Below are 57,671 nucleotides of genomic sequence, written 5' to 3' on the forward strand. Positions count from 1 at the left end.
AAGATATTTCAGGTGCCTATATCGGCGGTGTCTACCTCTTCCCATTCCGAACAGAGAAGTCAAGCCCGCCAGAGCCGATGGTATTGCCGTAACAGGTGGGAGAGTAGGTCGGTGCCTTTTTTTACACAAAGCCCCTTCAGGAAACTGATGGGGCTTTTTTGTTGTTGTAAAGTTGTATATGTTCCCATTAAAACCAAATATCCCAGATTAGCCTAAAATATGCTATCTAATCTCTATCTTTGCAACTACAATGGGTACATTACTAGACAACGGCGTAAAGCCATATAATCATTATGGAGCATACTTGAAAGAGAAGTATAGTGGACAGCGGGTATTTAAAGTTATAGTTGATGGAAATTTTACCTGTCCAAATCGAGATGGTAGTAAGGGATATGGAGGCTGTACATACTGTAATGTAGATTCATTTACACCGGATACTGCTAGGAAAATTCCAAGTATTAAAGAACAGGTGGAAAATGGGATTAATCGTGCAAGAAATAGCTATGGAGCAGAGAAGTTCATTATCTATTTCCAACCTAATACAAACACCTATGCTCCAACTCATCTTCTTAAAATGATGTATGACGAGGCACTTAGTATTGATCCAGAGAATACCGTCGGGTTGTCTGTCGGCACCCGACCGGATTGTTTAGATTTTGAAAAGATAGCTTTACTAGAGTCTTATACAGACAGACTTGATGTTGATTTAGAAATGGGAATGGAATCTATCTATAATGAGACTTTAGATCTTATTAATAGGGGATGTTCACACGAAGAGTTTTTAAGTACAATGAAGCTACTTGAAGGAACTAAGTTAGAGCTCTGTGTACATACCATATTTGGTTTTCCTTGGGAGAGTGAAGAGATGATGTTAAAGTATGCTGATGAAATCAATAAGCATCCGCATATTAAGTTTGTTAAACTACATCATTTGCATATTGTCGAAGGCTCCATTATGGGAGTGAAATACAAAAGAGACCCTTTCAAACTTTTTAGTATTGAGGAATATACTGAATTTTTAGCGAAGTTCATTCCATTGTTAAGGCCAGATATTATAATACAGCGCGTTTTCGGTATTGCAGATAAGGAACTTTTAATAGCTCCTAATTGGAATTTTCCTAAGTCGAAGATACAGACTTATATCGATAAAGGATTGGAAAGTCGTGGTGTAAAACAAGGTGAAAAGTATTTAAGTTTAGCTTAAGTGTTTTTAAATGTGTAGGTCAATATCTAAGCTGTAGTAACAAATTAATGTGACCGCTTTATAAGTGTCACGTAATATTTTTTCTATTCTTTATAGTTTTCTGCTTTTTATTTTCTTTCTTTGTGTATACTTATGAAAAACGAGAAGGTTATCCCTCTTGGGATAAACATTCTTAATATCTGATTTTGGTCGTTCATGTATTAGTTTTTGGACTGTCTACTGTTGTAATTCGAATAATATTATTTGAGCACATGGATTTTTACGGTCGTTTAATTCTAATTTGCTAGACGAGCACTTCAGGTGTTTAAACATTGGTATGTGATGATTAAATAATTGTTCATCGTAAAAGCATATCGAATTATGAAGTGGTTATTTTTGTTTGTGCTGACGATTGGGGCGTCACTCAACACTTACTCTCAGGTTCAGATTACGAAGACCGTGATCTTAGATCAAGTTCAGACGATTGGCAAGGATGAGTCGCTGGTTATTGCCGCAGATACATTAATATTTGGACACAATGCTGATCTTTCTATCGAGGGTGTTTTGGAAATACAATCTCCTTATATTCTGCTGGATCCTGGTGCGCAGATGAAAGGCTTCGGTACAATTCGGATTGTATCGCCAAGTTTAATGAAAGATGCACGCTTTACAGAGAATACGCCTACGGTGGTTAACGGAAATGGGAATCTCAACATTAAGGTCGATATTGAACTTAGTAATCAGGCAAATTTGCTTTTGGATAAATTGAAACATCCGTTTATAAAAGGTGAAGATTTAAGGCCTGGTATCTTTGTTGTGAATTCAAAGTTCAGTCTTATGGACGACGGCGTTTGTATTGAGCTGAGGGGGAATCGCTTTACACTCGGACTGAATGGTGTTTTAGATAATGCTTCGCCAAGGAGAATGGTAATCTCTAATGGTAATATCAATTCTTTATTCTCAAAAAATATGCACGCAAATTCTGTTTTTGAGTTTCCTATCGGTTTGGTAGAGGGGGATTATAGTCCTGTTATCGCTAAACCCGAGAAGAATGTTGAACTTTTTGTAAGTGTAATGAAGCATTCGTTGGAGAATGGAGTTTTGTCTTTTGTTAAAAAGGAGGGAGGAATTGACAGGATTTGGGGCGTGCATGCTGATAATAGTGTACGTACAACCTATACCTTTGAACATAATGAAAAGGACGAATCCGGATTGCTTAAAAGTTCTGGTATGGAGATTTTTCAATATTCTGATGCTCATGAATGGAGATTGACCACGACCAATTATTTAGAGAATAGAAGACATAGTACAAAAAATTTGGCTAACATGTTTACTAATGCTCCTGTGAATTATTTTTCTAAATTCGGAATTAAGAGAGCTACACCTCAAAGCAAGGATGATCGTGTGACCATGAAGGAAGGACAAAGTATTGTAATTCCTGTCTTGTCGAATGATAAAGAAGGAGATGGTAAGTTCGTGATGGAAAATGCTAAGATTGTAGAGGGCGCTTTGAATGGGTTTGCCGAGTTCTTACCGTCTGGTGAGGTTCGATATAAGCCAGTTAATAAATTCATTGGTTCGGATTCGCTAATTTATGAAGTTGTTGATGAATTCGGTTTAACCTCTCGAAGTACTGTTTTCATTACCGTAGATGGAGAAGGTTTCAATGAGGGCTTATTTGTTATGAGCAATGTACTGACACCGAATGGAGATGGCTACAATGATCAATTGATATTCGTGAATCAAGGGGAGATTTTACAACTGGAATTGACTATTGTTAATCGTTGGGGGGATCGTCTTTATGAAAGTAAAGCTTATAATAACACTTGGGACGGGGTAGGGCTTAGTGGGGGGACATATTATTATATTATAAAGGGTCGACAGCAAGATGGAAATATTATACACCAAAAGGGCTGGGTATTATTAAATAAATAAAACTAAAGCGATCATTGATCGCTTTAGTTTTATTGTTCTATAATGGACTTAAGGTCTGCAGGGGAGTAATTTACGGACTTAAGGGTTTTATGATCTCCATTTCTGAATACCAAAAATTTACCGTCTACTTCTTTGTAATAAGAATCTACTCCTTTTGCTTTGTAGTGTGCTTGTGTCGCAATAGCTTCATCTTCACTTTTGCAAGCCTTACTCATGTTGGAGCGTTGTACCTCTTCAAATAGCGCACTGAATTTGTCTTTCAGACCAAATTCTAATATTGCACCAGATAATACGTATTGTATGTCGCATAGGGCATCCGCAATCTCAACGATGTTATTATCTTGTATAGCTTCCTCAAGTTCTTTTAATTCTTCTTCAATTAGAGAAACCCTTAATTTGCATCTGCTTTCTGAAGGAATTTGAGGTGTCTCAAGAATAGGATGCTGGAAAGTTTGGTGAAATTCAGCAACGGAAGTGAGTGTTTTAGGGTCTGTCATAGCTCTTCTTTAATTAATCCATAAAAATACGAATCTTTACGTGAATTTTATGTGGTCTGGAAAAAACTAAAGTCTCGACATTGTCGAGACTTTAGTTTTATTTTATCAGATGTTTCAACTGAATGAGTTCTTTTTCTTCAAGATACCTCCAACGCCCTCTAGGTAAGTCTTTCTTTGTTAGACTAGCGTATACAACCCGATCGAGTTTTATAACTTCATATCCTAAGGATTCAAAAATGCGACGTACAATCCTGTTTTTTCCCGAATGGATTTGTATACCAACTTCACGTTTTGAAGCTCCTTGTACATAACTCAAATCATCTGGCTTGATAAAGCCGTCCTCAAGTTCTAGACCAAACTCTATTTTATTAAAGTCACCCTGGGTAAGACTTTTATTTAACTCAACCTGATAGATTTTGGTAATGTTGTTCTTTGGATGGGATAGTTTGTCAGCAAGGTTACCATCATTTGTCATTAGTAATAACCCGGTGGTATTTCTATCTAACCGACCTACAGGATATATTCTTTCTTTAGTAGCCTTTGAAACAAGCTCCATGACAGTACGACGCTCTTGTGGATCATCTGTGGTAGTAATATAATCTTTTGGTTTGTTTAATAAGACGTAAACCATTTTTTCGCGTTTCAATCGTTCGTTATTATAACGGATTTCGTCTTTAGCAGGATCTACTTTTGTGCCTAATTCGGTTACCGCTTCACCATTCACAGAAATTACGCCTGCACTAATCAATTCATCAGCTTTTCTTCTTGAACATATTCCAGAGTTCGAAATGTACCGATTAAGTCGAATTAAGCCATCGTCCTCAACCTCGTGATTTGCAGGTTTATGAGCAGGCCTAAATTTATGTTTATCCGAATACTTGAAGTCATTGTTTTCCTTCTGTTCTTTATATTCGTCACTAAATATACGTTTTCTGCCTTTTTTGAAATTTCTGTTGTCTCTTGATTCGCCATCCTTAGATCGGTCAAAAGCAGCAGAACTTGATTTTGAGAATTTTGAGTGTTTGCCAGTAGACCTTTTCTCTTCAAATCTGTCTTTAGAGAAGGATGATTTATTATTAGACCTGTCATTGTCTGAACTTTTTCTAGCGAAGGAACTTTTGTTGAAAGACTTTCCTTCTTCGGATCCACTTCTTGAGAAGGAACTTCTGTTAAAAGACTTTCCTTCTTCGGATCTACCTTTTGTGAATGAACCTTTGCTAAAAGATCTCCCTTCTTCGAATTTGCTTTTGCCAAAACTGGATTTTCCAAATGATGTTTTTTCTTCTTTGTTATCTTTAGAAAAAGATGGTTTACCGAAGCTCTCGCCTCTAGGATTCGTGCTTTTTCTTCCAAAACTACCTTTGGATTTGAAGTTTTCTGAGTTGCTTCTTTGTTTTCTGGAGTTGTCATCTCGACTGTTCCGTTGATTTTTGAATGGCATAATTTTTAAATAAAAATAGAGGTACAAAGGTACTCAAAATAATGTAATTATGGATTTTTTTTTGCTTTCTATTTTCTTTGTTTAAGTGGCGTTAAGAGGTTGTTTTTAGATATTCATATTATAGCTAGATTTATAAGTGTTTGTTTTTTAATGTAATAGTTTATACCTTTGACCCTTCATAAATGGACCAAGCTATCTTTTGATCGACAGTTGTCGTGGATAGGGTAGCATTAAGGGAGTGAATGATTAGAAAAAAAGTATTATGTATTAGTGCAATTTTTTCGATAATGGTTTTATCGAGATTGTATTCAAATCCGCAACTGGATTCTTTTGAAAATCCGTTCAAAAAATTGATGTTAGAGCACGCTGAAAGGTTGAAGGAAGAAAAAGTAAGCTCAATGTCAAATTCAAATGAGGATTATGTTAATTCTCTCACTTTCGCAAACGAAAGTATTCCTACGGAGCTCACAACTGTCAAGCAGAAACTTGGTAAATATCTTTCCAAGTTTTCCTTTAAAAGACAACAGTCTTATCAAATGCACAAAAAAGCCGATAAGTATCTTCCGCAAATTGCATCCATCCTTAAATCTTATGGAATACCTGAGGATTTTAAGTACATTCCACTGGTAGAAAGTGGACTTGATGCACGAGTTACATCACACAAGGGTGCTGGTGGATACTGGCAATTTATGCCTGCTACAGCGAGGTTGTATGGCTTACGTGTTAATGGTAAGGTAGATGAGCGTGTTGATTTTCTAAAGTCTACACATGCAGCTGCTCGTTATCTGAAGTCACTTTACGAAGAATTTGGAGATTGGACGCTAGTAGCAGCAGCGTATAACGTTGGCGGTGGGAGTTTAAAGGCTTCTATGCGTAGACAAAAGGAAGATAATTATTTTAAACTACGTCTAAACTCAGAGACCGCTTCTTACGTATACAAACTTGTTTCCGTGAAAGCGGTTATTGAAAATCCTGGAAAGCACGGGTATCGAATCTAAAATAGATCTATTAACAGACTAAAAATCAAGAGACATATATCGTATATGTCTCTTTTTTTTGCTTGATATTTAAAAAAGAAAGAAAGTGACGAAAATCACTTTTATTATAGCTGTGTATCATTGGAATGTCAAATTTTTGTCTATACTTTTATATTGAAAATCAAATATGAAATGTAATGCAGCTAGAGCAATTTAATTACGACAACAGGATTGTACGCAACTTCGGGATTGCAACAATTGTCTGGGGTATCGTCGGCATGTCTATTGGTTTACTAATAGCGATGCAGTTGATATGGCCAGCGATGAATTTTATGACGCAGTACACCACCTTTGGTAGGGTGCGTCCGGTACACACCAACGCGGTCATTTTCGCTTTCGTTGGTAACGCCATTTTTATGGGAGTATATTACTCTTTACAACGGGTACTGAAAGCAAGGATGTTTAGTGATGTGTTGAGTAAGATCCATTTTTGGGGATGGCAATTTATTATTGTTGCATCGGCGATTACGCTACCTTTAGGTTTTACCAGTTCGCATGAATATGCAGAGATGGAGTGGCCTATAGATATTGGTATTACATTGATTTGGGTGGTGTTCGGTATCAATATGTTTGGTACTATTATAAAACGAAGGGAGCGTCATATGTATGTCGCTGTGTGGTTTTATATAGCGACTTTTGTCACCGTAGCCGTCTTACATATTGTTAATTCGATCCAATTACCAGTGGGTTTCTGGAAAAGTGTTTATGTGTACGCTGGGGTGCAGGATGCGTTGGTACAGTGGTGGTATGGACATAATGCGGTAGCGTTCTTTTTAACGACACCATTTTTAGGGATGATGTATTATTTCTTGCCTAAAATGGCTAATAGGCCTGTCTATTCTTACAAGCTTAGTATCTTACACTTTTGGTCCTTGATTTTTATTTATATATGGGCGGGACCACACCATTTACTTTATACGTCTTTACCATCATGGGTGCAATCTCTTGGGGTTGTGTTTTCGATCATGTTGATCGCTCCATCTTGGGGAGGGATGATCAACGGGTTATTGACGTTGCGTGGCGCTTGGGATAAAGTCAGAGCCGAACCTATCTTAAAGTTTATGGTTGTTGCTTTGACCTGTTATGGGATGGCGACGTTTGAAGGCCCCATGCTGTCATTGAAGCAAGTAAATGCGATCGCTCACTTTACAGACTGGATCGTAGCACACGTTCATATTGGGGCGCTAGGCTGGAACGGTTTTATGACATTTGCTATCTTGTATTGGTTGTTGCCTCGCATATATAAAACTCAGCTTTACTCAAAGAAACTAGCCAATGTGCATTTCTGGATAGGAACATTAGGGATCCTTTTCTACGCAATCCCTATGTATTGGGCAGCAGTTGTACAAGGGTTGATGTGGAAAGAGTTTACGCCAGAAGGTGTTCTTAAATATCCTAATTTCCTTGCAACAACATTAGAAATCCTACCCATGCACATGATGCGTGCGTTAGGAGGAGCATTGTATTTAACAGGTGTTATTATTATGACATACAATCTGGTGAAGACAATGAAGTCAGGGAAACTTGTAGCAAATGAGCCTGCAGAGGCTCCTGCCTTAATACCAGTTACTGTTAGCGAACGTTCGTCCCATAGACGATTAGAACGGAAGCCGGTTCTTTTTATGGTGTTGGCATTAATTGCTATTCTGATTGGTGGGATAGTGGAGATGGTACCTACTTTTATGATTAAGGATAATATACCTACGATTAAAAGCGTACAACCTTATACGGCATTGGAACTACAGGGAAGGGATCTTTATATTAAAGAAGGTTGTGTCAACTGTCATACACAAGCAGTAAGGCCTTTCCGGTCTGAGACGTCACGTTATGGAGAGTATAGTAAAGCTGGCGAATATGTTTACGATATGCCGTTCTTATGGGGGTCAAAACGTACTGGTCCCGATTTACATCGTGTAGGAGGTAAGTATCCTAATAAATGGCACTTTGACCATATGTTGGATCCGACTATTACTTCTCCGGGAAGTATTATGCCTCCCTACCCTTGGTTAATTGATCAACAGCTAGACAACAGTACACTGGTCGCTAAAATGAATGCGATGCGGATATTAGGTGTACCGTACTCTAACTCGGATGTGGACAATGCTGTAGCAAATGCAGAAAAACAAGCACAGATGATTGCGAAGGATTTAGCCTCTAATCAGGTGAATGTAAAAGCTGATCGTGAGATCATAGCGCTTATCGCTTATTTGCAACGTCTCGGCACAGATATAAAGGCTGAAGTAAAGACTACAGCAGATCAGACCGTTTCTGCAGAGAATTAAGAACTGAATATTATTCAATTAAGTTAAAAAGATATGTTCAAACAAATAACAAACTTAAATGGTGATGAGATGTATCTAATCACATCATTATGGATATTCATCATTTTCTTTGCAGTGGTTGGTATCATGTTGTTTTTTATGAAGAAAGATTATATCCAGTATATGAAGGATATACCATTTGACGAGTCGGAGAAAAAAACCAAGTGTTCATCTGAAGATAATTTGAAATTATGAGTTTATTTTTAATGGCTGCTGAACCTGTGGAAGGTGTTACCCAATGGAAATTTGGGGCGGCCGATTTATACAGCGATATCCTAATCATCGCTTTGATTGTAGTGATGATTACCTTATTGTTTTCAGCTATAGTGGTTAATAAGGCAATGAAATCCATTCTTCGGCTCACGATGCCAGAGCTCGCCAAACAAGAGGATGAAATAAAGCGATTAGCGAAGGCTCAAGGAAAAGGTAGGTGGGGGAGGATCTGGAGTAATCTATTGGAACTACGCCCTATTGAAGAAGAGAAAGATATGGTTATCGATCATGAGTATGACGGGATCCAAGAATTGAATAATCCTATTCCAACTTGGTTTAATGCTTTATTTTACTCTACTGTGCTCTTTGGTTTTGTCTATCTTTTGGTGTACCACGTTTTTGGATGGGGAATGAACCAAGACCAGGAGTATCTGCAGGAATTGGCCGTGGCTGAAAAAACAAAGCAGGAATACCTTGCTCAAACAGCTAATTTAATAGATGAGAGCTCTGTTCTGTTTGATGCTGCGCTGGCTCCAGCCGGTAAAGCAATATTTGCTGTTAACTGTGTCGCTTGTCATGGCGGTAATGGTGAAGGCGGAATCGGACCTAACTTAACCGATAGATTTTGGATACATGGAGGAGAAATTAAAGATGTATTTAAGACGGTTAAGTATGGAGTACCTGAGAAGGGGATGGTTCCATGGGAGCAAACTTTGACTCCCGGCCAAATAGCAGAGGTAAGTAGTTATATTTTAACACTTAGAGATACAAAGCCTGCTAATGCAAAAGCATCTGAGGGAGTTGAAATTAAGGCCTACGAATCTGAGGGGGGCTCTGCCGATGATGCAAACAAAACCACAACTGATTCAACTGCGAATAAATAGAAATTTCAATAGTGTTTAATTATTAGGAGCAATGGAAGCAGTAGTAAATGACAAAGGACCAGTATTACCTTCGAAAGAGAAAAAGAGAACTTGGATATACGCTAAAAAACCATCGGGTACATTTTATAATGCCCGACAGTATGTAGGCTATGGTTTGCTACTGTTTCTATTTGCCGCTCCTTTCATTAAGATCAATGGCAATCCCTTTGTGATGTTTAATATCGTTGAGCGTAAGTTCTCGATATTCGGAAATATGTTTTTCCCTCAGGATCTTTATATTTTCGTGTTTGGAACATTGATAGTTCTTGTAGGAATCGTGTTGTTTACGGCTATTTTTGGACGTGTGTGGTGTGGGTGGACCTGCCCTCAGACTATCTTTATGGAGCTTGTCTTTAGACGGATCGAATATTGGATAGAGGGCGATTGGACGCAACAGAAAAAATTAGATAACGGACCTAATACGGACGCTCGGGCATGGAAGAAATTGTTAAAACATACGGTGTTTTTAGTTATTTCATTTTTAATCTCCAATATCTTTCTTTCTTACATTATTGGTGTAGAGGCATTATTTAAGATAATCACTGATCCTATCGATAGTCATATAGGAGGATTGATTACTATTGTAATTTTCACCTTATTATTCTATGCTGTATTTGCCTTTGTGCGGGAGATTGTGTGTACCACGATATGTCCTTACGGAAGGTTTCAAGGAGTGCTGCTCGACGATCAAAGTCTTACAGTAGCTTACAATGAAAAAAGAGGAGAGCCTCGAGGTAAACAACGTAAAGGCGAAATTGATGCGAATAAGGGGGATTGTATCGACTGTAACTTATGTGTACACGTATGCCCGACAGGTATAGATATCCGAAATGGTATACAGCTTGAGTGTGTTAACTGTACGGCTTGTATTGATGCTTGCGATGCCGTTATGGAAAAGATCAACAAACCAAAGCGCTTGATCGGGTTTTATTCGTTGGGTGAAATCGAAGGAAAGAAAGACTTTAAGAAAAGCCGTGTTCGTCATGTTATTTATGCAATAATATTGTGTTTTCTGATCGGTGGCTTTGGGTTTATGATATTCAACCGTTCGCTAATAGGAGGTTCTTTGTTACGTGCTACTGGAAGTACATACCAAATTCGTACGGATGGGACTGTCAGTAATTTGTATACATTAGAATTGATTAATAAGAGTGGCAAGGAAATCACATTTGACTTGGTTCCTCAAGATTCTAAATTGACTATCCAGTTGGTTAATAATGTAGGCAAACTTTCAAAAGATGGATCCGCAAAACTGAGCTTCTTTTTAATAGGCGAAAAAGGTATTTTTGATAAGTACAAAACAGATATACGTGTAAATGTCGTATCCGAAGGCGAGGTGGTCGAGACATTAAAGACTACATTTATTTCACCTTCGGGATCTTAAAATAGCATAGGTATGAACTGGGGAATGAAAATAGTTGTAGGCTTAGGCACTTTTATGTTACTTATTGTCAGCGCAGGTGTTTATATGGTTTCGAAGGATACCGATACGCTCGTAGACGATGATTACTATGAAAGAGGCTTGGCGTACGATGATATTTACACGCGCAAACAAAACACCTTGGATGATGGGGCTAGGCCTCGACTGCAATTGGAAGGGGATACACTATCCATTTTTTTTATTGGAAATATCAATAAGGGTGAACTTAGCTTCAAAAGGCCATCAGACGGCAAATTGGATTTGAAAATTCCTTTTTACACCGTCTCTAATGTGTTTAAACTGCCACTTTCAACTTTTCTTAAAGGAAACTGGATACTGGAATTGAATTGGGAAAGTAAAGAAAGGAGTTATATGGATAGTCAAACCTTGTTTTTGCAATAGGAGGGATATATGACTTATTATTATCTGGCTTTTTTTATGGGGCTTTTTGGAAGTATTCATTGTGCTGTAATGTGCGGACCACTTCTGATAGCTATTCAAGGCAACCAAAAAATATCCTGGCAGCAGACTTTCAATAAATTGCTTTATCAGTTTGGACGAATATTGACTTATGGTGCTTTAGGCTTGTTATTGGGACTAATCGGGACTATGGCATCTGTTCAGGGTTGGCAACAGCTTTTCTCCTTGTTGACGGGTGCGATCCTTGTACTAATAGGTTTATCTCACCTGTTTGCTAAAAATTCCAAGACGTTGGCTCAGTTTCAAACACGGGCGATTCGACCCTTTGCAAAGCTTATGGGGCATTGGTTATACAGACCAGGAGGTGCTTTTGTTGCAGGGGTGTTGAACGGACTGTTGCCTTGTGGGATGGTGTACATGGCATTGGCATCCGCTATGAATGCCAATGGTACAGCATCAGGCTTTCAGTTTATGGTTTTATTTGGTTTAGGGACACTTCCCCTCATGTTATTGTTCTCCATTACTTCTCTATGGACAAAAAAGATGTTTAAGTTAAAATTTTCGACAATAATTCCAGTTTTTTATCTGTTAATGGGAGTTTGGTTTATCTTACGTGGAGCAAATTTGGACATACCTTATTTAAGCCCTCTGTTATATATTGATGGAGCTATTAATTGTGCTTAATGAAATCAGGATTATCCGGTAATTTTTAGTTTTTGTTTTGTAATATACCGGTATCGTGTATTGAGTAAGATGGACGAGGTTAACAATCCAAGTGTCAAACCATACCAAACCCCTTGAATCCCCCATTGAAAGTTTATTCCCATTACGTATCCAGTTGGTATACCCACAACCCAGTAGGCGATGAATGTAATTACCGTTGGGATATTGACATCCCCCATACCTCTTAAAATACCCAAACCGACAACCTGAGTGCCATCAAATAATTGGAAAAGACCTGCTATAAGTAGCAATTGTGCGGCCAAATGTATTACCGCAGTGTCTTTACTGATGAGGTACGGTAGTTGATGATTGAATATAGCAAATAAGGCGGCAGTACATATCATGAATAGTAATACCAGATGATAGGACACCTTTGCAAACTTGTGTAGCCTACCATACTTTCTATTACCAAAGCTATTGCCCACTTTAATGGTTGAAGCAGCTGCAATACCGCTGGCCATCATATAAGTCATAGATGCCAACGTGATGGCTACTTGGTGAGATGCCTGTTCTAAAGCTCCAATTTTACCCGCGATAAGTGATGCTCCAGCAAAAGCTCCTATTTCAAAAACGTACTGTAACGCAACGGGAGTTCCGATTTTTAGGATGGATAAAATTCTTTTTTTACGGATAGAGAATAACTTGAAATGAGTGGTATAACTTTTAAAATGTTTAGACCGTAATACATAGATCATCATGACCAACATCATTAGCACCCGATCAATTAAGGTTGCGATCCCGACGCCTCGTATTCCCATAGGAGGGATGCCGAACATTCCCTTTACCAGAATAATTGCTAGGACAACATTCAGTATATTTCCCCAGATAGTTACTTGCATCGCTTGCTTGGTAAATCCCAGCCCTTCCGCAAATTGTTTGAATGTATTGAAGGTCATCAGAGGCAATATGGATAGACTGAGCAATAGTAAATAGGGTTTAGCTTCCTTAACGACCGCAGGATCTTGGTCCGCATGCTGCATGGCAAACATAGATCCAAAATATACAACACAAAAAAGCAGTATCCCCGATATGATATTGATCCAAAAACTATTTGATAGCAGTTTTGCACATTCTTCTTTATTTGACTTACCGTTTTCTTGAGCAATAAGCGGAGTGAGACCGTAGGCGATTCCTAATCCTATTACTAAGACTACCATAAATACAGAATGAGTTAAAGAAACTGCCGCAAGCGAAATTGTGCCTGCAAAGTGTCCTACAATCATGGTATCTGCTGTTTGCACAAATGTGTGACCCAATTGAGAAATGACAACGGGCCCTGCTAGCGCCATCGTACTCAGGTAATAAGATTTATTGAGTTTTATATTCCCAAACATATTTTCGACTAGTTTGCAAAGGTACTAAAGTTTGAATTGAAAAATTAGGTTATAAATGTGTTCAAATAATTACAAGAAACTATTGATGTAAAAAGATAATAGACTTACCTTAGCCTTTCTAAAGTTTTATAGTTATGACATTAGCATTTTTAAATATTGGTACGCAGGAGATGATTTTAATAGTAATTGTTATACTATTATTATTTGGTGGAAAGAAGTTGCCAGAGTTGGCTAGAGGGCTAGGTCGTGGTATTCGGGAGTTTAAAGACGCTTCTGAAGGAATAAAAAGAGAAATTTCGGATCAAATCAACAATTTTGAAAAAGATCTGGACGTTACGGTTGAAGACAGGCCAAAAGCGGATAGAACAGAAACTAAAGTAGCAAGTACGGAACAACACGACGTTGTAGTAGACGCGGATGTGGTTGCAGACAACGCTGCTGAGAAAAAGTTTCCACAGTTTTCTGCGCCTGAGAATACGTATCAACATAATCCAGGCGGACATCCTGTTGATGATACCGAGTATTATAAATATGGTTATAATGACCACTTTGCTTCCGAAGAATCTGCTGCCGAACCTGTAGAGGGGAAAGAAGTGGCCTCGAGTAAATCAGAAGAGGAATCTTCTGATACAAATACACCAACAAAACAAGCTTAAAAACTATATTTTAAATTTATGGAAAGCTGTTGAAATGAATCTTCAACAGCTTTCTCTTTCTTATTTGATTATCCCAATTTATGTTACACGAAATTATTATTTCGAAAGAGTTGTCACTGACAGACCGACAAGTGCGTACGACTATTGAACTCTTGGACGAGGGTGCCACTGTTCCATTTATTTCTCGTTATCGAAAGGAATTAACAGGTAGTTTGGACGAGGTACAGATTACAGCTATTCGTGACCGAATTCAACAATTGCGCGATTTGGACAAACGCAGAGAGACGGTCTTAAAATCAATTCAGGACCAAGGCAAATTGACACCTGAACTTGAAGCGCAGATTAAGTCTGCTGAAAACATGGCCGCTCTAGAGGATATCTACTTGCCCTATAAGCCGAAGCGCAAAACAAGGGCCTCCGTCGCACGTGAGAAGGGTTTACAACCGTTGGCTGAATTGCTGTTGAACCAAAATACAGGAGAAGTAGATGTGCATGCTGAACACTATATCAATACCGAACTCGGAGTCAACAATATCGAGGAGGCATTGGCAGGTGCTAGGGATATTATTTCCGAGACTATCGCTGAGGATGCCGAAGTGCGAGCCACTGTACGTAAGTTATTTTTGGAGAAGGGGCTATTTGTGTCACGAGTAGTACCAGGTAAAGAAGAGCAAGCGTTAAAGTATAAAGATTATTTTGAATGGAATGAGTCTCTAAACTCCGCTCCATCGCACCGTGTACTGGCTATGCGCCGGGGAGAGAAAGAGGAATTATTGTATTTAGATATTGAAGTTGAGGAAGAGGAGGTTATACCTCGTATTGAAAAAATGTATATCAAAGGCAATAATGAAGCTTCTAAACAGGTTGAATTGGCTTTAATTGACGGTTATAAGAGATTATTAAAGCCATCAATGGAAACGGAAGTACGTGTGTTGACAAGGCAACGTGCCGATGAGGAAGCTATCAAAGTATTTGCCGATAATGTAAGACAACTCTTGCTGGCGGCACCATTGGGACAGAAGCGGCTTTTGGCTATCGACCCTGGATTCCGCACAGGATGTAAGACTGTTGTATTGGATGCTCAGGGCAATCTGCTAGAAAATACGGCTATTTTTCCACATACGGGAGCTGGAGGAGCAATAGAGGCGGAGAAGACAGTAAAACACCTAGTCGCAAAATATAGTGTTGAGGCTATTGCAATCGGAAATGGAACTGCGGGGCGTGAAACGGAAGATTTTGTTCGCAAATTAAATCTAGAAGGAGTCACCATGGTTATGGTGAATGAAAGCGGAGCTTCTATCTACTCGGCTTCCGAAACGGCTCGTGAAGAGTTTCCGGATTATGATGTTACTGTGCGTGGAGCGGTATCTATTGGGCGAAGATTAATGGACCCTCTCGCTGAATTGGTGAAGATAGACCCGAAATCAATTGGAGTAGGCCAGTATCAGCACGATGTGGATCAAAATAAACTACAGTCTGCATTGGATGATGCTGTTATTTCTTGTGTGAATGCGGTAGGGGTAGAACTCAATACAGCATCTAAACAGATTTTATCTTATATATCTGGTTTAGGACCTGCTTTAGCGCAGCAGATTGTAAATTATCGGAAAGAAAATGGACCATTTAGTTCGAGACGTGAATTGAAGAAAGTACCTCGCTTGGGAGACAAAGCGTTCGAGCAGGCCGCAGGTTTTCTTCGTATCCGCAATGGCGAACATGCGCTTGATGCTTCGGCTGTTCATCCTGAAAGGTATCGTTTGGTCGAACAGATGGCAAAAGATTTGGGTGTAGAAGTAAGAGAGTTGATAACAGACGGACAACTTAGAAAGCGTATCGATTTAAAGCAATATATAAATGATGAGGTAGGATTACCGACCTTAAATGATATTATTTCCGAATTGGCCAAACCTGGCCTAGATCCACGTGAGCAGTTTGAAACTTTTTCGTTTACAGATGGGGTCAATGCCATTGGAGACCTTAAGACGGGTATGAAACTGCCAGGTATCGTAACAAATATTACAAATTTTGGAGCATTTGTGGATATCGGTGTGCATCAGGATGGTTTGGTGCATCTTAGCCAACTGGCTAATCATTTTGTTTCAGATCCACATGAGATTGTCAAAGTACAGCAGAAAGTAATGGTGACAGTTACAGAAGTGGACGAAAAGCGTAATCGTATAGGACTGTCCATGAAGACTGAAGATAAAGCTCCTCGTAAGCGTTCGGTAAAAAAGGAAACACAACATGCACCAGAAACAGATATGGCATCTAAACTAGCTGCACTGGCAAGCAAGTTTAAGTAACATAAAGGCTCTCCAATTGGAGAGCCTTTATTTTTTTAAAGCTTCTTTTGGTTTTTGTTCTTTTCGATATCCCCAATTCCACATTTTTCTCCAGAATTCACTGAAAGAGTCAAATTCTTGCCTATATACAACACCAAAGGCACTGATGTACTCCCCGTCATTCATGCGTATCAAAAAATTGCGGGTATATGGTCTATTGTAAGCTCTTAGAATAAGATTTCCATCTTTTCGCAATCGGTAGGTCAATTCAGCATCGGTTGTAATCCCCTCTCTAAAAAAGGTAAGGTCATTTGCTTGATAATTGGTCCGGTCTGTGATCCCGCCTGTCAATATCAGCCGATCATTCAGAAGTCTGACGGATGCAGAAGCGTCATTGAAGGAACGTATGTTGAGGTCAAAAAAATTGACATTGAGTGACTGAGAAATGATATTGTTAAGCTGGTTAAATGCAATCTCCGTTCCTGCAGATAACAGTGTACTATTTACTTCTCTTCCAATTTCACTCGTAGAATTTGGCGTGAAGCTTCGTCGTACGATGAGACTTAAGGCTTGTTGGTTGACATTGTTGATGTCGCTTAAATAACTTTGAAGTTGATCCTTGATGTATGGATTTTGTGGGAAGTTAAGGTCAAACGTGATATCGGGTTGCTCCAACGTACCCTTTATCAGCATATCGGCCTGTGCTAGTACCCGCTCGTCATCACCAGTTCGTCCTGCTGCATTATATAGCGGACCCACAGCAGTTCTTTGTTGGTAGATAGCTGTAAGGTTGATCGTTGCTTCATTTGGTTTGCCTGTCCATCGAATAGTTCCGCCCTCGCGGATGTCAAAGTACTTGTTTATAAAATCCTGAGCCGTGAAATGAAACTTTCCAGTATTTACAGTGTAATCACCAAACATCTCGAAATCCCCAAGGGATGTTATTTTCATTCCTATCTCTCCCAATCCGTTTCCTTTCAGTGAACCTAGATTTGTTTGTAGATTGATTTCCGCATCAGCTGTTAGACTCAGGTCCATATTCATTGTAATTCCTTTGAATAGGGATTTTTTACGTTGCTTTTCATTTTCCGTAGAGTCCTTGCTAATGAAATAAATAAAATCGCTTTCTTCCGAGACAGTCATTGCACTATTGAATGGAATAGTGAGCGTAGTTCCTTTCTCCGATTTTGCTTTTATGTCAATATCAATGGCAGAAGTATATCCTTTGAAACGGAATACTCCTGTAGCATGTGCTGTACCGTAGTACAGATTATTGTCCTTATAATTGGTGTTTAACACCATGAAATTGTTTCCATTAACGTCAACATCGATGTAAGGTGTTGCGAGTTTAGAAAGATTGACAATGCCATTTGCTGTTGCAGTTTGATTTTTGCTGTCCCGGATTTGAAGGTTTTGGAGCATTATAGCATTGTTTTCGACCATAGCCATCTGATTGTCCACATAGTAATCCGTTTTCAGGTAGTTCACGGTAAAGGATGTGTTTGTAAATCGTCCCAACCCGGTTATTTTAGGATTTTTGAAGGTCCCTTTTATATTGACGTCTGCATTTCCCTTTCCCTGTAAATTGGAAACCAGATTTTTTAAAAAGGGTTGAAATAACGTCAAGTCCGTTTCTTTGAGCTTCCCTGATAAATTTAACGGTTCATTTTCATCGAAAAAATTATAATTACCATTAAGGTTAATACCCCTTTCTTGTTCATCAAGAAGGGAGAGATCTATATTTGCTGTGCCTATGTCCGGATCAAAATCACCTTTTAGTTTCAGTTGTCCGATGGATACCCCATTATAGATAATGGGGGTAGTCTGAATTCTACCCGAAGCAAAGGGTTTTTTGAAGAGTGAAGTCAATTCAACATTACCACTCAAGAAGCCCTTTAATTCAATGCCTAATGGTTTGGTTATCCCGTTGAGTGACGTTAGACTAAAGCGGTCAAATAGAATATTGATTTTGTCATTTTCATTGGATACGATACCATCGAGTTTTACGCGTTGTTCTGCTTGGCTTAATATCAGATTTGAGATGTAGAATTTTCCTTTTGAGACACGCATCGCTGCATCATTATTGAGATGCCAAGCTTCTTTATTGATTGTAATAGAAGAAGGTTTAAATTTTATATAAGCAGGTGCATTGTGTTCAAAGTGTATGTTGCCATGAAGATCAAGGTGATTGACAGCACTCTTTTCAGACATGCGTACATTGAATAAGAGGCTATCATTGGCCAATATATTACGGATAGCGATGCTGTTGATATAAGTGCTATCCCCAATACTCATCCGATCCGCTAGCACATCGAGGGAAAATGCACGATCATCTGCTTTTTCTTGGATAGATAGGTTCGTTAATTTGACTCCCTTGTAAATCAATGTCGGACTGTAAGCTACAAAGCTAGCCGTGTAATTTTCAGACGAAAATATAGCATTCAGGTGCGCACCATCAGCGATATTCAATGACGGGTCTAATAAAGGTGCGATAGGCTTGAAAGATTTGACATTTATTTCTAAGTTGAAATCCTGGACATCGTAAGGCTGTGTTTCAATTCCTATGGCTGGCGCATAACGCATAGCCAATGATTTAAAATAGGGTACAATTGTATTAAGGTCAATAATGCCTTCCATTTTAGCATCTAAAACATCTGATGCTAGTGTCAGCGATCTGTTTGTTTCATTACCTTCAGCCGTAAATGCTAAGGATTTAATCCTGAAATCTCCTTTTGTCGTTGAGAGCTCGATAGAATCAGCATTGAAATGTCCTACAATAGTATTTAAAGAATTACCAATTAAGTTGGTGTTAATGTTTGCTTCGTGGATGGTGACACTGTCTTTGTTTAGTAATTTTAGTTTATTCAACGCTGCGTGATGTACTTTGGCATCCAACAGATAGCTAGGAGAACTTTGTTGCCAGTCCAGAGTTGATCTATAATCTACCTTAAGGTTTTCATCATTGATATCACCCTGTATCTCTAGTTTTTTATTGGTCAGGCTACCACTGACTAAGACCTGTTCGTAGGTGTAGTTCAATAACTCGCTGTTTTTCATCTTTCCTGAAAATTGAAGGGCCAATTCTTCTAATGTCAAGCCCTTTCCCTCAAAACTTACTTCTAGAGATGAGTTCCCAATACTTGAGGAAGAAACGAAAGTACCGATGTCGAAACGAGGAGATGACAATTCACCTTTGTACTTCAGAGCCCTTGTTATATCGATGTGGCTTTTTGTCTTTAAGCGGCCTATCGCTGTATTAAATGTCCCATCTACTAGGAAATCATTATAGAGGCCATTGAAAGCTCCTTCAAATGTTACTTCTTTAAGACGATGAAGTTGATCTGGGAGACTAAAATTCTTTTTGTTCGCGAGTTGAGGTACTATTTTTTCTACATCCTGAGGTGTTGTATGAAGCTTTTTTAGGTCAGCAATAAATAGAGTCTTATCTATGTAAGGGAGGCCTTTTATGGATAAATCTCCTTTTAACTCTGTATTTTGTCCTGTCGATAGATGAATATTTCGTGCCTTGATATTTGAGACAGTGCCTCTAAGAGTAGCACGGTGTACTTCTGTTTTAAAGATGACATGACGCATAGTCGGCGCGAAGAATTCAATATCACGAGAGTCTACGGATGAGTTTTTGAGAGTGCTCTTGATATTTACTTTGGTAAGAAACTCGGAAAAGTCATTTATCTTGTCATATTCAAAACAAACATAATCCTGTAACACCGATCGGTTTGTCTTTAGATATAGTTTCTTAAACTCCATAAGCTTGTCACTATAAGAAGCATAGGTGTTAAGTTTCTGAATGGATAGTCCTGATTTTTCAAGTAGTGTAAAGCCCGTTATTTCTGCTGAAATGATGGAGTCTAATCTGATTTTATCGAAAACAGCAGAGAAATTCTTGACATCTAAATCAGCGAAATTGACGCCTCGATTATTTTTTTTGAAGTTGTGGTTACGTAGTTTAAAGCGATTATCTACAAGTTCGACCTTGTCTAATCTAAAGCCAAATTGTTGCTTCTTTTTTTTCTTGTTGTCTTTTTTTGGAACGAAGTATTTTGCTAGACTAGAAAAATTTGAACTGTCTTTGTAGAGTTCAATATTAATATATCCCTCGTCGAGATAGAGCTCTTCAACAATTATTTTATTATTTAATAGTTGAGATAATACCAAATCCGCTGAAAGTTCTTTGATGCTCATTAATGGAATTCCTTTTCGATCCTTGATGGCGAATCCTTGGAGAGTGACGGCGGAAAAAGGTTTGAAGTATACGTAGTCGATCTGAATATCGCTATCGAGTTCCTTGGATAGATAACGCGCCACCTTTTGAGAGAGATAAGTCTGGACGCTTTGAAATTGTAGGACAAAAATAGCCGCAACAACAAGCAGCAGGATACTGACAGTAGTAATTAGCGTTATTTTTAGTATTTTTTTGATACTTTTGTGTTTTAAAATTACTTCCTCAAAATGGCTATTATCCTCGGAATAGAATCCTCTTGTGACGAAACTTCAGCATCCATCTGTATAGACGGTGAAATTAAGTCAAATATTATTGCGAGTCAAGCAATTCACGCGAAATATGGTGGTGTCGTCCCGGAATTAGCATCGAGGGCACATCAGCAAAATATTATACCGACTGTTGACCAAGCGATAATACAGGCCGAAATTACAAAAAATGATGTAGATGCAGTAGCTTTTACGCGCGGACCTGGTTTATTGGGCTCTCTTTTGGTTGGAACTTCCTTTGCGAAATCTTTTGCACTAGCGCGTCAGATTCCGTTGATTGAGATTAATCATATGCAAGCCCATATTCTAGCACATTTTATTGACAATCCCCAGCCATCTTTTCCCTTTTTATGTCTTACCGTGTCTGGAGGCCATACGCAAATCGTATTAGTGAAGGATTACTTTGACATGGAGTTGATTGGACAGACATTAGATGACGCAGCAGGGGAGGCATTTGATAAAACTGCGAAAATTTTGAATCTTCCATATCCGGGAGGGCCCTTGATTGATAAGTATGCACAATTGGGCGACCCCAAGGCTTTTACTCTTCCTGAGCCACAGATACCCGGTTTGGATTTTAGTTTTTCTGGTCTCAAGACAGCCATTTTATATTTGGTGCAACGCAAAGTGAGTGAAAATCCATCTTTTTTAGAGGACTATAGGGATGATGTGTGTGCTTCTGTACAACAACGTATAGTGTCTATTCTATTGAACAAAGTAAAAAAGGCAGCTAAACAAACGGGCGTAAAAGATATTGCTATTGCAGGTGGAGTATCTGCTAATTCCGGTCTACGGAAAGATTTACTGGCCATGGGCGAAAGGTATAAGTGGAATGTGTTTATTCCCAAATTTGAATACTGCACAGACAACGCGGCGATGATTGCCATCGCCGGTTATCATAAATATCTGAAGAAAGACTTCGTCGGGCAGGATATCGCTCCTTTAGCACGTATGTCTGTCGGGTATTAAACTTAAGGGTTAAATACGAGAAGGATAAATAAGAAAAATAGGATAATATGCATGATGCCTAATATGGGAGACGTGCGCTTACCTAAGAAGCTCATCAAGCTGAGCAAAAGTGTTATAATAAATAATATTGTTTCTGTTGATGTAAGACCTAAAGCGACCGTCTTACCAGTCAATAATCCGATAGTCAGTACAGCCGGTACTGTAAGTCCTACGGTAGATACAAAGGCTCCATGACAAAGGTTAATTGCTCGCTGAAACTCATTATTTAATGCAGCTTTTACAGCAGTCATCGATTCCGGTGTGAATACGATAATAGCAATCAACACTCCGCCTAAAAGAGGAGGAAGCTGTGTGGTCTTTGTTCCGTAATCGACAATACTGGCCATGTGGTGAGACAAGAGTACAATAGGAAGGATCATTGCTATAAGTAAGACACTACGAAGAATAATTTCTTTTTTATCAATAGATTCTCCGTTTTCTTCGGTCAATTCTCGATTGTTATTACGTTGTGCATAGACGATTTCCATGTGACCGGATTCAGGTTGTAGATATAGATGTCTATATCCCTTCATTTGATAAGCAAGAAAGAAGGCGTATAGAATGGCTATCAACAAAGAAATTCCGATAGCTTGTATATTCGTAAATATTCCGTTTCCTGCTCCTTGGATAAAGTTTGGTAATAACATCGATATTCCTGAGAGCATGATAATCATCGAGAGATAAGTCATTGTGCCTTGCGCATTATATTCCTGTTCGCCGTATTTCAACCCTCCAAATAATAAACATATCCCTACCACTAGATTCATGATAATCATCATCACGGAGAAAATAGAGTCTTTTGCTATTTGAGCCGATTCACCGGGGCCTAACAGCACAGCCGAAATAAGTATTACTTCAATTGCGACAATCGATAAGGTAAGGATTAGTGTACCATAAGGTTCGCCTAGTTTGTGTGCCAATTTATCGGCCTCTTTTACCACACCAAAAGATGAAAATATGATGGTACTTAATAGTATTACGAATAAGATAGATCCATTAAGAGGGTTCAGCTCTTGGCTGAAGTCGTGCCCATAAATACTAAATACAAGAACAACTAACCAGATGATAACTAGTCTGAATATTGTCTTCTTTGAGAAAATAGTGTTCATAATGACTTTAAATATTAAATGTTTTTGTCACTTGCAAAAATCGGTTTTATAGTAGTAATAAATTTTTACATATGTTAAAAATCTGTTCTGTGGATTCCGAGTTTTTAGAATTTTGTAAGGGAATGTAAGATTGTTATTCGGTTCTTGGATTTTCTTTGCCTTCGTGTATTCCGGGGGGGACGATATAAAAAACAAAAAAAGTATAGAAAAAGGAAAAGGGGTAAAATTTATTTTACCCCTTTTCCTATCTTATTGTTGAAAGATTATTTTTCGCCTAATACTTTTGTAACAAGTTCTGCAGCTTCTTTCAATAATATTGCTGAGTAAACTTGTAAGCCAGACTCATCAATTAATTTTTTAGCTTCTGCTGCATTAGTTCCTTGAAGACGAACGATAATCGGAACAGGGATGTTGCCAATTTCGTTGTATGCATCAATAACACCTTGAGCGACACGGTCACAACGTACGATACCACCGAAGATGTTGATTAAGATTGCTTTTACATTTGGATCTTTAAGGATGATGTTGAATCCTGCTTTTACAGTTTCTGCATTAGCAGTACCACCTACATCTAGGAAGTTTGCAGGTTCACCACCAGCTAGTTTAATGATGTCCATTGTTGCCATCGCGAGTCCAGCACCATTTACCATACAACCTACGTTACCATCCAATTTAACATAGTTTAAGTTGGATTCACCCGCTTCAACTTCTGTTGGGTCTTCTTCTGTGATATCACGCATTGCAGCGATATCAGCATGACGGTATAATGCGTTTTCGTCTAAATTTACTTTAGCATCAACAGCTAAGATTTTATCATCAGATGTTTTTAACACTGGATTGATCTCAAACATAGAAGCATCGATAGAGTCGTAAGCTTTGTATAAAGCAGCTACGAATTTAACCATGTCTTTGTGGGCAGCTCCTGATAAACCTAGGTTGAAAGCAATTTTACGAGCTTGGAAACCTTGAAGGCCAACTTTAGGATCGATTTCTTCTTTGAAGATTAAATGAGGAGTTTTTTCAGCGACTTCTTCGATGTCCATACCGCCTTCTGTCGAGTACATGATAATGTTACGACCAGTTCCGCGATCTAACAAAACAGACATATAGAACTCTTTGGTTGCACTATCGCCTGGGTAGTAAACATCCTGTGCGACTAGCACTTTATTAACTTTTTTACCTTCAGGACCTGTTTGTGGAGTAACAAGTTGCATGCCGATGATATCTGTAGCACGTTGCAATACTTCATCATGGTTTTTGGCTAACTTTACGCCACCACCTTTACCACGGCCTCCTGCATGAATTTGTGCTTTAATCACAACCCAATCCGAGTTGAATTCTTCTTTCATTCTCTTAGCAGCTTCAACTGCTTGCTCAGGCGTTTCGGCAACGATTCCTTCTTGGACTCTTACACCAAAACTCTTAAGTATTTCTTTTCCTTGATATTCGTGAATGTTCATTGATAAAAAAATTTGACGTAAAAATAGGGTTTTTATTCTTATGGAACAAGGCTAAAAATTAAAAGCTTGTTCTATAAGGGAGGTGTCTGTAGGTCGTTATAGGGCTTGGTTTTTGATTCTTTTTAGTAAATTCGCATTATGATTCTTAAAGCCACAAATATTCATAAGTCTTATGGTTCACTACCCATACTAAAAGGGGTAGATTTTGAAGTTCAACGTGGAGAAATAGTTTCCATTGTTGGTGCTTCGGGAGCAGGGAAGAGCACTTTTTTGCATATTATTGGCACATTAGACAAAGCAGATAGAGGCGAACTTTTTATCAATGATACCGCCATACATACGTTGTCCTCGAATGAAATGAGTGCATTTAGAAATAAACATATTGGATTTGTGTTTCAGTTTCACCATTTGCTACCCGAGTTTACAGCCCTGGAAAATATTTGTATCCCTGCTTTTATTAATGGTACTCCTACACAAAAGGCAGAACGTAGAGCGATGGAACTATTGGATATTCTTGGTGTTGCAGATCGGGCGCAGCACAAGCCGAACGAGCTTTCTGGAGGTGAACAACAACGTGTCTCTGTCGCCCGGGCTTTAATTAATAATCCTTCGTTAGTATTAGCCGATGAACCTTCTGGCAATTTGGATTCTGAAAATGCGGCTTCTTTGCATCAGCTTTTTTTTAATCTGCGGGATACAATGAATCAGACATTCATTATTGTTACGCACAATGAAGAGTTGGCGGGAATATCAGATCGTACGATCCATATGCGTGATGGACTCGTATATGCGTAGCGAATAGATTTGAAATGCCACTGTCTTCGAAACGCCTAAACAGGCCAATCAGTAAGCAGGCTTTCAATAGTCAAACATATCATACATGAAGAAGATTTTACTTACCTGTGCCACACGTTCATTTTCAATGCGTGTCGCGCAGTTGTTGTCCCCTCATTTTGAGGTTATATCAGCAACGTCAGACGAAGTGCCTACAGTCTTGCAGGGGCGTTATCACAAGATTCCGAAAGGTGCAAATCCTACCTATGCTCATGAAGTTCTTAAAATTGCATTGGATTTGAAATGCGATTACGTTCTTCCTTTAGCTATAGATGAAATTGTTACGTTGAGCGGCTCTTTAATCCTTTTTGAGGAGTATGGGATTCAGGTATTATGCCCTGGGATCGCAGATTTAGAAATGCTTTCGGTTTTGGACAATCCAGCAAAGGAGTTAAAGTTAAGTCTTTTTGTCGGCGGGTATGATGTTTTCGGGGTGACATCAGAATCGGTTGCTTTCGATGGTTTGGGCATGCTTTCCGATTCAGGAGATGCATTTATATTAGCAGTTGCCAAATGAAGTTAAGCGAAATATCTTTTGACAAAGCACTTTATTTGTTCGAGTTGGACGATGTGCTTTTTTGCAGGCGAGAATACTTGTTACAGGTTTATTATCTTTTCGGTAGTTTTTATGAATTTACCGAAGGGACTGCGAAGGCCAGTGATATGGCCGAGTTTATGAAGAAAGTATACGATCATCACGGTGAGGAAGCTGTATTTCCAGCAATAAAGGTCATGTTTGGGGTTGATGATAAGTATGAAGTCAATTTGCAGCGTTTGCAGGCTAACGCACAGCTGCCTCTTAAGTTAATATTACCGGAAGCACGAGCCGATCTTTTAGTGCGACTGGTCGAAGATAAAAGGCAGGTTGCTGTATTGACAAAGGGTAATCCTGTTGAGCAATTAAACAAATTGAAATTTTTAGATTGGGGCAAGGCAGATTCGATCAAGCATACGTTAAAAGTATTTTTTGTGGACGAGCTTGAGTTTAAATCTTTCGTGCCAATTGATTATATTGCATCAGAATATGATTTGCCGAAAGATCAGATTGTTATTGTTAATACGATTGTAGATTAGTTATAGAACGATTGTGTGTATGAAAAATAAAGCATCCTATATCATACTTCTTGCCTGGGTAATTATAACGGTCGGATGTAAGAAGACACCTCCAAACCTAAAGGAGGATACGGAGATTGAACCCCCGCAGAAGACAACGGTTTATAATTCTGATGTCAAGGAGAATATGATCAAAGACAGTGTCTTTTATTATACTAAACTATTTTCATTGTGGCAGGACAATATGCCACCAAAGAATTTGAATGACTTGAACAAACCCGATTTAATCCGTACAAAATATACGCAGTATTTCGAGCGAGGAGAACATGTGCTGGATTGGTTAGTGAGCCTAACTCCCAAAAATACCGAAACGGGACAGCCTATAGACAGGTACAGTTATTTGGATCGAGCGGGGGTGGTAAGTGGCGAAGTTCAAGACGCGATATCTACAAGTTTTGGAATGCAGGTGTTTTATCTACAAACAGAGAGCACTGGAAATAACGCGGATTTGTATGTCCGTATGGTTGAGAAAAATTCGTCGGCATGGGAGGTCGGAATGAGACGTGGTGATAGGATTATTAGTATCAATGGCGATACCAAGATAGACTATGATGCGCAGAAGGCACAAAGTTTTAGAAGCTTAAACGGTTATCTAAATGCATACACTTTGACTGTCGTATTCCAGCAGCCCTCAGGAACGATCTTAACGCAGACTATTACCCAAAAGCCATTTGAAAAAAATCCAATCTTAGATTACCGTGTTATTTTGAACAACGGTAAGAGGATTGGATATCTTGCTTTTAACTCTTTTCTAGCGATAGAAAAGTCGGAGAATGGAAATTGGATAAAAACTTCAATGTATGATAGATTTGAAGAGGCTCTGAAGAGTTTGCAAGGCATCGATGAGTTTGTTGTTGATTTGCGATATAATGGAGGAGGTGCTGTAATCACGGCCGAGTACTTGGCCGATTGGTTTGTGCCGGCTTCCAAAAACAAAGAGCTGATGTATACCTCTACGATGAATAGTTATTTTCAGAAAGAGGGGTGGACACGTCCTGGAGGTGAGTTTGGTCCAGTCTTTTTTAATAAAAGAGGAGGGATAGAATTAAAGCGTATATATTTCTTAGTGTCGAGTTCAACTGCATCCGCCAGTGAGCTTTTGATTAATGTGATGAAACCTCATATCCCTGCGTTTATGATAGGGACGAAGGCAGTAGATGCCAACGATAGAATAATTGACGAATATACCTATGGTAAGCCTGTTGGTTTTTGGGAATGGCCCATTGTGGAGGATGCGAATAACCCCGGCAATGATGTTAGTCTTTACCCGGCATCGTTCAAGACTTATAATAAACTTGGTGAGGGCGATTATTTTAACGGTATGAAGCCGAGTGCACATGTGTGGGAGTTTAGTAATTTTCTGGATTTTGGCCAGGAGGGAGAGTCTATGTTACGTGCTGCGATTACGCATATTAATACGGGCAGCTTTACGGCTCCATCTCTGCGATCAAGTGGTTTTGTCCGGAAAAACCGAGTTATGGACGAGCGGATACAACAAAGAAGTAATACGAGGGGACGTATGTTCAAGTTTAATAACGGGACATCACGTTTTAAAGAATAAGGTTATAGCTCCTCTCTAAAAAATCTAAATAGATGAGGAGAGCTACAAAATTCGTTTTATATTACAGTACAATTATATTGCGTGTAAACACGAATTTGTGTAGGTTTGGATTAGAGGGGGTAAATAAAACAGTGTCATTATGAAATCGAACAAACCGGCAACGATTAAGGAAATAGCGAGGAAATTAAAAATTTCACCATCGACAGTATCGAGAGCTTTGAATGATCATCCAAGCATAGGTCTGGTCACCACAATGCGGGTGAAAAAGATGGCAGAGGAGTTGAACTATGAACCTAACCAGACAGCTATCTTTTTTAAACAGCGCAAAACTTTTACGATAGGTGTTATTTTACCGGCATTATCTGAGCCTTTTTTTTCTTCCGCCATCAGTGCTATAGAAGCGATTGCGGAAGATAGAAAGTACACGGTGTTGTTAGGGCAGTCATTGGATGATGCCGATCGTGAGGCTAAAATTGTCGCTACTTTTAAAAAGCACCGTGTTGATGGTATATTGATGTCCCTCGGGAAGAATACAACGGATTTGAGCTTTGTAGAGGTTTTAGAGAGTTCGGATATACCGGTAGTATTTTTTGACTGTGTGCCAGAGTCTACCTCTGTCCATAAAGTTTACTGTAATCTGGCTACGGGGATGGATGAAGCTATTGAGGCATTTATTAGTCGCGGACATAAGAATATTGCATTGATCAATGGCCCCGAAACATTGCTTTCGGCGACGGAACGCACAGCTTCTTTCAGGGAAGCGTTAGTAAAGCATGATTACGATTTTAATGATAAGTATGTGGTGCACACAGACCTAACCGAACATGGGAATCATGCTGCTATGGAGCAACTGTGTGTATTGCCTGAGCGGCCTTCTGCTATCGTTTCTTTTAATGATTTTGTGACGTTGGATGTCATCAAGTACGCTAGAAGTAAGGGGATTATCGTAGGTCAGGACATGCATTTTATTAGTTTTGCGAATTATCCGCTGTGGAAATATATGGAAAACCCTCCTTTGGCTAGTATAGAGCAGTATCCCGATGAGCAAGGGAAAAAGGCGGCTGAGATACTTTTCGAAATTTTAGAAAGCAAAGAAAAGGTTGAACCTCAGGAGATAATCTTTTCTTCTAAATTAGTGCTGAAATAAAAAAAAGCGGATTTAATCCGCTTTTTTTATTTTCTATATCCTTTTATAAGTGGATTACTTCGCCGTATGCATCTGCAGCAGCTTCCATAATAGCTTCACTCATCGTCGGGTGTGGATGTACTGATTTAATCATTTCATGACCTGTAGTCTCTAATTTACGGGCTACAACAACTTCTGCGATCATCTCTGTTACATTTGCTCCAATCATGTGAGCGCCCAAAAACTCGCCATATTTTGCATCAAAAACTAGTTTTACAAAACCATCTTTTGCGCCTGCGGCAGAAGCCTTACCTGATGCTGAAAATGGGAATTTTCCAACTTTAACCTCATAACCTGCTTCACGGGCAGCCTTTTCAGTATACCCCACTGAAGCAATCTCCGGTGAGCAGTAAGTACATCCAGGGATATTGTTATAGTCGATAGGTTCAACATGTAGTCCTTTGATTTTCTCAACACAGGTTATACCTTCTGCTGATGCTACGTGTGCCAAAGCTTGACCTTTTACAATATCACCTATAGCATATACGCCATCTATGTTTGTTTTGTAATAATCGTCGACAACTACACGACCTTTATCTACTTTTACGCCTACCTCTTCAAGACCTAAGTTCTCGATATTTGGCATAATACCTACAGCCGAAAGAACAACTTCTGCTTCGATCACTTCAGTACCCTTTGCTGTTTTGATACTAACTTTAGAAAGAGCACCACTTGTATCTACAGATTGAACCTCTGATTTTGTTAGAATTTCAATACCAGCTTTCTTTAGAGATTTTTCTAATTGTTTAGAAACCTCCTCATCTTCCACTGGAACAATTCTGTCCATGAACTCAACGATAGTTACCTTCGTGCCGATAGCGTTATAAAAATAAGCAAACTCTACACCGATAGCTCCTGAACCAACAACTACCAAAGATTTTGGTTGAGTAGGTAGATTCATAGCTTGGCGGTAACCAATTATTTTTTTACCATCTTGTGGAAGGTTTGGCAATTCTCTAGAACGAGCACCGGTAGCTAGAATAGTATGTTTCGCAGTATATTCTTTTGTACTTCCATCCGCTGCTTTTACATCTATTTTACCGCCTTTTTTGATTTTAGCAGCGCCTAATATAACATCGATCTTATTCTTTTTCATTAAGAATTGGATGCCCTTACTCATGCCTTCAGCTACACCGCGACTTCTTTTTACAATAGCGCCAAAATCAGCCTCACCTCCTTGTACTTTAATTCCGTACTCTTCAGCATGGTTTAAATATTCGAAAACTTGTGCACTCTTTAATAAGGCTTTAGTTGGTATACATCCCCAGTTCAAGCAGATCCCACCCAAAGCTTCACGCTCTACAACGGCAGTTTTAAAGCCTAGTTGAGCTGCACGTATAGCTGCTACGTAACCGCCTGGGCCACTTCCAATCACGATGATGTCGTAGTTCATATATTTTTAGTATTTATATTAAACATATTTGCTCCCAAAAATACATCTTTTTATTGAAAGTATCTGTTTTTAAATAGACAAGTGACAGGCATTAATTGCGTCAATCGGTATTTGTATCGGATATATTAATAAAAACATGACATCCAATGAAATAGATTGTCAAAGGGCAGTCAATTCTATGAAATGATTTTTGAGAGGTCAAAGTTTGGTTTATTTTTGCCTGAAATAATTTATCACGATGTTACGTATTTTTCAGCAAGTTGCTCTTTGGGAGGCTATTTCCACCATTATTTTATTCTTTATCGCGATGCCGATTAAGTATGTTTTGCCACATCTTATGGATGTGCCAGATGACATCAGGAATGGTGCTGTACGCATAGCTGGTTCCATCCATGGTTTTTTGGTCGTATTGTTCGTTATTCTTTTGGTTGCGTGTTGGCAAAGTTATAGCTGGAAGTTCACCAGAGTTATTAAATACTTTGTATTATCGTTGATTCCTGTTGTTTCTTTCTGGGTGGAGCGTGACGTAAAGAAGGATCTTGTATCCTTCAAAAAGACAGTTAAAGCGGCTTAATAATTCATACGAATTCGCCAAGGACGTTACGGAGTCTCGTCCTTGGTGAATTTATCGACACTCATATACGCATAGGTTATCTCGGTCTTGCCATGCGGAGTCGGGGTACCGTCTTCATCTAGATTGACAAATACCAGTTTGTCAATAGAAAGTATTGTTTTCCGGGTTATCTTATTTCTAACCTCGCAGCGCATTGTAATCGAAGTACGTCCGAATTCTGTTGCGGTGATACCCAATTCTATAATATCGCCCTGTTTGGCTGAACTGACAAAATTTATTTCAGAAATATATTTGGTGACTACGTGCGGATTTCCCAATTGTACAATAGCGTAGATTACCGCCTCTTCATCAATCCATCGTAGTAGCGTGCCACCGAATAGCGATCCATTTGGATTTAGGTCTTCAGGTTTTATCCATTTACGTGTGTGAAAATTCATAGAACAATTAAAAGGTTAAAGGTAAAAACTAAAAAGGCAAGACTGAACATCTTGCCTTTTTTTATACTAAGCGTGAATAGCTCGATTTGCTGTTGCGGCCAATGCTGCTTCTTTCAGTGCTTCGGTATATGTCGGGTGTGCATGACATATTCTGCCGATGTCTTCTGCGGAAGCCCTGTATTCCATGGCTACTACTGCCTCAGCAATCATATCTGCTGCCCGTGGGCCGATCATATGTATACCCAAGACCTCATCTGTTTCAGCATCAGCTAATACTTTGACAAAACCATCGGTATCTCCTGAAGCTTTAGCACGGCCAGAAGCTTTGAATGAGAAGGAACCTGATTTGTATTTTTTACCTGCCTCTTTCAGTTGCTCTTCAGTCTGTCCTACAGATGCTACCTCTGGCCATGTATATACGACCCCCGGGATCAAGTTGTAGTCGATATGCGGTTTTTGACCTGCAATACGTTCTGCAACATATATGCCTTCATCTTCCGCTTTGTGTGCCAACATAGCACCCTTTACTACATCACCAATTGCATATACTCCTTCGATCGAAGTTTCCAAGTGCTCATTGACTGTGATTTTGTTGCCTCTCTCTTCTGGAGTGATTCCAATATTTTCTAAGCCTAGATCTTTGGTGTAAGCGATACGGCCTACAGATACAATACAGTAATCTCCTTCAAAAGAAACAGCTTGACCTTTACTGTCTTCAGCGGTAACGGTCACTTTCTTGCCTTTAGCGGAAGCTCCGGTTACTTTGTGTCCTAAGAAAAACTCCATGCCTAAAGATTTTTTAAGTACACGTTGGAGTTCTTTTCCTAAACCACCATCCATTGTGCTGATGATAGATTTAGCATACTCAATGACAGAAACTTTGGCACCCAAGCGTGCATAAACTGATCCTAATTCCAGACCGATTACACCACCACCAATAACAATAAGGTGTTTAGGTACTTCAGTAAGGTTTAATGCTTCTGTAGAAGTAATGATACGCTGTTTGTCAATAGGGAGGAATGGTAACGCTGTAGGTTTGGAACCTGTCGCGATGATTACATTCTTACCTGTGATTTCTTCTGTCGTACCGTCTTTTTTAGTGATTTTTATCGTGTTTTTATTGATGAAAGAACCTACTCCCTCGAAAGAGTCTACTTTGTTCTTTTTAAATAAGTAAGTGATACCTGCCGTATTTTGGGCAATGACATCGTTCTTACGATCGATCATTTTCTTAACATCTATTTTAAGACTGCTAAGACTGATACCGTGATCAGCAAAGGCATGAGCAGCATTGTGATAGTGCTCTGATGTGTCCAATAGGGCTTTAGAAGGGATACAGCCTACATTAAGGCATGTGCCTCCAAAAGTGCTGTATTTTTCGATTACCGCTGTTTTTAAGCCTAATTGGGCGCAACGGATAGCGGCTACATAACCACCTGGACCACTGCCTATAACTATAACGTCGTATTGCATGATTGCGAGTTTTAAATTTTGAGGCTAAGTTAAGACTTATCTCTAAGTAATTCCAAAATATTGATTCAAAAATCCCTCTTAAAGTTTCTGTTTATTTGGTTTTATCGCTTTTTAGCGATTTGCTTTGATGTTGAAAAACCATAACGATAGAAAAAAAATCATGATTCTTTTGGATCACCAGTAGGCATAAACCGATCCCGATGTTATCGGGAGAGCTCTTGAATGCCAATGCGAAAGAATAATAGCATGAAAAAAGTTCTTGATGGCCATTGAATACAGACACTTTCAGAAAAAAAGGCACGGAGTCGTGCCTTTAGTATAACGAAAAAAATCCGTTACGATTATTCAGCAACAATTTTTCCCTGCATTACGCCGTAGTGTCCCGGGAAACTACAGATAAAGGTGTATACGCCCTTATCTAAAGTTACAGTGATTTTATCTTGTTCACCTGGACCAAGCAATTTGGTATGTGCTACGATGGATGATAGTGAAGATTTAGGAATGTACTCGTTATCAGCTGCGGCAGACGCTTCACCGCCAAAAGTAGGTAAATCAACACCAGGATTAAGAATCACCAAGTTATGCCCCATTGATTCTTTTGGCATTGAACCTACATTTTTCAATGTTAACTCTAAAGGTTCTCCTGCTTTTACGCGGATCAGCTCCGTGTTAAATTTCATTTGATCGTTACCTTCTACAGTCCAGTTGTTTGAGATCGCTACATTTTCGATACCGGGAACCGTTTCAGCAGGAGATTCCGAAGTTGATTCTTCTGTTGTGTTTTGTGTTGAACTTTCTGTCTTCGTGTTGTTTCCTCCGCAAGCAGCTAGAGTTACAACGGCAGCTAAGGCTGGGATAAAAAATAATTTTTTCATTGAAATGTAATTAAGTTTAAGATTCTTATAAAGACTCTACTGTACGATAGCGTTAAGTTACACCGGGATTGTTGTTAACGATAAACAAATTAAAAACAGGTGTGAATACTGTTTACGCCATTATTCAATTGTTAAATAAAACGTCTAAAGGTACTAAAAATAAAAATCTTAGAGGGCAATTGAATCTCAAAATGTCAATTTGTTGACTTTCTCTGATTCGCATATTTTTGTTATTTTTTTGTAAAGCTCAGCAGGATCAAAAGGTTTACCGATAACTTCATCAGCACCTACTTGAAAAGCTGCTTGTTGTTCATGCTCAAGTACGGATGCCGATATGGTAATAATAGGTGTTTGTCTTCGCGTTGAGTTGACGTTGCTCCTGATTTCTTTAATAGCTTCAAATCCGCTCATGACTGGCATGTGGGTATCCATGAGTACCAAGTCAAAGTTGTCTTTTTCCAAAGCTTCTAATGCCAAGCGTCCATTCTTTACGACGGTAACATTGCAGTCCCAACTCTGTAATATATGTGCCAGCATAAAGCTGTTTAATTCATTGTCTTCGGCAACCAAAACGTTAAAACTTTCGAGTTTAGGGAATTGAGAGTAGGGGAGGTTAATTTCCCTTTTGATTTGTACCTTGTCTTTAACTTCTCTGATGTCTACAATGAATGAGAATTCGGATCCGTCACCGTACACGCTTTGGGCATGCACTTCACCATTTAAAAGTTCAGAAAGGCGTTTTACAATAGCTAATCCTAGACCAGTACCACCAAATTTTTTGGTGATTCCGTGATCACCTTGTTCAAATGCAAGAAATATCTTATCCACTGAGCCGGGCTTTATGCCGATCCCGGTATCACGGACTGAAAACTTTATTTTATGAATATTATCCGTAACATCTAGAGTCTGTACTGACAATGTTATCTTTCCTCTCTCCGTAAATTTTAAACTGTTGGATACAAAATTACTGATGATCTGTTCGAGTCGCAGGGAGTCAAAATGTACATGTTTTGGTAATTCTGAATCGAGTCTTACCTCAAACTCTAGCTTTTTGTCCGATGCTTTGATTTTGAACATCTGCCCGAGGTCTAAAAGTAGATTAGTGAGATGGAAGTCCTCCATTTCGATCTTCATCATACCCGAATCGATCTTTGAAATATCTAAAATATCATTGATAATAAGTAATAACGAATTCGAGGCAATCTCCAGTCGGTTGACCCAATCTAGCTGCTCAAAACTCAGGTTGGCATTTTTCAACATATGCACTATTCCTTTGATACCGTTGATAGGGGTACGGATCTCGTGACTCATATTCGCTAAAAATATTTCTTTAGATTTTCGTGCTTGTTCAGCTTCTTGACTGGCTTGTATCAGTGCCTTTTTGGAATGTTCAAGTTCGATATTCTTTTGGATTATTTCTTCCTGTATATGTATCTGTTTGATAAATGAGGTTACCTTAGCAATGGTGATTTCGGGATTGAGGGGCTTGTAAAGATAGTCTACAGCACCACTTTGTAAACCTTTGATCAGGTATTTGTCTTCTTTCGATATGGCTGTAACCATTACTGCCATGATGTGGCTTGTCTTTGGATTGGCTTTGAGTAAAGAAACAAATTCAAAGCCGTTTATTTCTGGCATTTGAACATCTACCAAAGCTAGAGATATATCGTTTTTCCAGCACAGTTTGAGTGCTTCATTCGGATCAGTGGAGCAGATGATATTAATATTTTCAATATCGGATAAAAGAGCCTGCAGGCTTATGATGTTCTCTTCTTTGTCGTCAAGTATTAATAAGTTGATATTTTTCATGTTAAAAAGAGATTGTAGCAAAAGTAACGTATTATTTCTTGATTTTTAAGTACAGTAGCAGCGGTAGCTTCTTGGATTCCAGAAAGAGGCATTGTATTAATTAAGGCTTCATCTGGATCCTGTATAAATGTCTTTCCTCCAAAATATTCCACGGTACTTAGGCCGCGGGCACCATCTATATTGGCTCCAGAGAATAAAAAAGCTTTACAGTTTTCTCGGTACACTTGAGCGCTCGTTTCAAGAAGAACGTCAATTGATGGTTTTGAAAAGTTAACATGCTCTGAGCTGTCCAGGGAAAATGTTCGGTCCGGCTCGACAAGTAGGTGGTAGCCTGCCGGTGCAAAATAAATATAGCCGTCTCTTATTTCCGTTTTGTCTGTCACAGATACAACAGGTCTGTTCAGTTTTTTTGAAAGACTAGTTTCGATTTTGGTGTTAAATGTACTACTGCGATGAATTACAATACACAAAGCATAGTCTATCTGTTGCGGTAATTTTTTCAGTATTTCAGTGATTAGTGTAAATGAACCTGCTGAGCCTCCAATGATTACTATTTTATCTGCAGTTTTTTTCATCCATTTAAATTGCTTTTTCATTTGCGATGAAACGATCATGATTTATTCATTCCTCTGTTCGATCGAATAAATCATGATCATTTCATCTAATTTTTTGGTAAATATTTAAGGCGTTATCAATAACTTTAAATTTACTCTTTATGGTATGTCCATATAGACTTTCTTTAGTCCCCAAACACAAGAAACCAAAAAGAGCTAATGATTGATAAAATAAATTTAAAGTTCGTTCCTGTAGTTCTTTATCAAAATAGATCATCACATTACGGCATAAGATCAGTTGAAACTCATTGAAGACATTATCTGACACTAAGTTATGTGTCGAAAAAAGCACCTTATTTCGGTATTCATTATTGATTATTGCTGCGTCATACATCGCTGTGTAGTGAGAGGCAAACTCTGACGGTAGTCCTGATTTGTTATAGTTCTCTGTATATGACTTGATTTTCTTTAACGGGTAAACTCCTTTTCGGGCAAAGTCCAACGCTTTAAGACTGACATCGGTTCCGTATATAAAGGATCTATCTAATAAATTATTTTCTTTCAGCAATATCGTGAGAGAGTAGGCTTCTTCGCCTGTAGCACAACCTGCACTCCATATCCTCAATTGCGGATAGGTCTCTAAGTAAGGGAATATCTTAATTTTTAACTGTTTGAAAAAATCGGGATCCCGGAACATCTCCGTTACATTGACGACCAGTTCCTGTATGAAATAATTCTCAAATCCGTCGACATTTAGTATCGCATTTTTTAGATCGAGTAAATCTATTTTTTCAACCATGAGAAAGCGCTCTACCCTTCGTTTTAATGAAGACTTGGAATATCCTGTAAGATCGAAGTCAGAGATGTTCTTCAGTAAATAGATGACTTCATCTAAATCAGCGAAACTGATGAATTCACTTTTATTTGCTACCCTAACCATACCTGCATTAATGATGTTAACTTGTCTATATCGATAGGCTTGCTGACATAATCATTAGCTCCTATTTGTATAGATTTCTCCCGATCGCCTTTCATTGCCTTGGCCGTGACGGCTAGAATTGGTACATTTTTATATTTTAGGTCCTCACGTATTATTCTGATGGCTTCGTAGCCGTCCATTTCAGGCATCATAATATCCATCAGAATAATGTCGACATTATTGTCTGGATTACTCATGATCTGTACAGCCTCTTTGCCATTATTGGCAATCTCAATATCCATCTCAAAACTTTGCAATGACGTAGTTAAGGCAAATACATTGCGCATGTCGTCATCGGCGACAAGAACCCGCTTTCCTTTTAAATTGGTTGTTTGTTGGATATTCCCCATATTCTTGATGGGTTGATAGGAGGAATCATTGATCTTGTTTAGAAAAAGATTCACTTCATCTATTAATCGGTCGCTTGATTTGTCTGATTTTAGAATCGTTGCTCTTGCATCTGCGATGATCTGATCATATTGCTCTTTAGGTAGCTCATAGGCTGTATTGATGATGATTGGAATATTTACTAAACGGGGTGTTTTTTTTATTTTTTCAATCAGATTTAGACCATTCCCATCCGGAAGTTGCATGTCAAGAATAATACAGTCAATATTCGTTTCTTCAGAGAGTTTGTCCCATGCTGCAGCTAATGAAAACGCCTGAATGACGTTGATGCTATGGTCAGCAAATGAATCCTTGATAAAATCACTCTGAAGCTCCTGATCCTCGATCAATAAGATTTTTTTGACGGCCTGACTTAGGTTAAGATTGATGGTTTCAAAAGTATGCTGGATCGTATCTGCTGTCACTGGCTTGTGCATAAATCCTATAGCACCTTTTTCTAAGAAATCTTTTTTATTGAAAGTCGCTGCAGACATCATGTGTACAGGAATGTGTTTGGTCACAGGGTTTTCTTTGAGAAGTCTTAATACTTCCCAGCCATCAGCTATAGGAAGCATAACGTCAAGGATGATGGCGTCAGGAACGGTTTGTTGTGCTACCTCTATTCCTTTGGCCCCATCATGTGCAAGACTGACCACAAATCCGTACTCTTCGGCGAAGCCCTTTAAGATATCAGCAAAATTGATGTCATCCTCTATAATCAGAATTGACCTTTCTTTTCCTATATCCAATGGTTTACTTTCGATAATTGGCATTACCGAGCTAGTTTGTATTTCTTTTTTCTCTATGGGCAGTTGTGTTTTTGGTATAACTATAGTTTCAGATATAGTTTCAGACGGCGTATAAGGGATGATCAGGGAGAAAGTACTTCCTGTTCCGATCCGGCTTTCCAGCGTAATCCTACCTCCGAGTAGGGATGCTATTTCACGACTAATGGATAGACCTAGTCCAGTCCCACCATATTTACGGCTTGTGGAGCCATCTTCTTGTCTAAAGGCTTCGAAGATGAGTTCTTGCTTTTCAGATGAAATACCTTTCCCAGAGTCCTTGACCTCAAAGCATAGATTGTTGGCTTGCATTTTTATGCTAAACTCTACCGTACCGTTAAAGGGCGTGAATTTAAATGCGTTTGAAAGAAAATTTTTGATAACCTGTTGTAAGCGATACTCGTCACATAAAAAGTGTCTAGGTACATCGTCGGCTATTTTTGTTGTAAATGTTATACCTTTATCTTTCGCTACTGCTTTAAAGAGTTCTTCGGTGTTGCTCGCAAAATCTTTGGAATATATTTTTTCAATGTTTAAGTCTATTTTTCCTGATTCTATCTTAGCTAGATCCAAAAGTTCGTTGATCAATTCAAGGAGGTCTGTGCCCGCCCCATGTATTACACTGGCGTATTTTACCTGCTCTGTGTTTAAGTTTTTTAATTTGTTATCCTGCAATAGCTTTGCCAATATCAGAATGCTGTTGAGTGGAGTCCGTAGTTCGTGGCTCATATTGGCCATAAATTCAGACTTATATTTGCTGGCTTGCTGCACTTCTGCTATTTTTTGCTCCACGACTCTGTGGGCGTTGTTTAAGTCTGTATTTCTTTTTTCGACTTCGGCAGCTTTTTGATTGAGTTCCAGATTGGTTTGAGTGAGTTCTTCTTGTTGTACACGAAGCTCTTCTTCAGAGGATTCCAAAAGGTGTGTTTTATGTATTAATTCCTCGTTGGTGATTCGTAGTTCTTCCTGCTGTGCCTCTAGCTCCTCTGTCTGTCTTTGCGTTTCTTCCAGCAATTGTTCGACCAATAGATGGCTCTGTCCAAATTTGATACGGGTAGCGATCAATTTACTGATTCGTGTCAAGAAATCTTTATATTTTTTTTGTTTTTCAGGGGGGCATAATGATGCTATTTCAATGATGCCGAGGCAATGGTCCTCATGTATCAATGGCGAAATGAATACAGTAGCTGGTAATTGATGGAGTGTAGCCGTATTTGTATTTAAATGATTCGTGTCTTCTATTTTTTGTATGACAAAGCTTTTATCTTCTGCGATTTTGCCTAAGAAACCTTCTCCACTTGCAAAATTTTCAAGATTTAGTGTGTTTTTTAGACCTAAAGCTGCAGTTCTTTCGAATTGGTAAGAGTCCAATTTTCTTATATATATTGCAATCGCCTGTATTGAAAGGTGTTCGTTGAGTAATTTGACGACGATCTGGCTTATTTTATAGCTGTCATCAATACCACTTATTCTGTCTGCGAGATAAGCACTTTTTTCCAGGACCCAGTTTGTCTCTTCAATTTGTATTCGAGCCTCCTCAAACTCTTTGTTTACACTCTTCAGTTCGTTGCTGGATTTGCGGAGTTGCATGAGGATCTGGAATATTTTATAGAAGGAATAGGCAATCATTAGTAAGCTGATGATAATCAGGCCTATCGTAATGTTTTCAACATCGTTGATGTCTTTTTCGTTTTTTACCATCTCTATTGCTCGATTAGCAATAACAGATTCTATAAATATGTTGGTCGCTTCCAAGTTTTTTTTCTCCTCTTTGAGCCAATAATTGATCGTCTCATCCTTGGTTAGTCCTTTATCAGGTGATGACAATGTGTTTAATACGGTCTCAATACGGTCAATGAGGTGTTTTGCGTTTTCGTTGTTCTGAGAGCTTAGCATCTTTACATTTGCGACTTGCTCTTCTAAGTTGTCGATATTTTTAGAGATTTCGACTTCAGCGCCGTTGATTCCCTTTATGAAATCTATCCTTGCTCTAGTTAAGTTATAAAATTCTTTGTTAACACTTGTAGCTAACTGTAATTGTTCTTGCGAGTTTGTTATTATTTCGTCGTTTCTAAACATGAAGTTAGAAAACTGACTAAATAAATGTATGATTGACAACAGGATAATACTGGTAGCGATGCCAATGCTTATAAAAACCTGGGTTTTTAATTTGTTTCGTTTATTCATGTTTATGGTATCTAGACTGTTTTTTTGATCCATTAGGATTAGGATAGACGTATACAAAGGTATATAATAGTTTAATTTCTTTATACGTATTGTTAATAATATAAAGCATAATAATGCACGAAAAACTAAAATAAATTAATATCTTTAAAAAGCTATTTTATTTTCAATATATGAAATATCCATGTCGTAGAAACCGGACAAACACCCATGAATATTACATAAGACTCTAAAAAACAAATTATTTACATATGAATCCTGACGTATCTTTAATTTTAACCATCATCGGTGCTGTTATAGCCCTATTTTTTCTGTTTTATTTATTGCCTGTTAATCTATGGTTTACAGCACAATTGTCCAATGTACGGATTAGTCTTTTGAACCTGGTCTTAATGCGTTTACGTAAGGTGTCGCCGGCATTAGTTACCAATGCAATGATTACATCAACAAAAGCCGGATTACGTATCAGTACCAACGATATAGAGACGCACTATCTTGCTGGAGGAAATGTTAATAAAGTAATAAAGGCTCTAATTTCGGCTGATAAGGCTAATATTCCTTTGGATTTTAAGTTAGCGACCGCTATTGATTTGGCAGGACGTGATGTTTTCGATGCTGTTCAGCTTTCCGTTAATCCGCAGGTTATAAATACACCTCCAGTAGCAGCAGTTGCAAAAGACGGTATTCAATTAATTGCCAAAGCGCGTGTTACGGTACGAGCGAACATTAATCAATTAGTTGGAGGCGCGGGAGAGGAGACTATACTTGCGCGTGTTGGCGAGGGTATTGTTACTACGATAGGTTCTTCGGCCAATCACAAGGAAGTTCTAGAGAATCCAGATCGTATATCGAAAACTGTATTGTCCAAAGGATTGGATTCGGGGACGGCATTCGAGATATTATCTATTGATATTGCTGATATTGATATCGGGGAAAATGTAGGGGCAAAGCTACAGACTGATCAGGCGGAGGCTGACCTTAAGGTTGCTAACGCGCGCGCTGAAGAGCGTAGAGCTATGGCAGTAGCAAGCGAGCAGGAAATGAGAGCCAAGGCGCAGGAAGCAAAGGCTAAGGTTATTGAAGCCGAAGCTCAGGTGCCCTTAGCGATGGCTGAAGCTTTCCGTAGCGGCAATTTGGGTGTGATGGATTATTACAAAATGCAGAATATTCAGGCTGATACAGATATGCGTTCTTCTATATCTAACCCGAAGGGGAATGATAAAAGCAAATCGTAAGATTCGTGTTGTTTAGAGTTGTCTTCATTTCGGTGCATATTTTTTGAAGTCGGAATGAAGACAGTTTTTTCTGAAAGGAGGTGTTCCAAAAGCAACCCACGTCGTCACTGCAATAGAATAAATCAGTCTCTGGATTACCTAGAAATTGTTTGGTACCTTGCAAATCCGAGAAATAAAACTTTCTGAAAAGGTTTATTTTAGCTCGTTGTGATGTTGGTTTTTGAAAAAAACAAAACCTTGACGATGGGCGCCAAGGTTTGCTACTAACCAATTATAAACCTAAATTATGAAAAGACTATTTTATAAACAACTCATTATATTTCCGAATTGTTAACACAAAGTTACGTCAAGAAATGATAGGAGTCAATACCTTTGATAAAAAAAGTTGTGAAAACAACTACTTTGTGACAAATTTTTGATGTTTATGGTTTATATTGATAAATCTGTGGCTATTATGAGTAAATAAACGATTTAGCATATATGATTTAATCTTTACCTTTGTGTCTATTATGATTTATTCAACGCTGAAAAATATAAAATGTGTCGTTTTGGATGTCGATGGTGTCTTGACAAATGGCGAGATTTTAGTGACGGAAAGTGGCGATCAGCTACGTACATTTAATGTGAAAGACGGTTACGCAATTCAATATGCTACCCAACAAGGTTTATTGATTTTTGTAATTACAGGGGGACGTTCTCAGGGGGTTTTGAGCCGCTTGGAAGGCCTTCGGGTATCGGAGATACATTTAGGGGTTTCGGACAAATTAGGGCTTTTGCAGGATCTCGCCATCCACTATGGGTTGAGTTTTACTGAGATTGCGTTTATTGGCGACGATATGCCTGATTATACGTGTATGCAGCAGGTTAGTGCAGCCATTGCACCAGCGGATGCTGTTGAAGATATTAAAAAACTCAGCCACTACGTCTCTTCCAAAAAAGGGGGAGAAGGTGTTGTCCGAGAGATCATCGAAAAGATTTTGCGACTTCAGGATAAATGGCATTCCGATGTTTTTATAAAAAGTATTTGATATGTTGTTAGCAGAAGTTATGCATCGGATCCCGGTTATATTGGGGTCCCAATCACCACGTAGAAAAGAGCTTTTGGCATCTTTGGATCTGAGTTTTGAGGTGTTGGTGCGCGAGATTGAGGAGGTTGTACCCTCGCATGTACTGACAAGAGATGCGGCCGAATACATAGCGGTAGAAAAGATTAAAGCTTTTTCCGATTCTGAATTTTATGATCATGTTATTATTACGGCAGATACTGTTGTTGTAGACAACGCGGATAGGGTTCTTGGCAAACCTAAGGATGCGGCTGAGGCAAGGGAAGTTTTGTTAGCTTTGAGCGGATGTGCACATATTGTTTATACAGGGGTGGCAATAGCCTATCGTGGCGAAGTAAAAAGCTTTACCAGTATGACTGTAGTACGTTTTAGATCATTAGAGGTCGCTGAGATAGACTATTATCTGGATAAATATAAGCCTTATGACAAGGCGGGATCTTATGGTATTCAAGAATGGATAGGGCGTATAGGTGTGGTTTCAATCGAAGGGTCTTTCGAAAATGTCGTAGGGCTACCTACGAGTCATCTTTATAAAGAACTCAAGCAGATGTTTATCAAATAAAAAAAGGGCTGTTTTTGAAAACAGCCCTTTTTTTATTTGATATGGTATCTTACTCCCGAGTAGAACATTCTACCTGTAAGAGGCCCCCATAATAGGTTGGTGTCAAAGTACTGTCCAAATGGTTGATCAAAACCAAGTATTGGATCCTTTTGGTAATAGTTGCCAAGATTCTCTCCTCCGATATAGATATCAAAATTTTTGTTTCTACCTAAAGTTTTGCTGACTTGGGCATTCATCGTTACATAACCTTTCGAATGTGATGACAACTGGAATTCTACAGGATTAGCAGCTGTCGACGGCATTCTTTTTTCTCCCATAACATTTAATGTATAGTCAAATGACCACCCACTGTGTAGGTTATAGGCTAGGTTCATAAAACCTCTGTGTTTTGCTGTCAATGGTTTTTGTAAGCGCCCATTTTTATAGTCTGTCTGCACGTCTAATAGACGGTATGCAAAGCGTGCCTCAAAGTGCTGAGCCGGCATAAAGCGTAGTTCTGTTTGTAGGCTGTTTGAGAAAGATTTTCCATCCAAGTTATAGAAAGAAACTGTTCTTGCATCCTCGAAGTCGATAACAACTTGGTCTTGAAAGTTGTTATGAAACAATTCCATCGAAAAACCAGCTTCCCTTCCAAATAATTGAAAGTTTTGGTCTAATGACAAACCAGTATTCCAAGATACTTCGGGTTTCAAACCATAAGCATTATTCTGATTCGCTAAAGAAGCAAAATCTATAGTACGGCTAGAGGCAAAGATACTCATGTTTTCTGCGAAAATATTTGCAGTGCGCTGACCTCTTCCAGAACTAAGACGAAGTGTAGTTGTCGATGTAGGAGCATACCGTAAAACGGCTCTTGGCGTAGTAAACCAGCCGTATAAGGAGTTGTAATCCTGACGTAATCCCAATACAGCGTCAAAATTTTCAGCAGGACTGTATGTATATTCCGCGAATGCTCCCGTGACAGCCTCTTTTCTTTTAAAATTAAAGGTATTCACCGTTTCGTTGTAATCGTCATACGATACCGATGCACCAATTTTATATTTATGAGCTACCGAACCAATAACATCTTGAAAAATAAGATTAGCATATCCACTGTTTTGTTCACTTAGATAATTGGTAAGTCCGAAGTAGCTGTCCTGTTTATAGTTTGATCCTGACAACTGTAACCCCACGCTTCTTAATCTATTTTCAGGGAACACATACCCAATTTTAGCAAAGCCTTCAATACGCTGGTTGTCAAAGCCTAGGCCATAGCGGTTAGTTGTTCCTTTGTCGGTAGACTTATCAAAATCGGTTTGTCCTCCCGTGCGGTCATCTTTTAGATATTTAACACCGAACTGCGCAATTACACCCTTGCCATCTTCGTAATGCCATCTATTAATTCCCGAGAATAGGTTTCCTATAGGTACATCTCTAAAGCCATTGTCGCTATAGTTCATGTTCTTGTTGTACATGAAGTTGTCGTGTAATAAGAATCCGACAGACCATTTGTCGTTGAGTTTTTGAGCCAAGTTTAAGTTTACATCCGTCCGCCCAATATTATTAGCATAGGCATTGAAAAATAATTTGTCCGAATCGTGTGGTTTTTTCAATTCTACGTTGATTTGTCCGGCCATATTTTCAAAACCATTTACTACCGATCCGATCCCTTTAGAGATTTCGATCGAATTGATCCATGTACCAGCGATACTATTGAGTCCTAAAGGGGTAGCAAAACCACGAGGTCCTGGTAAGCCTTCAACTGTAAGTTGTGTATAGATACCGCTAAGACCTAGCATCTGAATCTGTTTACTACCCGTTACAGCATCGTTACTCACTACGTCTACAGAAACATTCGTCGAAAAACTCTCGCTAAGATCACAACAAGCGGCTTTGAACAACTCCTTTGTTGTCAATACTTCCATTCGATTAGGCTTTAATCTGTCGATGTATGTTGATTTTCTGCTTCTAGATACTATTACTTCAGACAGTACATTGTCTTTTGAGTGGATTATTAAAACTTCATGTAAATCCTTAACTTCTACGGTGTCAGGCGTCATTCCTGAATGGGAGAAAATCAAATGTTTATATCCTTTTTCGTGTTTAATTTTAAATACGCCGTTTTCATTACTGGTCGTTTGTTTTGCTGGATCTTCTAACCATTTAATATTAACGCCTGCGATAGGAGTCATTTCTGCTTTTACATCTTCATTTACCACGACACCAGTCACAATATGATCGTGGTTATGGTGTTCTTGTTCAGCTCTAGCCCCCCCTTTTTTATTGTCCTGACTGTGTTCAGCATGGTCATCGTGATTATGTCCGGCATGATCATCATGGTCATGTTTTTCTTCTTTAACAGCCCCTAGTCGCTCGTAGAGACAACATTCATGAAGTTTGGCATAGACCTCATCCGTTGTTTGTATTAAAGGTGTATCGTGACCTGCGTTGGCAATAGCTTGTTGAAGCTGCTTGAGATTCACTTGTTTTGAGTTGTATTTGGTCGTTAGTTTATGTGTTTTTAGGTCCCAAACGGCAGATTCTACACCTTGTATCTTTGCAGCAGTTTCGATCCTTTTTTTACACAGACCACAGTTTCCTGGTACTTCAAATATTGCCGTGCTATCAATTTGCGCGATACTAACCTGCGCTAGGAAAACAAATATAATTAATGATGTTATTTTGTATATAGTATTCATATATGTATTTAGTTGGACTTTTATAGCCATTAGATTACCTCGAAATATAGAGGCTGAATATATCCATGTAGTTGATTTTTTGAACATGAATAATCCATATAGATTCTCTTAAGTGACGAAATTATAAAGCATGACTATTGATGCTTAATATTGCCATCTGAAGATTCTATTCTAAATCCTAAAAATACAATTCAATAGAAAAGTCGGTGGAGAGGAGTTTGCACAGACAAAGCTATTTTTTAGAGGAAGCTTTTCTTTTTCCTTTTCCGACGCCACTGGTTTCGAATTAATCCAAAGCCTTGTCAGGATAAAGGGGGCAAAATGCACCGAAAAATGTGATTGTCCAGAAAATAGTTTATTAGCCAGCTGATCGATTTTAATCTCAATATCGCTGCATTTGCCATCGGAACATGTCTTTTGGTGCTCTGAGCCGGGTTTTTGCTCTTCTTGTTTTGCGCATAGTGGGCACGCGTCATGCCCTGCTTTTTCGTAGATACTAATTGATGTCCCTCCACAGCAATGATGCATGTACACCGAGCCCCCGAAAGAAACAGTGGTGTAGATCATACATATTAATACGGCTAGAAATCTTTTCATCGCTGGCAAATATAAAGTAAAATAAATGATAAAAAATACGATATACTTGCAACATTATTGTTATCTTGGTGTTAGCTAACCTTTAACTAATTATTATGATAGATTTTTTTGATCAGCCACTGGTGGCCATAGCCGGTATTGTGGGGCTAGTTTTAGCAGCTCTTTTATTGCTTAAAGTGTATACCAAGTTTATGTCGCGTGTCCAATAATTGACAGATTTCCCTCTTAGGGAGGACCCTTGAGAAATTTTTTATGGAAAAAGCGAGAGGGGGGCATCATAGCATTAAACAGCTTTATAAACCTTTAATTTTATTGCTATGCTATTTTCAGAGTCAGTTATTTTCAACAAAGAATGGATGGATGTCGTTTTTGTTGGTCGGAACAAAGCTTATGGAGCCTATCAGTTAAGACTTTTTGGAGAGAAAGCGATCCAGATTTCATTAGGTGGGGTTGTATTGATAGTTGCTGCTCTGTGTGGGCTATCTTTCATTGAGCCTACGTCGGAAAACATGTCGAATCAGCCAACAGCTACTATGAGCCTGACTGTTGTGGAGGTTGATGATTCCTTGCCATTGGAGGAAGAGATTGTCAGGCCTAAGGAGCCGGAAGGCGACGTACAACAGGTATCACAGGATGTACCAGCTGTCGATCTGGTAAAGTTTACAGAAATAAATCCTACAGATGCAGCGTCTGTCAAAGAAGATGTGATCGCTACGTTAGAGACCTTAGCGCCCAAGAAGATGATTGCGGCTATTTCTATGAAGGGTGAAAAAGGTGGCACCTTGATTCCTAAGGGGACGTTTGGCAAGGAAAAGCGAGAAGGGGCTTCCGTTGGCCGTTCTATAGGAGATGTGACAGGTGGTGGTGGTAAGAATGGTACATTTACATCGGTAGAAATAATGCCCATGCCCCCAGGAGGAATGAAAGCGTTTGTGGATTGGGTGGCTGTTAATTATCAGTTCCCATCGGCAGCTGTAGACAATGAGGCTGCTGGTGTGATACAGGTTTCTTTTGTCGTTGAGAAAGATGGCGGACTGAGTTCCTTTGAGGTGATTAGAGATTTGGGATTCGGTACAGGAGATCAGGCTATAAAACTGTTGAAAAAAGCGAAGAAATGGAGCCCCGGTATCCAAAATGGTATTCCTGTTCGGGTTGCTTACACCTTGCCGATTCGGCTTAGTACGATTCAGCAATAATAATCGATTGTCATTTCGAATAATAGATTTCAATTTGTTATCTCTCGTTCGAAATGACTTCTGAGAAATATTTATAGAGATTTTATTTGCAGATAAATGTTTTTCCAATCGGTTCCTCTTTTCCAAGATGGCCCCTTTTCTACTAATGAGATTACTTTTGAATTTAACGTTTTGTCAGAAGACTTCAATACAGAGATGCGAATCGGAGTACCCTTCTTATCCAATTCCATTTGGATATTAAAAGTGTAGTTGGTACTAGTGTGTTTTGCAAGTTCTTCATGAAAATAAGCTAGGTATTTTTCCCATCCGACAGAAGGTATGCTCTTGTTGATTTTTGCTGCACCACTGGCATCCACCTCTTCCGATCTATTTTCTTTTGGGGATAGTAAGATAGTTTGTTCGCCACTTTCAGCAGCAATTTCCCTTGCATTGTAGCCATTAGCATTGATTTCCAGATTTTTTTTGCTGTTTGCAGCATACGCAAAACGCCCCTCTGCATCGGTGACTACCACATTGTCGTTTTGCAGATCTTTTACAGCAGCTCCAGCCAGGGGTTGTCTAGATTGTTGATCAATAACCTGACCCAATATAAAGCTGGTTTGTGGATCTAAGCCCATATTACTGAGCCTTGCTCTCATCTGTGCTGCTGATGGCGTATTATTTGGGTTAACACTTACCCGAGCGTCAGGGACTTTAGACTGAAGCTGCCTTCTAGAGTTGGACGCCAATAAGTTTGATTTATCTGTAGCTTCTGTGTTGATCATAATCACATCACTCTCGTGTTTTGGATGTCCTAAGTTTAACGTTTCAGCTATATCTTGCGAAAGCTCCACATTTTTTTCCACCGGCGTATACGCTAGTATATGTTTTTCATGGGGCGTGAGCGATCTATTTCCTGAAGACGCTTGTTCTTCGCTCTGTCTGTTTTCCGGATGCGTTGTTGAGGGCTGTGGTGTTACATGGGACAACACCTGGTTGGTGCTGTCATTTGCTGTAGCTTCTAGAATGTCAGCCTGAGTAGGAGCACTTATTGATTCAGGGGCCTTACTTGCCATAGCTTGCTCTGTTTTAGGGGTGTTGTTCTGTTGGTTCCAGAACAAAATTCCTACGGTAGCTAGCAATATTATTGAAGCAGCAATCTGGAGATATCGATTGTACCATATGGGGCGTTTAAGACTTTGTTGTTGCGTGCGCTGATCAATCTGTTGGCGGATGCTGTGTAGTAGTATAGGATCCGATCCGTGTTCTTTCTCTATTTCCATTCCCATAAGTATATCCATCAGCATCTCATCCTCATGAGCAGCACGTTCTATTTCGTGCATTTCTCGTGCAGATAATTCGCCATTAACATACTTGCGTAGTTGGTCCATATCGAAAGTGAATTTACGCATTGGTTTTATCCATACAGTTTTTTAAATTTCTTTTTCCGTTCTGAATGTAGCTTTTCACTTCATTCATGCTATACCCTGTTATTTGCGCGACTTCTTTGTAACAATGCTCGTTGATAAAAAAAAGATCCACGGTTACCTTTTGCTTTTCCGGAAGCTTTTCTATGCAATGTTCCAATAAAGACAGCCTTCCTTCTTTTTCAGCATAGCTTTCTTCCTGATGCATATTCGTGGGAAATTCCACAAATTCGTCCACAGAAATTTCTAATTTGCCTTTTTTTGATCGCAGATCCATTAAGCAGTAGTTTTTGCTTACCACATATAGCCATTTCGGAAAACTTGCAATATCCTGTTTTTTAATTTTGGTTATCAATTCTTCAAAGATTTGCATCACACTGTCTTTGCTTTTTTCCTCGTCTTTGAAGTAGCGTAAGCATACGTAGTATACCATTTCGGCATGCTTGCTGTACAAAATGCCCAACGCTTCCATATCATTAGCCTGAAGATACCGTCTCAATAAGACAGTGTCTTCTTCGTTCGGAGGAAAGGCAGGATTGTACAGTTTCATAAAATTGCGCTCAAATTAGTGCTTTTTTTTCAGAGTATCAGTTATTTAATGTTAAAATTAGGCTTTTTGCCCCATCTTATTTACAATGGAGACCAATATACATATGCTTCTTTAATGTACTGATACCTGTTTTGAGCGTCCGGGGCAATGAATGATAAGTTGCCGCCTTCGGCGCCCGGGAATGAGGTTGCCAACTCTATTTTACCATAGTGCTCAAAAGCATTTAGGATGGTGAAATCTTCCATAGGGAATTCGCCTCCATCATCCACACGCCAGGTACTCATTTCATTATATTCGGCATTAAATTCCTGAATAAACAATGTTGATGTAGCATTTGTTTTGGCTACGAGTACGACAGTCAGGCTATCTGCAACGGGGGCTAATTGCATTAAGAAGACACTGTCCTTTTGTGATGTCGTCGCTATCAGTTTAGCATTTGTTATGGATCTGTTGTATGTTTTTTTCAACTCGGAGGTTACGCTACTGCTCGAAGCATCTGCAAAGTTGTTTTTGATCGTAAGTGGCTTTCTGTTTTTCAAAAATACATCGCTACAAAGTAGGACATACGCTTCATCTGGTTTTGCCTGTTCCGTAAGTGTGAAAACGGCACCTGGGATGTTGTCAAAATTATCAGGTGTTTGTCTTCCATTATACGTGTTCCCTTCTTTTTGGGTTTTAGTAAATTCTAATTTATAGGATTGCGCATTGACCCAAGCATGCTTGAGTTTCTTTTTGTCTGCAGGCCGTTCTTCATCATCGATCAAGATAATTTGGTTGCGCAAATTATTGAATAGACCAAAGCCAACGTCACGATAGGAGAGTGTGTCTTCCATTGTGCTTTCTATCGTTGGCTGAGCTACGCTGTCTTGGCCCTGCGTACTTTTGCTCTCCTGTGGTTGGGTGCTGTTACAGCCGGTGTATAAGCTTAACGATAGGATGCCTAGCGGTACGAATAACCACTGGTTGAGTGCGTTTTTCATGTTTACAAATTTAGTGTAAAATGTTCTGGAATTACAGTTGTTTGTACAAAAGGATTTGATGTATTTTGGCTAGTTCATGAGACGAGCGCTGAGTTATGTTTGAAATAGGTCATGTTTAAATCACAAATGTGGAAAACTATCTGTTTTATGGTATTATTGTGAGCGACTATATTCGTGTAAATAGGAGGATATACTATGACACTAACGAAACACTTATTTATATTGCTGCTCCTCGTATCGCTCATTTTTACATCCTGTGGGGCCAGGAAGAAAACTTTGTACAGCAAGGAGCATAAACCGACAACAGGGACTAGCAATCCAACAAATAAAAAAAATAAGGGTAATCTTACTGCTTACTACGCAGAGCTGCTCGGTACAGATGCTCGGGGTATGAATGCAGATCTTTATTCCTTTATTGATGATTGGATGGGCAGCCCACATCGTATGGGAGGACTTACACGTTCAGGCATCGATTGTTCAGCTTTTGTAGGAATGGTCTATAATGAAGTATATAGCAAAGATCTACCGCGCACATCTCGGGATATGGCCGAGCATATCAAACGGAAGTATGATGACCAACTCAAAGAAGGAGATCTGGTGTTTTTTTCGTTTGGAGGGAGAGATATAGATCATGTTGGCGTTTATTTACACAATGGAAAATTTGTACATGTATCTACCAAACAAGGTGTCGTCATCTCCAATCTTAAAGACGTATGGTATTATAAATATTTTAAACGTTGCGGCACGCCGAGCGTTTAAAACACCAAGATCCAACTTGATGACCTTGGTGTTTTTATTATCTTTACTGTTTAATACGTTATTCAATAGTAAACCATGTATAGCTTTCCGCTGGTATAGTAAATGTGTACTGTGCTTTGAAAAAGCGATCCAGTTCTAATTTTTCGACTTTATCTCCATCCACCTTAAGGGTTGCTACCTTAGTGAGGCCTGTGTAGTACAAAGGGATCTCCACAGTTCGGCTGATTGGAGTTTTTAATGGGTTGAATAACATCCCCAGGGCTTTGTGTGTTTTTTCCAGCGCGTTGACATGCAAAAAGCCATCCCAATCACGGCCATCAGCTCGTCTTAGGTGAATGATATCAGAGTTTAATATTCTTCTATGGTCCTTGTACCATCTTATCACTTCTGTAACCACTTGTTTTGTCGCTTCAGTATCATATAATCGTGGTCCTCGATAACAAGCTTGCACACCTGCACCGTAATATTGCATCATTAATTGCTTGTAATCTTCCAGGTGATCGTTCAATGGTTCTAAGATAGCCTCTTTCCCTCCACCTTGATAGGCCGTTAACGGTACGAATCCCCAGCCCATTGACGGGGTTTGTTCCCACAATGCGTCGTAAATATTTTGTCTGTTCAATATCCGTTGGTTCTCACGAGGTAAAGAAAAATTCACTTCACGGTAGCCAAGTCCTGTTTTATTTGCGCCGTCTAGAAAATACCAATCCGGAGAGTTGATGTATACACCTCTTGCATTGAGCCAGTGATACAGCTCCTTCTGCATGTTGAATTGGGTCCATTGGCTGTCTTCAAGACCATGATGTCCAGGATGCGACGTCGAGGCGCACTGATCCCCCGGAAAGGGACCATCATTTTCCCATATATCAAACCCTGTTTTTTCAAAAAATGTCTTTATGCGTTGTGCATAGCCAATTCCCCAGTGAGAACCGAAGCAAGGAGCATTGTTAAAAAAAGTCCCTCCAGTCTTACCTGTTTTTGGATTAATAATGTCGTCGTCTTCACTGATCTTGCGGGAGCTAAAGAGTGAATATGTGCCGATCTTAATATTTTTGCTATGGGCATAGTCTGCAATTTTCTTTAAGTTGGATAGGTTCTGTGCGGTCGTATCTTCCATATTTACGTGACTTCCAAAACTTAGAATAAGGGCTTCATATCCCGTGGCTGCACATTGATCTATGGCTGTATAAACCTGATCATCGTTACGACTTACCAAATGCATGAAAATAGGATTTGCAGTCGTCCATGGTGCGATTGCTCTGTACATTTTGCGTATAGCAAGCCCCCGTCTTTCGCGGTCATAGCTATCCATAAGGAGTTCCCAAGAACGAATGGATGTAAAGTTCTCTCCCGTGGAGATCTTTATGCCAACCCCTTTTTTAGGATATATTTCTAGGATGGCAGGTGTCGTATATGCATAATTGACCTGTGATGTATACGTCGAGTCAGTTTTCCAGTGCAGTGATTGATCACTAAGGTGATAGCGCATAGCATTATTAAAAGCAAAATTGCTCTCGATATAAATACCTTGCTGTTTGCGCATGTCTTGGAGCGAACCGACTACAGCGCTTTCTTCTTCTACGAGTGCTAGCTTCTCATGAATCACCTGGTTGATCTGTATGGACTCTTTGCCATTGTTAGACAGTGTCACCCATTTGGAAAGCAATGGTAGATCATCATATATAGCATAGTGTACCCTTAATTCTATAGCTGTAAGCTTTGCGTCTGCGGGAGGAGCGAATGTTAGTGTTAGTACCTTGCCTGTTCCTGCATTTTTACGCATAGCCCACCATCGATCACCATCCCAAGGGAGTAGGGGAGATAGGTCACTGATTTCATGTTTGACATAGCTGAAATCTTTCTGATGAGCCTTAAAATCTTTCATCCATTCCGGACGGAGGTACGCTTTTTCTTTCTGTCCATGTGCCCCACCAACATTGTACCAGTGACCATTGAGCTGGATTTGAGCTTCGGGCTGTACCGCCCGAAGTAATTGCTGTCCAGTGATTAGATTGGTGTAGTCAAAACAGTATGCATTAGGCGCTATGTTGAACGATCTGCGTACCAACCCATTTTGTAATATTATTTGGCTACCTTTGATTTGTATCTGTGCGACATGACTCCCAGTCTGTGCTAGCTGCCAGTCATTTTTTTGATAACTTTGTGCAAATAGCGCTGTAGAGCAAAGTATACAACCCAGTATCGTGATTAATTTAATTTGAAAGTGTCTTATTATCATGGTTATTTGTTTGCGTGTTACATTCCTGCCAATGGATCAAATGTTCCATTGCCCCATCCTTTCGTTTGTTGCAGCTTGGAGTTGCCCTGTAAAGTTGCCGTAGAAAGAGGCAAGAAATACATGTTTTGATTATAGATCATAGGCGAAAAATCTTTTTCTGTCAGCGTATAAGTATAACCTCCCGGTTCTCCTGCTTGCTGGTGCAGGACCAGTGCAAATCTCTTTTGCTGTCCGACCATGATCTGATCCATCAGTTTCCAACGTCTCAGATCCCAAAGACGTTTTTGTTCAAATGCGAATTCGATATAGCGTTCATCCTGTATAGCTTGACGCATGGCAGCTTGTCCCATATTCGGATCTAAACCATATAGTTTGCCCGCTAGTTCAATATCACCAGGTGTCGTCTCGTTGATTCCGGCACGCTTACGTATGGTCTTAAGTACGTCAAATGCTTCATTTAGCTTATTGCTCTCCATGGCAGCTTCAGCCATATTCATCAAGACCTCTGCGTATCGCATTTCTATAAAATCCGTTCCCGAGATCTGTGAATTTGTGATATCGAGCGATTCGTCTATAGCCTTGCGCGAATAATAACCCGTTATGGATCCATTTTGTTTACCATAAGCATACCCATTTTGCGCATTGTCATATAGAGCCATGGTTGTACCTAAATAGTTTACGCCGTTGTACACGATGGTTGTGTAGAATCGGTCATCTCTATTCTGCCAACTCAAAGTTGCATTACCGGCATGTTGAGCTGCATTCCATTGTGTTTTTTTACCACTTTTTAAGGGAAATGCGTCCACCAGTTTTTGGATAGGATGATTGGCGCCTGTGGCATTGGCTGTAAAATCGATGGGGCGTACAGCTGCATCCCGATTTTGGGTTCGGCCCGGTTGTAGGTAGCGGATCGCAAATATTACCTCTTTATTCATTTCCGCTAGGAATAGCTCTTGGTTACTGTATTTTGCGGTAAGTCCGTAACCATTAACGTCTAGAAACTGAAGCGCATCCTTGTTGGCTTGGTAGGCATTTTCCCAATGTATCGTAGCATTGCTTGGGTTGAATTGAGGACTGGCTCTAAACAAGAGGATCCGGCCTTTTAATGCTAATGCCGCACCTTTCGTTATTCTCCCAAGATCTTCAGCTGCAGGATATTTAATCGGAAGCTCCTCTATTGCCTGATTTAGTTCGTTGATGATAAAGTCGAAACAATCTTTTGTGCTACTACGTTCTATCAATAGATCGTCATTGCGATCCTGAGTTGTAGTGATTAATGGCACACCTCCATACAGTTTTACCATTTCGAAATAGGTATATGCCCGGATAAAGCGGACCTGTCCACGTAGTTTTTGACGGATATCTTCCGCTATAGTACTTTGGGGACCATCGATTTCTTTCAGGAAAATATTCATATTCCTAATTTGTGCATAAGGCCAATATCCAGGACCTCCATTGTCAATGGTGGTAGTTCCGTCAATCCATTGGTTCCTCCTGGCAGTTTCGTCGGTTGCGTCAAATAGACCTGTGTTCCATCCGGGGATAGTCATATAGATACTGTTGGCAAAAGCTGTCGCCAATTTTGGATCTGACCAGACATAAGGCTCACTGATTGCGGATAGATCATTTTTATCTAGTACTTTGCTGCAGGAGCTGAAAGTGATCAAACCTACAGCAATAAGGTTATATAATGTTGAAAATCTTTTCATCGTTAATCGTGTTAATCGTTAAAATTTAAAAGAAAGTCCACCCGTTATACTCTTCATGATCGGATACTGGTAGACCCCGTAGTTTCCGCTGATGGCTTCTGGATCGGCGACATCCACTTTATCAAAGGTAATTAGATTGTTTCCCGATACATATAGACGCAAGCCTTTGATACCGAGTCTTTTTATCAATGATTCCTGTAGTGTGTAGCCTAGTTCTAAATTCTTCAACCGCATATAGTTGCCATTCAGCATCCAGAAAGACGACGCTTGTCTACTGGCACCGATACTACTAGCGCCGATACCTCCTACACGTGGGTATGTAGCATCTGGAGTCTCTGGAGACCAGGTATCATTGAATATGCTTAAGACTGCTTGTTCGTCCCATAGATCTCCTCTATTCGGAAACATAATTTCCCTATTGGCTACTCCCTGAAAGAAAGCATTGATATCGAGTCCTTTCCATGCTGCACCAAGATTTATCCCGTAGATTATTTCAGGATTCATGCTCTTTTGGCTCAGGACGACCATGTCTGCACTAGTGATATTACCATCATCATTCTGGTCTAGTAGAATAACATCTCCTTTACTGTAGTTAAATCCCGAGTAGGTAGGTAAGCCGACAAGATCTGCGTCGGTACGTGCGATACCATTTGCTTGATAACCCGTTATAAAGTCTATCGGTCTGCCTACGCGTTGTTGATAGTCAAATGCTCCGGGAGATACATCCCACATCTTGACCTTGTTGCGGGCAAAACTAAAATTACCACCGATGAAATATGCGAAATCATTGCCAATCTTTCGGTCGTGGCGAAGAGAGGCTTCTATTCCATAATTATCTACTACACCATAATTTTCGCGGGGCAGGGTTGCACCGAAAGTATTCGGTATAGAAGCAATACGGGTTCCCAAGATATCATAAGTATGTTTTTGGAAATACTCCAAGGAACCGCTGAGATTTCCTCTCAGAAAGCTGAAATCAAGCCCTGCATTAGTAATACGGGTTTTTTCCCAGGTGATAGCGTAGTTGGGTAATGCACCTGGGAGGATTCCAGAAGTCGCCCCGCCAAATACGGCGCCTGCGGTCGTACTAAAGCGGTTGATGTAGCCATACTCTGAAACTTGATCCCCACCATCATTTCCGAGTAACCCGTGAGATAACCGGAGTTTAAGGTTGTCGACAAATTGCCAGTTGTCTTTTATAAACGATTCCTCCGACATAATCCAACCGACAGCGACGGAAGGAAAGAACCCCCAACGTCCTTCAGGAGCAAATTTTAAAGAAGCATCATATCTAAAGTTCGCCTCCAAGAGGTATTTGTTGTTGTATCCGTACGTTAACCTTCCGACGTAGCCTAGACGGCCAGTTTCGGTTTCAGTGCCGGTTGCGTCTTTATTTGCCGCCGCCGCGTCACCTATAAAGAGCTGCTCTATGGATGTAGACAGCATTTTGTTACGGAAGCCATAGAGATAGGCCGTAGTACCTTCACTTTGCTCATAGAGAAGTAAGCCCGTCACAGCATGTTTACCAAATGTACGATCGTAATTGACCGATAGATTCATGGTGTATGAGTTGTTTTGGTTGAAGGAAGCAAATGTACTATTATCCCAATCTCCTAGTTGTAGACTGTTCAGGGGTTTATCGGTGACGATGTGATTATGACCTCCTGTCATCTCAAATTCAGTCACATCATATTTTTTTCTCAACGTCTTGTTGTAGTCATAGTATTTACGGTAGTTCATTGTTCCGTTTACTTTTAGGCCTTCCACTCCCGGGATGTTATAGTCTATTCTTAATAACCCGTTAAAGGTATTACGGTTCCATTTGCTAAAACCAGCATTATCGATCAGCGCTATGGGGTTCCACTGTTGATAGGCCCGAACATACTTGTCGCCGATTTTCCATGGCATCATAGAGGGTTTATTGAGCAGGGCCCGATAGAGGTCGTATAAGCGGTCATCATCACCGCCATCGTAAGGCCAGTATGGACGGCTTCTTTCCTGCAACGAAGCATCGAGGTTCAATGAAGCTGTTAAGTTTTTAGCGATTTTGGCATCGACATTTGATCTCAGGTTATATCTAT

45 protein-coding genes and 1 rRNA gene (1 of these 46 running past the window's edge) are annotated in these 57,671 nt (G+C 39.4%); 24 read left to right on the forward strand and 22 right to left on the reverse strand.

Features of this window, described 5'->3' with window-relative positions:
* The first annotated feature begins 8 nt into the window (after nucleotides 1-8).
* The 3 genes from rrf to G7B18_RS16635 all read left to right on the forward strand — a co-directional run bounded on the left by rrf (nucleotide 9) and on the right by G7B18_RS16635 (nucleotide 3,118).
* Nucleotides 9-120 (forward strand): 5S ribosomal RNA (gene rrf, locus G7B18_RS16625).
* 130 nt (nucleotides 121-250) lie between these two features.
* Complete coding sequence (locus tag G7B18_RS16630) at nucleotides 251-1,204, forward strand: TIGR01212 family radical SAM protein (RefSeq protein WP_164112870.1); 954 nt, start codon at nucleotides 251-253, stop codon at nucleotides 1,202-1,204.
* A gap of 360 nt (nucleotides 1,205-1,564) precedes the next feature.
* Nucleotides 1,565-3,118 (forward strand): gliding motility-associated C-terminal domain-containing protein, encoded by a 1,554-nt coding sequence (locus G7B18_RS16635; protein WP_164123503.1) that lies wholly within the window; start codon nucleotides 1,565-1,567, stop codon nucleotides 3,116-3,118.
* A 29-nt stretch (nucleotides 3,119-3,147) separates the two neighbouring features.
* Here the strand turns inward: G7B18_RS16635 and G7B18_RS16640 are convergent, their stop codons facing one another.
* Both G7B18_RS16640 and G7B18_RS16645 read right to left on the reverse strand, forming a co-directional pair.
* Nucleotides 3,148-3,615, reverse strand: a complete 468-nt coding sequence (locus G7B18_RS16640; protein WP_164112868.1) for a nucleoside triphosphate pyrophosphohydrolase family protein — start codon at nucleotides 3,613-3,615, stop codon at nucleotides 3,148-3,150.
* A gap of 97 nt (nucleotides 3,616-3,712) precedes the next feature.
* Nucleotides 3,713-5,056, reverse strand: coding sequence for a pseudouridine synthase (locus tag G7B18_RS16645; protein ID WP_164112867.1), 1,344 nt, complete (start codon nucleotides 5,054-5,056; stop codon nucleotides 3,713-3,715).
* Nucleotides 5,057-5,454: 398 nt separating this feature from the next.
* On the opposite strand from G7B18_RS16645, the gene G7B18_RS16650 reads away from it, so the two are divergent.
* The 7 genes from G7B18_RS16650 (at nucleotide 5,455) to G7B18_RS16680 (ending at nucleotide 12,074) form a co-directional block, all read left to right on the forward strand.
* Nucleotides 5,455-6,054 (forward strand): lytic transglycosylase domain-containing protein, encoded by a 600-nt coding sequence (locus G7B18_RS16650; RefSeq protein WP_240452888.1) that lies wholly within the window; start codon nucleotides 5,455-5,457, stop codon nucleotides 6,052-6,054.
* A gap of 176 nt (nucleotides 6,055-6,230) precedes the next feature.
* On the forward strand, nucleotides 6,231-8,375 hold the full coding sequence (gene ccoN, locus G7B18_RS16655) for a cytochrome-c oxidase, cbb3-type subunit I (protein WP_164112865.1): 2,145 nt from the start codon (nucleotides 6,231-6,233) through the stop codon (nucleotides 8,373-8,375).
* Nucleotides 8,376-8,408: 33 nt separating this feature from the next.
* On the forward strand, nucleotides 8,409-8,609 hold the full coding sequence (locus tag G7B18_RS16660) for a hypothetical protein (RefSeq protein ID WP_164112864.1): 201 nt from the start codon (nucleotides 8,409-8,411) through the stop codon (nucleotides 8,607-8,609).
* Complete coding sequence (locus G7B18_RS16665; protein WP_240452889.1) at nucleotides 8,606-9,511, forward strand: cbb3-type cytochrome c oxidase N-terminal domain-containing protein; 906 nt, start codon at nucleotides 8,606-8,608, stop codon at nucleotides 9,509-9,511. Before G7B18_RS16660 ends, G7B18_RS16665 begins: the two co-directional genes overlap by 4 nt.
* 31 nt (nucleotides 9,512-9,542) lie before the next feature.
* Nucleotides 9,543-10,934: a cytochrome c oxidase accessory protein CcoG gene (gene ccoG / locus G7B18_RS16670; RefSeq protein WP_164112863.1), complete on the forward strand. Its 1,392-nt coding sequence runs from the start codon at nucleotides 9,543-9,545 to the stop codon at nucleotides 10,932-10,934.
* A gap of 12 nt (nucleotides 10,935-10,946) precedes the next feature.
* Entirely contained in the window at nucleotides 10,947-11,372 is a 426-nt protein-coding gene (locus G7B18_RS16675; protein ID WP_164112862.1) for a FixH family protein, read from the forward strand.
* Between the two features lie 9 nt (nucleotides 11,373-11,381).
* Nucleotides 11,382-12,074, forward strand: coding sequence for a sulfite exporter TauE/SafE family protein (locus G7B18_RS16680; protein WP_164112861.1), 693 nt, complete (start codon nucleotides 11,382-11,384; stop codon nucleotides 12,072-12,074).
* Nucleotides 12,075-12,085: 11 nt separating this feature from the next.
* Here G7B18_RS16680 and G7B18_RS16685 read toward each other — a convergent pair whose 3' ends face one another.
* Complete coding sequence (locus G7B18_RS16685; RefSeq protein ID WP_164112860.1) at nucleotides 12,086-13,447, reverse strand: MATE family efflux transporter; 1,362 nt, start codon at nucleotides 13,445-13,447, stop codon at nucleotides 12,086-12,088.
* A gap of 134 nt (nucleotides 13,448-13,581) precedes the next feature.
* Between G7B18_RS16685 and G7B18_RS19315 the strand changes: the two genes are divergently transcribed.
* Together G7B18_RS19315 and G7B18_RS16695 are read left to right on the forward strand one after the other, a co-directional pair.
* Nucleotides 13,582-14,103 (forward strand): twin-arginine translocase TatA/TatE family subunit, encoded by a 522-nt coding sequence (locus tag G7B18_RS19315; protein ID WP_164112859.1) that lies wholly within the window; start codon nucleotides 13,582-13,584, stop codon nucleotides 14,101-14,103.
* A gap of 80 nt (nucleotides 14,104-14,183) precedes the next feature.
* Nucleotides 14,184-16,406 (forward strand): Tex family protein, encoded by a 2,223-nt coding sequence (locus G7B18_RS16695; protein WP_164123505.1) that lies wholly within the window; start codon nucleotides 14,184-14,186, stop codon nucleotides 16,404-16,406.
* Between the two features lie 27 nt (nucleotides 16,407-16,433).
* Here the strand turns inward: G7B18_RS16695 and G7B18_RS16700 are convergent, their stop codons facing one another.
* On the reverse strand, nucleotides 16,434-20,711 hold the full coding sequence (locus tag G7B18_RS16700; protein WP_164123507.1) for a translocation/assembly module TamB domain-containing protein: 4,278 nt from the start codon (nucleotides 20,709-20,711) through the stop codon (nucleotides 16,434-16,436).
* Nucleotides 20,712-20,855: 144 nt separating this feature from the next.
* Between G7B18_RS16700 and tsaD the strand changes: the two genes are divergently transcribed.
* Nucleotides 20,856-21,863 (forward strand): tRNA (adenosine(37)-N6)-threonylcarbamoyltransferase complex transferase subunit TsaD, encoded by a 1,008-nt coding sequence (gene tsaD, locus G7B18_RS16705; RefSeq protein WP_164112856.1) that lies wholly within the window; start codon nucleotides 20,856-20,858, stop codon nucleotides 21,861-21,863.
* A 2-nt stretch (nucleotides 21,864-21,865) separates the two neighbouring features.
* Here tsaD and G7B18_RS16710 read toward each other — a convergent pair whose 3' ends face one another.
* Complete coding sequence (locus G7B18_RS16710) at nucleotides 21,866-23,011, reverse strand: calcium:proton antiporter (RefSeq protein WP_164123509.1); 1,146 nt, start codon at nucleotides 23,009-23,011, stop codon at nucleotides 21,866-21,868.
* A gap of 263 nt (nucleotides 23,012-23,274) precedes the next feature.
* Complete coding sequence (gene sucC / locus G7B18_RS16715) at nucleotides 23,275-24,471, reverse strand: ADP-forming succinate--CoA ligase subunit beta (protein WP_164112854.1); 1,197 nt, start codon at nucleotides 24,469-24,471, stop codon at nucleotides 23,275-23,277.
* A gap of 141 nt (nucleotides 24,472-24,612) precedes the next feature.
* Here sucC and G7B18_RS16720 point away from each other — a divergent pair, with 141 nt between their 5' ends.
* From G7B18_RS16720 to G7B18_RS16740, 5 genes are all read left to right on the forward strand, one after another.
* Nucleotides 24,613-25,266, forward strand: coding sequence for an ABC transporter ATP-binding protein (locus G7B18_RS16720; protein WP_205600281.1), 654 nt, complete (start codon nucleotides 24,613-24,615; stop codon nucleotides 25,264-25,266).
* An 85-nt stretch (nucleotides 25,267-25,351) separates the two neighbouring features.
* Complete coding sequence (locus tag G7B18_RS16725; RefSeq protein ID WP_164123511.1) at nucleotides 25,352-25,822, forward strand: hypothetical protein; 471 nt, start codon at nucleotides 25,352-25,354, stop codon at nucleotides 25,820-25,822.
* Nucleotides 25,819-26,379: an HAD family hydrolase gene (locus tag G7B18_RS16730; RefSeq protein WP_164123512.1), complete on the forward strand. Its 561-nt coding sequence runs from the start codon at nucleotides 25,819-25,821 to the stop codon at nucleotides 26,377-26,379. Before G7B18_RS16725 ends, G7B18_RS16730 begins: the two co-directional genes overlap by 4 nt.
* Before the next feature lie 19 nt (nucleotides 26,380-26,398).
* The gene (locus G7B18_RS16735) at nucleotides 26,399-27,979 is read left to right on the forward strand and encodes a S41 family peptidase (RefSeq protein WP_164112850.1); all 1,581 of its coding nucleotides are present in this window, start codon (nucleotides 26,399-26,401) and stop codon (nucleotides 27,977-27,979) included.
* 139 nt (nucleotides 27,980-28,118) lie between these two features.
* Nucleotides 28,119-29,126 (forward strand): LacI family DNA-binding transcriptional regulator, encoded by a 1,008-nt coding sequence (locus G7B18_RS16740; RefSeq protein WP_164112849.1) that lies wholly within the window; start codon nucleotides 28,119-28,121, stop codon nucleotides 29,124-29,126.
* Between the two features lie 43 nt (nucleotides 29,127-29,169).
* Here G7B18_RS16740 and lpdA (G7B18_RS16745) read toward each other — a convergent pair whose 3' ends face one another.
* Nucleotides 29,170-30,558 carry a dihydrolipoyl dehydrogenase gene (gene lpdA, locus G7B18_RS16745; protein WP_164123526.1) on the reverse strand — a complete coding sequence of 463 codons (1,389 nt, stop codon included), beginning with the start codon at nucleotides 30,556-30,558 and terminating at the stop codon, nucleotides 29,170-29,172.
* Nucleotides 30,559-30,796: 238 nt separating this feature from the next.
* Here lpdA (G7B18_RS16745) and G7B18_RS16750 point away from each other — a divergent pair, with 238 nt between their 5' ends.
* On the forward strand, nucleotides 30,797-31,132 hold the full coding sequence (locus tag G7B18_RS16750) for a DUF3817 domain-containing protein (RefSeq protein WP_164112847.1): 336 nt from the start codon (nucleotides 30,797-30,799) through the stop codon (nucleotides 31,130-31,132).
* 26 nt (nucleotides 31,133-31,158) lie between these two features.
* On the opposite strand, the gene G7B18_RS16755 is transcribed toward G7B18_RS16750, so the two are convergent.
* The 7 genes from G7B18_RS16755 to G7B18_RS16785 form a co-directional block, all read right to left on the reverse strand.
* Complete coding sequence (locus tag G7B18_RS16755; protein ID WP_164112846.1) at nucleotides 31,159-31,569, reverse strand: acyl-CoA thioesterase; 411 nt, start codon at nucleotides 31,567-31,569, stop codon at nucleotides 31,159-31,161.
* Nucleotides 31,570-31,635: 66 nt separating this feature from the next.
* Nucleotides 31,636-33,042, reverse strand: a complete 1,407-nt coding sequence (lpdA, locus tag G7B18_RS16760; protein WP_164112845.1) for a dihydrolipoyl dehydrogenase — start codon at nucleotides 33,040-33,042, stop codon at nucleotides 31,636-31,638.
* 341 nt (nucleotides 33,043-33,383) lie between these two features.
* Nucleotides 33,384-33,917, reverse strand: coding sequence for a plastocyanin/azurin family copper-binding protein (locus tag G7B18_RS16765; protein WP_164112844.1), 534 nt, complete (start codon nucleotides 33,915-33,917; stop codon nucleotides 33,384-33,386).
* 186 nt (nucleotides 33,918-34,103) lie between these two features.
* Nucleotides 34,104-35,726, reverse strand: coding sequence for a response regulator (locus G7B18_RS16770; RefSeq protein WP_164112843.1), 1,623 nt, complete (start codon nucleotides 35,724-35,726; stop codon nucleotides 34,104-34,106).
* A complete protein-coding gene (locus G7B18_RS16775) occupies nucleotides 35,723-36,301 on the reverse strand; it encodes a chemotaxis protein CheB (RefSeq protein WP_164112842.1) in 579 nt (192 codons plus the stop codon). Before G7B18_RS16775 ends, G7B18_RS16770 begins: the two co-directional genes overlap by 4 nt.
* An 82-nt stretch (nucleotides 36,302-36,383) precedes the next feature.
* Nucleotides 36,384-37,220 (reverse strand): CheR family methyltransferase, encoded by an 837-nt coding sequence (locus tag G7B18_RS16780; RefSeq protein ID WP_164112841.1) that lies wholly within the window; start codon nucleotides 37,218-37,220, stop codon nucleotides 36,384-36,386.
* Complete coding sequence (locus G7B18_RS16785) at nucleotides 37,208-40,618, reverse strand: response regulator (RefSeq protein ID WP_164123528.1); 3,411 nt, start codon at nucleotides 40,616-40,618, stop codon at nucleotides 37,208-37,210. Before G7B18_RS16785 ends, G7B18_RS16780 begins: the two co-directional genes overlap by 13 nt.
* A gap of 248 nt (nucleotides 40,619-40,866) precedes the next feature.
* Between G7B18_RS16785 and floA the strand changes: the two genes are divergently transcribed.
* From floA to G7B18_RS16800, 3 genes are all read left to right on the forward strand, one after another.
* Nucleotides 40,867-41,850 (forward strand): flotillin-like protein FloA, encoded by a 984-nt coding sequence (gene floA, locus G7B18_RS16790; RefSeq protein WP_164112839.1) that lies wholly within the window; start codon nucleotides 40,867-40,869, stop codon nucleotides 41,848-41,850.
* 509 nt (nucleotides 41,851-42,359) lie between these two features.
* Complete coding sequence (locus G7B18_RS16795) at nucleotides 42,360-42,878, forward strand: KdsC family phosphatase (RefSeq protein ID WP_164112838.1); 519 nt, start codon at nucleotides 42,360-42,362, stop codon at nucleotides 42,876-42,878.
* 1 nt (nucleotide 42,879) lies between these two features.
* Entirely contained in the window at nucleotides 42,880-43,476 is a 597-nt protein-coding gene (locus tag G7B18_RS16800) for a Maf family protein (protein WP_205600279.1), read from the forward strand.
* A gap of 32 nt (nucleotides 43,477-43,508) precedes the next feature.
* On the opposite strand, the gene G7B18_RS16805 is transcribed toward G7B18_RS16800, so the two are convergent.
* On the reverse strand, nucleotides 43,509-46,154 hold the full coding sequence (locus G7B18_RS16805; protein WP_240452890.1) for a TonB-dependent receptor domain-containing protein: 2,646 nt from the start codon (nucleotides 46,152-46,154) through the stop codon (nucleotides 43,509-43,511).
* Nucleotides 46,155-46,325: 171 nt separating this feature from the next.
* The gene (locus G7B18_RS16810; protein ID WP_164112836.1) at nucleotides 46,326-46,751 is read right to left on the reverse strand and encodes a hypothetical protein; all 426 of its coding nucleotides are present in this window, start codon (nucleotides 46,749-46,751) and stop codon (nucleotides 46,326-46,328) included.
* A gap of 317 nt (nucleotides 46,752-47,068) precedes the next feature.
* Between G7B18_RS16810 and G7B18_RS16815 the strand changes: the two genes are divergently transcribed.
* Nucleotides 47,069-47,947: an energy transducer TonB gene (locus G7B18_RS16815; protein ID WP_164123533.1), complete on the forward strand. Its 879-nt coding sequence runs from the start codon at nucleotides 47,069-47,071 to the stop codon at nucleotides 47,945-47,947.
* Nucleotides 47,948-48,018: 71 nt separating this feature from the next.
* Here the strand turns inward: G7B18_RS16815 and G7B18_RS16820 are convergent, their stop codons facing one another.
* The 3 genes from G7B18_RS16820 to G7B18_RS16830 form a co-directional block, all read right to left on the reverse strand.
* The gene (locus G7B18_RS16820; protein ID WP_164112834.1) at nucleotides 48,019-49,338 is read right to left on the reverse strand and encodes a carboxypeptidase-like regulatory domain-containing protein; all 1,320 of its coding nucleotides are present in this window, start codon (nucleotides 49,336-49,338) and stop codon (nucleotides 48,019-48,021) included.
* Complete coding sequence (locus G7B18_RS16825) at nucleotides 49,331-49,903, reverse strand: RNA polymerase sigma factor (RefSeq protein ID WP_164112833.1); 573 nt, start codon at nucleotides 49,901-49,903, stop codon at nucleotides 49,331-49,333. The genes G7B18_RS16820 and G7B18_RS16825 overlap by 8 nt, the downstream gene beginning before the upstream one ends.
* 80 nt (nucleotides 49,904-49,983) lie before the next feature.
* Entirely contained in the window at nucleotides 49,984-50,883 is a 900-nt protein-coding gene (locus tag G7B18_RS16830) for a hypothetical protein (RefSeq protein WP_164112832.1), read from the reverse strand.
* Nucleotides 50,884-51,078: 195 nt separating this feature from the next.
* On the opposite strand from G7B18_RS16830, the gene G7B18_RS16835 reads away from it, so the two are divergent.
* Entirely contained in the window at nucleotides 51,079-51,642 is a 564-nt protein-coding gene (locus G7B18_RS16835; RefSeq protein ID WP_164123535.1) for a C40 family peptidase, read from the forward strand.
* Between the two features lie 58 nt (nucleotides 51,643-51,700).
* Here the strand turns inward: G7B18_RS16835 and G7B18_RS16840 are convergent, their stop codons facing one another.
* The 3 genes in view from G7B18_RS16840 to G7B18_RS16850 are tightly spaced (at most 18 nt apart) and all read right to left on the reverse strand, a layout consistent with a single transcriptional unit that may run on beyond the window.
* A complete protein-coding gene (locus tag G7B18_RS16840) occupies nucleotides 51,701-53,881 on the reverse strand; it encodes an alpha-galactosidase (RefSeq protein ID WP_164123537.1) in 2,181 nt (726 codons plus the stop codon).
* Nucleotides 53,882-53,898: 17 nt separating this feature from the next.
* The gene (locus G7B18_RS16845) at nucleotides 53,899-55,590 is read right to left on the reverse strand and encodes a RagB/SusD family nutrient uptake outer membrane protein (RefSeq protein WP_164123538.1); all 1,692 of its coding nucleotides are present in this window, start codon (nucleotides 55,588-55,590) and stop codon (nucleotides 53,899-53,901) included.
* 18 nt (nucleotides 55,591-55,608) lie between these two features.
* Nucleotides 55,609-57,671, reverse strand: partial view of a SusC/RagA family TonB-linked outer membrane protein gene (locus tag G7B18_RS16850; protein WP_164123541.1) — the 3' portion only. It continues 1,330 nt past the right edge of the window; 2,063 of the gene's 3,393 nt are visible here — the last part of the coding sequence; its start codon lies beyond the right edge, outside the window; the stop codon is at nucleotides 55,609-55,611.

This window comes from Sphingobacterium sp. xlx-130 (assembly GCF_011007405.1).
Lineage (GTDB): Bacteria > Bacteroidota > Bacteroidia > Sphingobacteriales > Sphingobacteriaceae > Sphingobacterium > Sphingobacterium luzhongxinii.

Excerpts from the sequence above, each read along its gene's own strand:
- G7B18_RS16630 (WP_164112870.1), top strand. The coding sequence starts at position 251 with ATGGGTACATTACTAGACAACGGCGTAAAGCCATATAATCATTATGGA.
- G7B18_RS16635 (WP_164123503.1), top strand. The coding sequence starts at position 1,565 with ATGAAGTGGTTATTTTTGTTTGTGCTGACGATTGGGGCGTCACTCAAC.
- G7B18_RS16640 (WP_164112868.1), bottom strand. The coding sequence starts at position 3,615 with ATGACAGACCCTAAAACACTCACTTCCGTTGCTGAATTTCACCAAACT.
- G7B18_RS16645 (WP_164112867.1), bottom strand. The coding sequence starts at position 5,056 with ATGCCATTCAAAAATCAACGGAACAGTCGAGATGACAACTCCAGAAAA.
- G7B18_RS16650 (WP_240452888.1), top strand. The coding sequence starts at position 5,455 with ATGTCAAATTCAAATGAGGATTATGTTAATTCTCTCACTTTCGCAAAC.
- ccoN (WP_164112865.1), top strand. The coding sequence starts at position 6,231 with ATGCAGCTAGAGCAATTTAATTACGACAACAGGATTGTACGCAACTTC.
- G7B18_RS16660 (WP_164112864.1), top strand. The coding sequence starts at position 8,409 with ATGTTCAAACAAATAACAAACTTAAATGGTGATGAGATGTATCTAATC.
- G7B18_RS16665 (WP_240452889.1), top strand. The coding sequence starts at position 8,606 with ATGAGTTTATTTTTAATGGCTGCTGAACCTGTGGAAGGTGTTACCCAA.
- ccoG (WP_164112863.1), top strand. The coding sequence starts at position 9,543 with ATGGAAGCAGTAGTAAATGACAAAGGACCAGTATTACCTTCGAAAGAG.
- G7B18_RS16675 (WP_164112862.1), top strand. The coding sequence starts at position 10,947 with ATGAACTGGGGAATGAAAATAGTTGTAGGCTTAGGCACTTTTATGTTA.
- G7B18_RS16680 (WP_164112861.1), top strand. The coding sequence starts at position 11,382 with ATGACTTATTATTATCTGGCTTTTTTTATGGGGCTTTTTGGAAGTATT.
- G7B18_RS16685 (WP_164112860.1), bottom strand. The coding sequence starts at position 13,447 with ATGTTTGGGAATATAAAACTCAATAAATCTTATTACCTGAGTACGATG.
- G7B18_RS19315 (WP_164112859.1), top strand. The coding sequence starts at position 13,582 with ATGACATTAGCATTTTTAAATATTGGTACGCAGGAGATGATTTTAATA.
- G7B18_RS16695 (WP_164123505.1), top strand. The coding sequence starts at position 14,184 with ATGTTACACGAAATTATTATTTCGAAAGAGTTGTCACTGACAGACCGA.
- tsaD (WP_164112856.1), top strand. The coding sequence starts at position 20,856 with ATGGCTATTATCCTCGGAATAGAATCCTCTTGTGACGAAACTTCAGCA.
- G7B18_RS16710 (WP_164123509.1), bottom strand. The coding sequence starts at position 23,011 with ATGAACACTATTTTCTCAAAGAAGACAATATTCAGACTAGTTATCATC.
- sucC (WP_164112854.1), bottom strand. The coding sequence starts at position 24,471 with ATGAACATTCACGAATATCAAGGAAAAGAAATACTTAAGAGTTTTGGT.
- G7B18_RS16725 (WP_164123511.1), top strand. The coding sequence starts at position 25,352 with ATGAAGAAGATTTTACTTACCTGTGCCACACGTTCATTTTCAATGCGT.
- G7B18_RS16730 (WP_164123512.1), top strand. The coding sequence starts at position 25,819 with ATGAAGTTAAGCGAAATATCTTTTGACAAAGCACTTTATTTGTTCGAG.
- G7B18_RS16735 (WP_164112850.1), top strand. The coding sequence starts at position 26,399 with ATGAAAAATAAAGCATCCTATATCATACTTCTTGCCTGGGTAATTATA.
- G7B18_RS16740 (WP_164112849.1), top strand. The coding sequence starts at position 28,119 with ATGAAATCGAACAAACCGGCAACGATTAAGGAAATAGCGAGGAAATTA.
- lpdA (WP_164123526.1), bottom strand. The coding sequence starts at position 30,558 with ATGAACTACGACATCATCGTGATTGGAAGTGGCCCAGGCGGTTACGTA.
- G7B18_RS16750 (WP_164112847.1), top strand. The coding sequence starts at position 30,797 with ATGTTACGTATTTTTCAGCAAGTTGCTCTTTGGGAGGCTATTTCCACC.
- G7B18_RS16755 (WP_164112846.1), bottom strand. The coding sequence starts at position 31,569 with ATGAATTTTCACACACGTAAATGGATAAAACCTGAAGACCTAAATCCA.
- lpdA (WP_164112845.1), bottom strand. The coding sequence starts at position 33,042 with ATGCAATACGACGTTATAGTTATAGGCAGTGGTCCAGGTGGTTATGTA.
- G7B18_RS16765 (WP_164112844.1), bottom strand. The coding sequence starts at position 33,917 with ATGAAAAAATTATTTTTTATCCCAGCCTTAGCTGCCGTTGTAACTCTA.
- G7B18_RS16770 (WP_164112843.1), bottom strand. The coding sequence starts at position 35,726 with ATGAAAAATATCAACTTATTAATACTTGACGACAAAGAAGAGAACATC.
- G7B18_RS16775 (WP_164112842.1), bottom strand. The coding sequence starts at position 36,301 with ATGAAAAAAACTGCAGATAAAATAGTAATCATTGGAGGCTCAGCAGGT.
- G7B18_RS16780 (WP_164112841.1), bottom strand. The coding sequence starts at position 37,220 with ATGGTTAGGGTAGCAAATAAAAGTGAATTCATCAGTTTCGCTGATTTA.
- G7B18_RS16785 (WP_164123528.1), bottom strand. The coding sequence starts at position 40,618 with ATGAATAAACGAAACAAATTAAAAACCCAGGTTTTTATAAGCATTGGC.
- floA (WP_164112839.1), top strand. The coding sequence starts at position 40,867 with ATGAATCCTGACGTATCTTTAATTTTAACCATCATCGGTGCTGTTATA.
- G7B18_RS16795 (WP_164112838.1), top strand. The coding sequence starts at position 42,360 with ATGATTTATTCAACGCTGAAAAATATAAAATGTGTCGTTTTGGATGTC.
- G7B18_RS16800 (WP_205600279.1), top strand. The coding sequence starts at position 42,880 with ATGTTGTTAGCAGAAGTTATGCATCGGATCCCGGTTATATTGGGGTCC.
- G7B18_RS16805 (WP_240452890.1), bottom strand. The coding sequence starts at position 46,154 with ATGAATACTATATACAAAATAACATCATTAATTATATTTGTTTTCCTA.
- G7B18_RS16810 (WP_164112836.1), bottom strand. The coding sequence starts at position 46,751 with ATGAAAAGATTTCTAGCCGTATTAATATGTATGATCTACACCACTGTT.
- G7B18_RS16815 (WP_164123533.1), top strand. The coding sequence starts at position 47,069 with ATGCTATTTTCAGAGTCAGTTATTTTCAACAAAGAATGGATGGATGTC.
- G7B18_RS16820 (WP_164112834.1), bottom strand. The coding sequence starts at position 49,338 with ATGCGTAAATTCACTTTCGATATGGACCAACTACGCAAGTATGTTAAT.
- G7B18_RS16825 (WP_164112833.1), bottom strand. The coding sequence starts at position 49,903 with ATGAAACTGTACAATCCTGCCTTTCCTCCGAACGAAGAAGACACTGTC.
- G7B18_RS16830 (WP_164112832.1), bottom strand. The coding sequence starts at position 50,883 with ATGAAAAACGCACTCAACCAGTGGTTATTCGTACCGCTAGGCATCCTA.
- G7B18_RS16835 (WP_164123535.1), top strand. The coding sequence starts at position 51,079 with ATGACACTAACGAAACACTTATTTATATTGCTGCTCCTCGTATCGCTC.
- G7B18_RS16840 (WP_164123537.1), bottom strand. The coding sequence starts at position 53,881 with ATGATAATAAGACACTTTCAAATTAAATTAATCACGATACTGGGTTGT.
- G7B18_RS16845 (WP_164123538.1), bottom strand. The coding sequence starts at position 55,590 with ATGAAAAGATTTTCAACATTATATAACCTTATTGCTGTAGGTTTGATC.